A 57,671-nucleotide genomic window follows, 5' to 3' on the forward strand; every position below is an offset into this window, starting at 1 on the left:
TACCGAAGCAATGCGCGGATCTGGTGCTATTCTTAGAAATAGTAAAGGGGAAGACTTTGTAAAAAGATATGATGATAGAGGATCTTTAGCTCCTAGAGACATTGTAGCTCGTGCTATTGACTCTGAAATGAAGAAGGAAGGTAAAGAACATGTTTGGTTAGATGCATCAGTCATTGATGAAGCCGAACTGAAAAGCCATTTCCCTTCTATCTATAGTCATTGTCAAAAATTAGGTATAGACATTACCAAAGAATATATTCCGGTTGCCCCTGCCTCTCATTATTTATGTGGAGGAATTGTGGTAAATACTAAAGCAGAGACTTCTATTAATAACTTATTGGCCTGTGGAGAATGTACTTGTACAGGTTTACATGGTGCTAATCGTTTAGCTTCAAATTCGTTATTAGAAGCGGCAGTATATGCACATGAAGCTTTTGTTACCGCAACACAGCTTGTAGAACAAACACAGTGGATGGAACAGATTCCTGATTGGAACAAAGACGGTACAACTGTTCCTGAAGAATTGGTTTTGATTAACCAATCTAGAAGTGACCTACAAAGAGTAATGTCAAATTATGTGGGTATTGTTAGATCCAACGAACGTTTACGTCGTGCATTTAAACGTACTGCCTTGATTTACGAAGAGACGGAAGAACTGTACAAAAGAACAGAGATTTCTCAACCTCTTTGTGAGCTAAGAAACATGATTACGATCTGTTACTTGGTCATTAGCGGAGCAAAGGAAAGGCATCAAAATATTGGCTTACATTATTCTATTGATTTTGAATAATTAAACCCTAAGATACAAAAGAGGCTGTTTTCAACTTTATGAAAACAGCCTCTTTTATTTATATCTATGTACAGTCCTAAAATAACTATACTAACAAGTAGAATTTGGATTCTCAAAGTTCTTACTTTCATCCTCATCTCTATCTGTCAGACATTTAAAGTCTTTTTCGATCAATAATTTAAGAGAAGATCCATCAGCATTTTCTTGAACAGATGAAAAACCAACTGTAGAAGTATCCACCCATTCTTTGATCTGATCAACAGTTAGTAAAAACTGAAGTTTATTCCCTTGCATTTCTGCTGACATCTCTCCTCTTTCAATAGATTTTACTCCATAAATAAAAGAGGTTGCACCTAGTTGGGAAGTCGTATAAACCTCACCTTCTCTATATAGCTCGTCAATATCCTCTTTGTTTAGACGAAGACGGATACTGTTATCTAATAATCTTAATTTCATAATCTATTTTTTATAAAACCATACGGTATATTGTTGTCCTTTTTTATGCTCATTTACTTCTGCATTTAGCTCGATAAAAGCATTTGCTGCAGATAATTTCGCCAAATCGCCAGAACCTCCACCTGAAATAGGATTCGCATAAAGTAAACCATCTTCCTTATAAAAAGTCTCCACTTGTAAGAAGAATGTCAATGGTTTATCAAATTTAAAATCTTTATCTAGAATTGCCTTAGATGGCAAGTACTTTTCTTTTTTTAATTGTGAATTTAACCAAGGAATCATATATCTATTAGAACATAAATAGGTAGAAACTGGATTACCAGGTAAAGCAAACACCACCTGCTTATCCGACTTTCCAAACCAGAAGGGCTTTCCAGGTCTTTGTTTCACTCCATGAAACTGTTTTTTTATACCCAATGACTCAAATACCTCTGGTAGAAAATCAAATTTGCCTTTTGATACTCCACCACTAAAAACCAAAATATCAAATTGTTCTTTTATATTTTTGATCTTGATCAATAACTCTTCTTTATCATCAGTAAGATGAAAAATTTCTGAATCAAATCCATTCTCTGACAACGTTGCTTTTAGAGAATAACAATTCGACATTCTTATCTGATAATCATTCGGTGTATCATCCACTCCCACTAATTCATCGCCTGTAGCAATTACCGCAATTTTAGGACGTGCTACTACTTTTACTTTTGACTTCCCTACTGTCGCAAGAATACCAATTTCTGAAGAAGATATTTCTTTTCCTGCTTTAATCAGCACGTCTCCTTCAGCTTTATCCGATCCCTTTTGATGGACATTACTCATCATCTGAGCATTTTTAAAGTCAAGTATCTTTACTCCCCCTTCCACTTTTTCTGTCCATTCGTAAGGGATCACTACTTTTGCATTTACAGGCAATACAGAACCCGTCATCACTTCAAGACAGTTTTCTCTATTTTCTAAAGTCAATTGAGGGCTTCCTGCTGCTTGCACACCTTCTACCTCAAAAACCTTATCTGTTTTACCTAATTGAGAAGAGTGAATGCCTACACCGTCCATAGCCACACGATGAAATGGAGGAAAATCTCTATCGGCAAAAATATCTTCCGCTAACGTTCTTCCTAAAGAATGAACCAAATCGACCTCTTCAATTTTTAAATTAAGTGAAACTTCACCTATTATTTTATCCACCTCTACAGGTTCTATCAATTGATTTTGCATTGTAGTTTGATTATTGAGAAATTGACGTCTGAATTTTATAATTTCGCTTTCATGAAAGATCAAGAAGAAAAAAACACTACACTTACACATTTAGATAAAGAAGGCAATCCTTCTATGGTAGATGTAGGTGAAAAAAATATAACTACACGTATAGCTATTGCTCAATCTATTGTTGAATTTCCACTTGAAGTCGCACAGACTATTCAAAAACAGGATAATCTTACGAAAAAAGGGTCGATTTTTCAAACGGCAATCATTGCAGGTATCATGGGAACGAAAAAAACTTCTGAATTAATCCCATTATGTCATCCTTTACCGCTCGATAAATGTAATATTGAGATCGAATGGAATTCAGATACTGAATTATTAATTAAGAGTACTGCAAAGGTAACATCAAAGACTGGGGTGGAAATGGAAGCGCTTACCGGTGCTACTGTCGCAGCGCTAACTATTTATGATATGTGTAAGGCTTTATCCCAAGACATCATCATTAAAGAGACCAAGTTATACCACAAATCGGGAGGAAAAACAGACTTCAACAGATAATGAAAAAACATCAGAAACACGCCAAACTAACCCGTAAAAATATAGGAAACTTTGCCACAAATGAAATTGCCATAATGGGCACAACCTGTGGTGAAATTAAAAAGTTTGCTGGTGAAATAGCTTCAAACCTTCCTCATCGAAATCCTGCCTTTTTGGACATGGATCACAAAACAGATGAAGAAGAATTAGAGAAATCATTTTATGGTGAAGTTCATTTACAAGTCACTGATAAGATAAAATTTCACCGATTAGATGTAAAGTCGAACTACAATAGCTTCGAAAAAAGACAGTTATTTAATGGTTCAGATATCTTGATTGTAAATGGTAATCATTATGAAGCTTCAGAACAATTATTGTTTATTGATGATCGTAAACCATTAATTAAGAAAATTCAAAAAGTGAAAAAACCGATTGGTATTGTTTTTTCAGAAGGGCAAACATCCATTCCTCAAGAAGTACTTGATGTTCTCCCAGAACTAAATGATTTACCAAAATGGTCCATTGAAAAAGAGGGAACGATAAAAGAGGTTGCTGACTACATAGATCAATATTACAAAAAGCCCACTTTAAAAGGTTTAGTACTTGTAGGTGGAAAATCTACTCGAATGGGAAAAGATAAATCCACATTAAAGTACCACGATGTACCTCAGTGGCAATATGCCAAGAACCTTTTGAGTAAGTATTGTAAGGAAGTATATCTTTCAACAGCGCATGATTCCAATGCCTTCGAAGATCAAAAGACAATATCTGACAAATTTATTGGACTAGGACCGATGGGAGGAATTTTATCGGCCTTTCAAGAAGACCCTAATGCTGCTTGGGTGGTCATTGCTTGTGATTTGCCTCTATTATCAGAGAAAACCTTGGATGATTTGGTTAATCAAAGAGACACCTCAAAATATGCTACCTCATTTAAGAGCCCAAGTTTAGATTTTCCTGAACCTTTAATCTGTATTTGGGAACCTAGATCTTATGGGAAACTGTTAGAATTTTTAAGTTGGGGTTATTCATGCCCAAGGAAAGCACTTATCAATAGTGATATAAATTTAATTATTCCTGAATTTGAAGAAGAATTGACGAACGCCAATACTCCTGAAGAATACAAGAAAATTAAATCAGAGATATAATAACAAAGGCTGTCTCAAAATAAATTTGAGACAGCCTTTTGATTTTATTCTTTATTGTGAATTAGAATCCAAATCTATAATTGACACCAGTAAGTAAGAACTTACTAAAATCAGAAACACCGTATTCACCTCTAACAGACCAATGTTTACTTAGTTCATAGTTAAAGCCGAACTGAAAAGTCCATTGTTTTATTAAATCCTTTTTGATGAAATAGGCAATTGGTAAATCAGTAATTTTATCATAGTCTGTATCAGATAATCTTTCTTCAATTCTTGCCTGTACTCTATCAATAATTCTTTGTTGAGGGGCTGTTAAACCGTTATACCATTCTTCAATCTGATTATCTAAGTTTGGTAACGCTTCGTTAATAGTCACTGAACCAGTATTACCTTCATTATTTGTGAAGTTACGATACATCGCACCTATATAAAATGCTAGCTTCGTTTTATTTTTAAAACTAAACCTTCTACCTATTCTCATCGATGTTGTAAACAGTCCAACGCTTTGTTCTAATAAAGCTGATTTAGAAGAAGAGTAGTTTCCATCAACACTAACAAAATATTTTTTATATGCATAATGGAATGTTGCACCACCACCAACGGTTACAGCATCAAATTCTACCTTACTACTAAATTCTGGAAAAGTGACGTTTTCGAATTGTGGCTGTAAACTCACTTCAGTACCACCAACAGACCTAGAAAATAAACCATAGACATTCATAAAAGGTAGAGCAAATAGATCTGCTCTTAAATTAAGTCCATTTGTAAATGCTCTAGTTTTTTTAAAACCTAAAGTCTGTTCATTCAAAATATCCGTCATATCTTTACCTGCAATACTCATTTCAAATTGAGTAATGTCTAGATACATTTCGTTAAATACATAGTTTAGACTTATACCTGCTGGCAAAGGAAAATCGATACCTCTATCTTGAACCTGTTGACCTAAAATTGGAAATACATAGGGGTATTTCTTTTTAGTTTGAGTGGAATCAGAAGATTGAGCAAAAATTGAAGTTGTAGAGAGTAAAAGTATAATTACTTTAAATAGTTTCTTCATTGTTATAGTTATTATCTTAATTTTTAGAAAGATCTACCTAAGCCAACACTAATCGACCAAGAATCATATCCTTCTTTGAGGTCATAAAATATACCTACTGGAATTGACCAATTATTTCCAATAGCAAAATTATATTCAGTACCTATTCTTAAAACGCCTAGGTTATGATGTCTTTCTAATTCAATACCCCCACCTACAAAAGCATTCCAACTTGGTAATAAAGTATAAGTAGCTACTCCTACTAATACTAATGCATGATCCCTTTCCAGGTCTTCTTTGTGAGGTATAATGTAACGTCCTAGCTCTATATCTGCCATAACACCTAGTTCAAATCTAGGTTTGATCTTATATAAATAATCAAAACCAATTCCAGGTACAAAGTGGCCTTTATGATTTAAATTATCTTGATTGGTCCCTTTTGGAATATAAGTTTGAGCGAATGTAACAGAAATAAAATGTCTTCCTTCTGACTCTTTTTCTTCTTGAGCAATAGCAGAATTCTGAAATACCAGACAGAATAATAAAGTGACAATTATTGAAGAGAGTATTTTATAGTTCATGAGTAGATTGAAGGTTAATTACCCAATATTAAAACATCATTGATATTAGGACTAAACAAATATTTAAATATTTTTTAACATAAAAAAGCCTACCATAAAAAAATATGATAGGCTTTGCCTGAACTAATTACTTATTTTCTTCACAACCTTTTAAGTCGCCGTCTTTAGCCCATAATTTTATATCAAATAATTCTGGTAAATTATCTGGCTCTCCAACATCTGTTGAGTCCATAAATGCTCTTGTACCATCTGCTGGTAAATTATCAATATCATCTCCTGGCTCAGGAGAATCATCTTCTCCTTCCATAATTTCGAACAATTCTCTTAATGAGATATAGTAGTTTTGTTCTTCCTCATCCCACTTAAAGAATGAAGAAGCATCAACAGCTTCTCCTATTGTATCTTCTCCTTCCTCATCCATTTCACATGTTTCTGCTAAATAAGACTTGTAAGTTAAAGCAGCACTTTCATCAGCATAGAATGACCAAGAAAAATCTGCATTTTGTTCTACTGAAGTTAATGCAACTGAACTTTCCTCAAAATACCAAGTACCTTCATCAGACATTCCTAATCTTTGAGATGTAGAGTCATGTTCTTCTGGATGAACAGGCATGTCATCACTATAATGCATACTCTTAGTTGAGATATACATCATCTTGCCATCAATATCAAATTTAACTTGAATGTTTAATGGCATAGGTAGAGGTACAATCGCTTCACCACCAGGTAAACTATCATTTTGGATTTTAATTTCAGTTAAATCTCCATCCGTTGTAAAATAAAGATAACTAACGTCTTCAGGGTTAATATCATCTTCACCAGTTTCTTCGTCGCATGATAAGAAAGAGAAAGTTAGGCCTATAAGTAATAGGTACTTCCAAATTTGATTGATTTTCATAATGAAAAATAAAAATTATGGGTTATAAAAATAGTTTTTAGGGCCTATCAATTTAAATAGTCTACAGATGATAGGGCTTTAATAATCAGTCAATAGGTTTCAATAATTACACCAATATAGATGTACAATAGTTTATTCTAACTTAGGAACTTACAATGCGAATATCAAACACATTAACACTATTCTTAGAAACTCGATATATTCTCCTTGAAAAAGAAAAAACACCATTTAAAATGGTGTTCGTGGTATAAAACAAGGAATTATAATAAATCTTTGTTCAAATTATAATATTATTATTGTTATTATTATGCTGATTGTAAAACTGTTTTCTTAGTATCCTTTAATAAAAAATACACTAATGGAACTATTGCAAATTCCATTAAAACATAAATAACCAATAATGGAGAAGGTATTCCGTCAATAATTATACTGAATAACCGACCTACCCCTAAGCCTGCACAAAATAGACCTGTTATAAAAATGGTTTCATTGACAAATCGATTAGAAATCGCACTATAATACACCCATCCGACTAAAGCGAGATACAATCCTGTAACCGCTCTCAAAATGTGGGCAGCATCGGTCGATACATTTTCTGGTACTATTAAGAAATTTGAGATAAACCAATTAGGAAATAAGCCATACATAAAAGCAATAACAGATAATGTTGTAGCAAAAAATAATAGATAGATCTTTTTAATATTCATTTTCGTATTTAATTTGATTCAACACAAAAGTAGTTTAACATTAAACTAAATAAATTGATCTATGATAAAAAAGGTTATTCCTAAAAAAGAAATAACCTCATTGATATATATAATTCGCATTAAAAGGTGTTATGCTAATTGTTGAGCTGCAGCTTGTATAATAGAAGATTCTTTTCCAAGCTTAACAACCTCGCCTATTACAATAATTGCTGGCGGCCTCACATCGTATTCATTTGCTTTTTCTACAATATTTTTGAGTGAACCAATCACTACTTTTTGAGTGGGTAAGGAAATATCTTGAACCAATGCAATAGGTTCATCTTCATTCCTATACATACTAAAAAGTTGAGAAATCAATTCTAGTTTACCTACACCCATTAGAATGACTACTGTAGCAGTTGAATTTGCTGCATGGGTAAGGTCTTTTGACATCCCACCAGAACATGTCGTAGCCGTCACTACCCAAAAGCTTTCGTTGATACCTCTTTTAGTCACAGGAATTCCTGCCAATGTCGGTCCTGCTAGAGAAGAAGATATTCCTGGTACAACATGACATTCGATACCAAATGTTTCTGCATATTCGATTTCTTCTTGTCCTCTCCCGAATACAAAAGAATCTCCCCCTTTTAACCTTGTAACGGAACCGTACTTCAATGCCATATCAACAATTAGTTGATTTGTTTCTTCTTGTTTTAAATAGTGAGCTCCTGCTCTTTTTCCTACGTAGACTTTTTCTACTCCTTCTGGAATAAATGAAAGTACATCTTCAGAAACCAATGCATCGTATAATACGACTTTGCTTTCCTTTAAAACTCTAACTGCTTTTAATGTTAGTAATTCGGCATCTCCAGGGCCTGCTCCAATTAAGTAAAAAGTAGGTGTCATAAGTAAATATTGTTTGATGTGATATCCAAAACTACGTATATATACTTATATATCAAAATATTTTTACGTATTTAAATAAGACTACAATAAGTATAATATATAATAAATAAGAAATTAAAACTCATTAATCATTCTATCTCCATATTTATACTTATATATATAAGGTAAGCATCACCAATACTACTTAATTAGAATGAATCAAAATTCGAACATTTACGCATTTTTTTTCAACATAAATTTGCATCTTCAGTATTATTACGTAGTTTTACTTAAACTTTCACTTAAAAGACATCAATTATGACAAAAATAGTAATAGTAGGAAACGGTATGGTAAGCTATAAGTTATGCGAGAAACTTGTAGAAAAGAAGAGTGCCGCTTCTATCACTGTCATAGGCGAAGAACCACGTCCAGCATACGATAGAGTACATTTAAGTGCTTATTTTGAGGACGCTAATGCAGACAAACTTTCTATGGCCTCAAGAGATTGGTACTCAGAAAATGGTATCGAGCTCGTTACATCTGAAAAAGTATCTCATATAGACAGAGATAATAAACAAGTAACTACGCACAATAATTCTACGTACTCTTACGATTACTTAGTTTTAGCTACGGGTAGTGCAGCTTTTGTCCCTCCTATTAAAGGTGTAGATAAAAAAGGTGTATTTGTTTATAGAACAATAGAGGACTTAGAAATGATGATGGCTTATGGTAAAAAAGTATCATCTGCAGCTGTTTTAGGTGGTGGTCTTTTAGGTCTTGAAGCGGCTAAAGCTGCTTTGGACATGAATCTAAAGACTTCGGTAGTCGAATTTGCCCCTCGTTTAATGCCAAGACAATTGGACGAAGTAGGCGGTGAACTACTAAAAAGTAAAATGGAAGATTTAGGCGTTGAAATTCTTTTAGGTAAAGCTACTTCTCAAATTGCAGGAGAGGATAGCATGACTGGAATGGATTTCTCTGATGATACTTCTTTAGATGTTGAGATGTTAATTATCTCAGCCGGTATTCGTCCAAGAGATGAATTAGGTAAAGAGGCAGGCCTAGAAGTTGCAGAAAGAGGTGGTTTTGTAGTCAACTCTCTAATGCAAACAAACGATCCTGAAATTTTTGCCATTGGCGAATGTGCATCTTATGAAAATATGATTTACGGTTTGGTCGCTCCAGGTTATGATATGGCTGAAGTAGTGGCTGAACAAATCGCTAACGAAAACAAAGAATATAAATTCGAAGGATTTGATATGTCAACTAAACTGAAATTAATCGGTGTTGATGTAGCAAGTTTTGGTGATCCATTCTGTGATAATGTACCTCACTCTCCTATCTCAATTGCTGACCAACAAGCAGGTGTATATAAGAGATTGAACATTAGCGAAGATGGAAAGAAATTATTAGGCGGTATTCTAATTGGTGATGCTGATGATTACAACATGTTACATCAGATGTATATCAATGAGATGGCTTTACCTCCACATCCAGTAGATCTTATCGCTAAAGGTAGCGGTGAAGGCGGTGCTGCAATTGGTGTGGACGCACTTCCTGATACTGCACAAGTTTGTTCTTGTGAAAACGTTTCTAAAGGCGACATCTGTTGTTCAATTCAAGACGATGGTGTTACTGATATCAACGGTATTAAAAAAGCGACAAAAGCAGGCACAGGTTGTGGTGGATGTTTACCAATGGTGAACAATATCCTTGAAGATACTTTAAAGAAAATGGGTGCTACTATCCGTAAGGAAATCTGTGAGCACTTCGAATATACTCGTCAGGAACTATTTGATTTGATTAAAGTAAATGAAATCAAAACTTACGACGAATTATTAGCTAAATATGGTAAAGGTGCAGGTTGTGAAACTTGTAAGCCTGCTGTGGCTTCTCTTTTAGCTTCTATTTGGAATGAATTAATTCTTAATCAAGCTACTATTCAAGATACCAACGATCGATTCCTTGCTAATATCCAAAAAGGTGGATCGTATTCAGTGGTACCTCGTATCCCTGGTGGGGAAATCACTCCAGATAAATTAATCGTTATTGGTGAGGTAGCTAAAGAATTTGATCTATACACTAAGATTACTGGTGGTCAGAGAATCGACTTATTCGGTGCTACATTAAATGATCTTCCTTTGATTTGGGAACGATTAATAAATGCAGGTTTTGAATCTGGTCACGCCTACGGTAAATCTCTTAGAACTGTAAAAAGTTGTGTAGGTAGTACATGGTGTAGATTTGGTCTTCACGACTCTGTTGGATTTGCTATTGAAATCGAAAACAGATACAAAGGTCTTCGTTCTCCACATAAATTAAAAGGTGGTGTATCGGGCTGTATTCGTGAGTGTGCTGAAGCTAGAGGTAAAGACTTTGGTGTTATTGCAACAGAAAAAGGATGGAACTTATATGTTGGTGGAAATGGCGGTGCCAACCCTAAACATGCGGTTCTTTTAGCAGGTGATATTTCTAAAGAAGAAGTAGTTAGATACTTGGATAGATACTTAATGTTCTATATCAAAACTGCCGAACCATTACAAAGAACTGCCCCTTGGCAAGAAAAAATCGAAGGCGGTATCGATTACTTAAAACAAGTAATTGTAGAAGATTCTTTAGGTATTGGTCAGCAACTTGAAGATGATATGGAAATTTTAATTGCTAACTACAGCTGTGAGTGGAAAGAAGCAATTAACAATCCTAAGATCAGAAAGCGTTTTGCTCATTTTAGCAATACTGATCAAGACGATCCAAACCAAAAGTTCAAGAGAGAAAGAGGACAACGTTTCCCTGTTGCTTGGTAATTAATTAAGATCTCAGAATGGTTATTTCCATTAAAAAATATTGATACTATGATTTTTGAAAATAAAACAATCGAAGAAGTAGATGTTTGGGTAAATGCCGGTCATGTAGACGATTTCCCAGAAGACGGAGGTTCTAATATTCTTTATGAAGGAGAACAAATCGCCATCTTTAAATTCACTACTTTAAACAAGTGGTTCGCCACTCAAAATCTTTGTCCCCACAAAAAGCAGATGATCCTCTCTAGAGGTATGCTAGGCACCGAAGGGGAAACACCTAAAGTAGCTTGCCCTTATCATAAAAAGACCTTTTCTCTTGAAACTGGAGAAAATCTTAACGGATGCGAAGACACTATCCAAACCTACCCTGTTAAGGTAGAAAACGATACCGTATTCGTGGGACTTTACGAGAAAAAATAGGTGAAAAGTAAATTGATTGAAAACATCCCTTGTTGGGGTGTTTTCTCTTACACTGAACCTCCACAACATTTTCAATTTTACATAAATGTGGAGGTTTTTTTATGCCCAAATTTTTATAGGGATAGATTTTTTTGAATGTTATTATCAGAAAATCGAAAAAAAGTGTGACCAAACTTTACGTACTTGCATCTAATCTTTAGAACATCACACAAAGGCGCCTTTTTGATGTCAATTTAGAGTTTAATCAACAAAATATAGATTATTATGCAATACGGATTCGGCGTATTATTCGAAACAATCAATTACCTGGCCTTCTTCGCTGCAGTTACTTTTTCCTATTTCTATTACATGAAATTTCGAAATCAGGAACGCATGTCTTTAATAGAAAGAGGGGTTGATGTTTCAGAAATTTATAAAAAACCTGAGGGCAAAAAGAATTTCCCTTGGATCACTTTAGCTTTCTTTATCATGTTTGTTGGTATAGGAATAGCTTTAAGTATTTTCGTTTCTATTGCCAATGATCTTCATAAACAGATTGGCGTGCCTTTAGGGTTTGCCATTTGCCTTATATCAGGGTCAATTGGATTACTTATAGGCAGAAAAAAAGAAAAGAAAGAAGATCAGTAACGAATGGATAGCATCTATATAAAAAAGGTGCTGGAAGGCGATACACAATCTTTTCAATTTTTAGTAGGTAAGTACAAGGAAGAAGGATTCTCTGTGGCTTTTTCGATTGTTAAAAATCAATATCAAGCAGAAGAGATTTTACAGGAATCGTTCATAAAAGCTTTTGAAAAGTTGGATCAGTTCAAAGGAAAGTCCTCATTCAAAACTTGGTTTTTCAGGATTATCATCAATGAGTCTTTACAAAAAACAAGAAAAAGCCTGCCTGAACAACCTTTAGATTTTGCTTTAGAAAAAGAACAAGAGGTAAATTCTATTTTGGACGATATCAATCTAGAAGAACAAAGAAATATCATTACAGATGTCTTTGAAACCCTCACTCCTAACGAATCTTTGGCACTCGACCTCTATCATTTGAAAGAATATAGTATTAAGGAAATAGAAGATGTAACTGATTGGAAAGCCTCTAAAATAAAAATGCTTTTATCAAGAGGTCGGAAAAACTTTTACGGAAAACTCCTTTCAGTATTTAAAATTGACAAAAAATCCATCTTATGATGAATGATGATAAAGACCTAAAGAAGGTTTTAAATAAAATGCATACGCCTAAATTAAGTGATGATTTTGAAGATATTTTGATGCAAAAGGTGCATCAGAAAGCTGTTGTAAATAAACAAAAAATGCATTCATTAAAATGGATGTTGATCTACTTCTTCAGTGGTCTTTTCTTAGGTGTATTCTTTGTTTTCAATCACTTCAATTTACTATCGGATAATCAAATGGGAGCAGTAATTATACTCGCTATAATTATATGTACTTTGCTCATATTTATCGTAGAGAAGGTCGTCAAAATGATGCTTTATCAGAAAGGAAAAATTGATATTAAAGAGCTATAAATCATAACTTACTAGTGTTAAATAAAAAAGAGTCAGCAACCCAAATTGCTGACTCTAGTTATATCTAGGGTTATGTTGAATTACTTCACAGTGTATCCTTTACCTTCCATACAAGCTGAAAAAGCTTTAACAAAGTCATCTTTCATTTTTTGATTTTGTGCAGCAGCAGCTTCGTTGTTTTGCTTTTGTTCAACAGCATCGCCATAAGCTTTAGCTCTTCTACCTCTTAAACCACCTGCAACCGCACCAATTGCAGCACCTTTACCAGCGTCGCCTGCAATTGCACCTATAGCTGCACCTGCTGCTGCTCCACCTGCAGCACCTTTTACCGCTGAACCATCTGCGGAAGTATCTGCTTTGTCAGCCTGAACTACAGTTGGATTGATTGGATCGTATCCTGTTTGTTCCATTGCCCATTTATAACAAGCCATTTCATCAGCATCCATTGTTGCTTGATCTTGATTATTTGATGGGAATATATAAATACCTAAACCTTTACTTACAGAGGTTGTCGGTGTATTTGTTTCTTGAGCCGGAGCTGTCGTTGTAGTATTCGACTGAGATTCGTCTATATTATAATTTGTTTGTCCGAATAGACAGAAAGACGAAAACATAAATAAAGCGGCAGTTGATAATAATTTTTTCATGAATAAGTTTTTTTTAAGTTTGATTTGTTAGTTATAACGGAAGTTGTGAATGCTAAGAATATTAAATTCTGATTCAAAAATATCAAATAATGATTTTTTTTGATTTCCTTTTAAATTATTACTCTCTACTCTATTTTTAGGAATGCAAAAGACAAACAAACATACTCGAACATTAACGCACAGAATAGAAAAACTCAGTTTAAAGAAGCTATGGACGCTTTATTCTATTGCAATCACCATAATTATCTTACTGCTTACTTTTTCACAGATTATTAATTATTCGTTTTCACAGAAGCAAAGTGTAGATGCTGATATTATTAATATGGCGGGACGTCAGCGTATGTTAAGTCAGAAAATAACAAAATGTATTCTTCTCATTCATAATGATCATGCTGCCGATACTTATACGAAAGAATTAAAAAAAGCAATTCAACTTTGGAAGAAATCACATGAACAACTTGGTGAGCACAATACTAAAATAAATAATGAAATTATTAAATCTGATGCTGATTTTCTTTATGCAAAATCGGATGCTTTCTTAAAGAAAATAATTGATGATGCTAAAGGCTTCTCCGATCAATCTTCTAAAGAAGTTGTCCAAGAAATATTGGACAATGAAGCTTATTATTTGGTACATATGGATCAGCTTGTGGGTATATATTCTGATTATGCCAACTATAAACTGAAACTTGTTCAGAACACTTCGATTCTACTATTTATTATCACTTTAGTTATTTTATTCTTCGAGCTTTTCTACGTATTCCGACCAACAGCAACAAGAATTAATAAAACTATTGCTGAGTTAGAGAAGACAAAAAATATCAATCATGAAAAAATTCAAGAAATAGACCAACTTTACCGTTCTCTTGGACAAGCGTATCAGCATTTATCAGAATCTAAAGAAACCGATGAAAATCTGCATGCTACTTTGGCGAAGGTGAACATGGAAGGCGATTTTACTTTCATTTCTGAAAAACTATTTGATATCATTCAAACAAAAGCAGATGATTTCACCTCAAGTCTATATTATTGGTTAGCTTCTGAAGGTTACAAAAAAGAGATGATTCAAGAGATTTTAGATATAGTCATTAACGGTGAGACTTGGGCCGGTACTATTAAAGTAACAGATGCAGAAGGTGATTTTAAGTGGTTGGAAATCATTATTTCTAAGATTTATGGAAAACCTACAGAAATTTTGATTGTGGGTAGAGACATTACTGATCAAAAGGAATCCGAAGAACGATCAAAAGAAATCAATCAAGAAGAAATTGATAAGCATATCGAAACTCAGAAATCAAGATCATTATTGATTCTGAAAGGACAAGAAGAAGAAAGGGGACGTATATCAAAAGATATCCACGATGGTATTGGTCAACTGTTAACCGCTTTAAAATTCAGTTTAGAATCTATCAACCCTGCTCAAGTAAAAATATCTACCAATAAGTTGAAAGAGTCTAAAGGCTTACTTAAGAATATTATTAGAGAAGTGCGACGTGTATCTTTCAATTTGTCACCAAATACTTTAGGCGATTATGGTATTCATGCAGTATTAACACGTTTTGCTCAAGAAACAAGTCGATTATCTGATGTTGAAATTAAATACAGTAATACTTCTGACTTTAACCAACGTTTCGAGAAGCATATTGAAACGAATATCTATAGAATTGTACAAGAAGCTGTTAATAATGCTATAAAGTATGCTGAAGCGGAAGAAGTAGATATTCTTTTAAGTCATGATTTCGAAGCCCTTTATATCGAAATATCTGACAATGGTAAAGGCTTTGATATGAACAACTTAGAGATACATGGTGGAGGAAATGGCTTGTTAAACATGAAAGAAAGAGCTGGTTTTGTAGGTGGTGAAATCAGCGTATCATCTGCAAAAGGAAAAGGGACGAAGATTTCAGTAGAAGTACCTATTGAGGAAAACTAAGTAATTTTTATATATTGCATTATTAAAGGAACAATATGATCCACATCGGTTGACAATAACTGATGATGAAATTGACAAAAGATATTTTTTTAGACTCACATCAACTTATTAAAATATAGATGACGCAGATTTCAGTAGTATTAACAGACGATCACGTAGTAGTTAGAAATGGTATTAAACTGTTACTGGAAAATAGCCATGAAATAAACGTGATAGGCGAAGGTGCTAACGGTTTGGAGGCACTTGAACTTTGCAAGAAGCTTACCCCTGATGTTTTGGTTATTGATATTAGAATGCCCGTAATGAACGGTATTGAAGCCACTTCGAAAATAAAAGAGTATAGTCCGAACACCAAAGTGCTAATTTTATCTATGCACGATGATTCTGAATATATTTTAGATGCGGCTGAAAAAGGTGCTAGTGGTTATTTACTTAAAGACTCTAATAGTGATGAGTTTTTAAAAGCTATTAAAACTGTTCATGAAGGTAAAAAATACTTCAGTGGTGACATTTCTAAAGTATTAGTAGAAAGTTATCTAAATATCAAAAATAACAATACGCCATCACCTAAGCCTGAGACAAAAGAAGTAGCTTCTATTGACCTTACTAAGCGTGAAAAAGAAATTTTAAAATATGTTGCTGCGGGAAAGAGTAGCAAAGATATCGCTTCAATATTAAATAAAAGTGTGCGTACAGTGGAGACTCACCGTTTTAATATCATGAAGAAAATGGAAGTAAAAAGTGCGGTAGAACTTATTGCCAAGCTTAACGACTACCCTACATTAAAAAGTGAATTAGAATTATAATCACTTCTATCCTAGGAAAACCTAAGCCTATCTACTTAGTAGATGGGCTCTTTTTTTGCTCTCAAGTAGTGACTCACCCCTTGAATTGAAAGTATTTACGTAATATATTCAATTTTTCACCCTCATTATTACGTATTATTACGTATTTTTACTTACTTTTGAATTATACATTACTTAATAAGCTCTTTTATCGTTTCATCCCACTCGATAAAATACTTAGAAGTAATATAAAACAAACACATGCTTTTAGGGGGAGGCATGTAAAATGCTTCCTCCTTCTTTTTCACTAAGCAAAAAAAAGAAGATGAAAACAATCACGACCTATAAATCTACTTGTTCCTATTGTGGTGTAGGCTGCGGTATTGATGTTCATAAAGATGCCAAAGGTAAACTAACTGTCGAAGGAGATCAAAATTACCCAGTAAATAAAGGAAAGCTTTGTTCAAAAGGAATGAATCTTCACTACGTAGTTCAAGATACTTCGGATAGATTACTCTACCCTCAAATGAGATGGAGTAAACAACATGAACTTCAAAGAGTAGATTGGGATACTGCTTTTACAAGAGCAGCAGCTGTTTTCAAATCAATTATAAAAAAATATGGACCAGATTCAGTAGGTATGTACGTATCGGGTCAGTGTCTAACAGAAGAATATTATTTAGCCAATAAACTGACTAAAGGTTTTTTCCAAACCAACAACATTGATACAAACTCTCGTTTATGTATGAGTTCAGCCGTTGTTGGTTATGTTAAAACCCTAGGTGAGGATACTGTTCCAATCTCTTATGAAGATATTGAATTAGCAGATACGTTTTTAATTGCCGGCGCAAACCCAGCATGGTGCCACCCTATTTTATTTAGACGTATTGAAGCACATAAAGAAGCGAACCCTGATACTAAACTAATTGTAGTTGATCCAAGAAAAACACAAACTTGTGCTTTGGCAGATTTACACTTACAATTAAAGCCAGGTACTGATGTTGTTCTTTATCAAGCTATTGGTAGAGCAATTATCGAAGAAGGCGATTTGGATTGGGATTTCATCAAAAACCATACAGATGGATTCGATGCTTACCGTAAAGAAGTAATGTCTAGAACTTTAAAAGAGGCCTCTTCTATTACTGGTGTAAGTATTGATCATATCAAACTAGCTGCTCGATATATTGGTAATGCAAAAGGATTTATCAATATGTGGGCAATGGGTCTGAACCAATCGGCTCAAGGTACCAATAAAAACTTGGCTTTATTAAACTTGAACCTTATCACAGGTCAGATAGGTAAGCCGGGTGCAGGTCCTTTTTCTCTAACAGGGCAGCCTAATGCAATGGGTGGTCGTGAAGTAGGTGGTATGGCTTCTTTATTGGCAGCACACCACGACTTAAAAAATCCTGAACATAGACAAAAAGTAGCTAATTTTTGGGGTGTTGATGGCATTCAAGAAAAGCCTGGTAAAACGGCTACAGAAATGTTCGAAGCTTTACATTCTGGAGAGATGAAAGCCGTTTGGATTGTTTGTACTAACCCTATGGTAAGTTTACCGAATTCCAAATTGGTTGAAGAAGCTTTAAAGAAAGCAAAATTCGTTATCGTTCAAGATATATCAGGAAAAGCAGATACGGTGGAGCATGCCGATCTTATTCTCCCAGCGGCTGGTTGGTTAGAAAAAGAAGGAACAATGACCAACTCTGAAAGACGTATTAGTCATTTAGAAAGAGTCATCCCTTCTCCAGGAGAAGCATTACCTGATACAGAGATTTTCTGTCGTTTTGCTCAAAAAATGGGATATCACGGTTTTGATTACCAATCGACTGAAGATATTTTTAAAGAGCATGCCGCTCTAACTAAAGGTACTAACATTGATATTTCGGAAGTAACTTATGATACTCTTAAAAAAGAAAGATCAATTCAGTGGCCCTATGTGAATGGTAAAAGTCAAGAAAGATTATTTACCGATCACCAGTTTTTTACACCAAACAAGAGAGCTCAAATCCTTACTTCTGGTCCTCAAAATGCATCAGATGCAACAAATGAAGACCTTCCATTAGTGTTAACCACAGGTCGTATTCGTGATCAGTGGCATACGATGACTCGTACAGGAAAAGTAAACAAGCTTAATCAACATATTAGTCATCCTTTCTTAGAAATTCACCCTGATGATGCCAAAGAAAGAGATTTAAAAGAAGGAGAAACTGCCGTTATTCAGACAGAACGTGGTGAATGTAGAGTAAACGTTACTGTTACCACAGATGTTAAAAAAGGAGTTATCTTCATGCCAATGCACTGGGGAAAAATTGGCGATCAGATTTTTGCAAGAACAAATAATCTGACGACCAATAATATTGATCCAATATCAAAAGAACCTGATTTTAAATTCTCTGCTGCTCAAGTAGTAAAATACAAAAAAGAGAAAGAGAGAATTCTAATCATTGGTGCAGGTGCAGCTTCCTATAGATTCTTGTATACTTACAGAGAACTCAATAAAGAAGATACTATCGAGGTATTTTCTAATGAATCTACACCATTCTATAACAGAGTTTTACTGCCAGAATATGTAAACGAAACTTTATTATGGAAAGACCTTCAAAAGTACGACAACCTTAAAGAATTTGATGATTTAGACATCAAAATTCATATTGGTAAATCCATCCAAAGTGTTGATCGTAAATCTAAATCGATTACCGATCAATTTGGTGATGTTTACGAATATGACAAGTTAGTCATTGCGACAGGTAGCCGTCCTTTTGTTCCTGCTGATGTGCCTATTCATTTAGAAGGGGTATTCACAATGAGAAACAAAAAGAATGCTGATAATCTGAAGCAATATCTTGGTGGCCAGGGTTCTGTTGTAATAGTTGGTGGTGGTCTTCTTGGACTAGAATTAGCAGCATCCCTAAGAGAAATTGATATCGACGTCACCATTGTTCAATTAGCGGGCCGTTTAATGGACCGTCAGTTAGATCCAACTGCTTCAGAATTGTTGCTTCATCATGTAGAAGACAAAGGTATTGAAGTGCTTCTGAACGATCAAGTGCAATCTATCGAAAAGATTGGCGATAAATCATATAAAGCAAAGCTTAAAGGTGGTAGAACATTAGAGAGCCAAGCCATTGTTTATGCTATCGGTACTCGTCCTAATGTTGAATTAGGAAAAGAATCTGGTTTAAAAACATCAAGAGGATTGTTGGTGAATGAATACCTTCAAACTTCGGATGCTGATATTTTTGCTATGGGTGAAATTGCAGAATTCGAAGGACAAATGAACGGTACAACGGCTGGTGCTGAAGAACAAGCTGACTCTTGTGCTCGTTTTATTTCTGGTGATTTATTAAGTAGATACTGTGGTACATTACCAATGAACATACTTAAGTTCTCTGATTTATCACTTTGTTCTTTAGGGGTGATAGACTATCCGAGAAAAGATAGATCTTACGAGGAAGTCATCTTACTAGATAAAGCACAAGCTTTCTATAAGAAATGTATCATCAAAGACGATAAATTAGTAGGTACTATTTTATTAGGTGATAAAGCTGAATTTGCTGATTATAAGAAACTAATTGAATTAAAAACTGAATTAGGTTCTAGAAGATCTGAACTTTTAAGAGGTAAGGGTGATGCTGAACCGTTGATGGGTGAAGTAATTTGCTCATGTGGAAATGTGGGTTCAGGAAACATCGATAAAGCCATCAATGCAGGATGTACTTCTTTAAATTCACTATGTGAGTCAACAGGAGCAGGTCTTGGATGTGGCAGCTGTAAAACAGAATTACAGCAGATTTTAAAGAACCATGAAGAAAAAATCCTTACTTTGTAATATAAACTTTCAATTATGATCGACCAACTATCTACAGAGACAATAGAAAAAGAAGATTTAGTAAGAGTTTTTATTAAAGGAGGGATTTCATCGCCCGGCGATCTTCTGAAAATTATTCAGGTGGCAGAGGAATTGGATGTAGAATTTCTACATTTTGGTTCAAGACAAGATATCTTGTTTGCTCCACCAAGAATTAGTAGACAAAAACTAAGAGAAACTTTCGATTCCATTAAAACAGGCTATGACTGTGATGGGGAATCTTATCAAAATATCGTGACCTCTTATGTAGCTTTGGATGTTATTCCAAGTACATCTTGGTTAGCGGCACACACTTATCATTATATCTTAGATACCTTTGATTTCCAACCGAAATTAAAGATTAATATTACTGATCCTGCACAAACAATGGTTCCTCTATTCACGGGACAATTGAATTTTGTTGCTTCAGAAAAAGAAGGATATTGGTATTTATTTATTCGAGAAGAAGAGCAAGCTGAAGTACTTTGGGAATGTCCTAATTTGATATACAATTACGATATCGCTAAAGTTGCACGTGCTTTTGAGGGGTTATATATTCCTGGTAAAACCATTGATTGTTCTAAAGTTTGGAAAACGATTGTTTCTAGTTTAGATATCAACACACTTGCTAAGACTGCTTCACTAAAATTACCCACAGGACCTTTCCCTTATTATGAAGGATTAAACCGTATGATCAGTGGGAAATATTGGTTAGGGTTGTATTGGAGAAATAACTGTTTCGACCTGCCTTTCCTTAAACAATTATGTGAACTGTGTCTAAAAACCAATATTGGTAAAATCACGATCACTCCTTGGAAATCATTTATTGTTAAGGGTATTGATTCCAAGCACATCATTAATTGGGAGAAGTTATTGGGTAAATTTGGTATTAATGTTCGACACTCTTCTTTGGAGTTAAATTGGCATTTACCTGTTTTGGATCAAGAAGCTTTAGATTTAAAAAATTACTTAGTAAGAGCACTTGATAAACAAGATATCAGTACTTATGGGTTAACATTTACGATCAAAACTAAGCCTGTAATTTTATTTACAAGTGTAGTTATTGAAAGTGTTCCATCAAGTAATGGAAACTTATTCAATATTCTGTATGCTAAGGATTTCAACTGTAACGAACCTAAGTATATCACTTTTGTAAAGAAAGTACCTAAGGAAGCTATTCCTCCTATTCTTATCGAATTGAGTCATTTATACTATGAACAATTAGATAATAGCAACTATGATGTGGATGAACCAAAATCAAATTTACCTCAACAAACAGTAAAAGTTTATCAGTGTAATAACTGTTTAAGTATTTATGATGAAAGTTTGGGTATGCCGGAAGAGGGAATTCCTGCCAATACTAAGTTTGAATTCTTGCCAAGTTCTTTCACTTGTCCATTATGTGATGCAGAGAAGGAAGCTTTCCAAGAGATTGAAATGCCTCAAAATAATTAATCATATCTATTATTATGACAAAAGACTCAACGATTCTATTTCGTTGAGTCTTTTTAGTTTAAGATATTTCTTGATGTTATCCCCTTATAATTGAACATTAAGTAAAGCTTCATAAGGATCACCTTCTAAGTTTAATATTTTTGCAAAAGCAGGTTCTGTTTTTAATCCTGCTTTTTTAAGAGCGATTATTTTCTTCTTAAAATCATCACCTAACTTATTTAGAAAATGATACTCTATAAGCATATGTCGGTAAGCATTTTGTTGATCCGCAGGCTTATTTTCACCATAGAGTTCGATCTCCATTCCATCAACAAAGAAATTAAATGTAACACATTCTTTGTCATTACGATTCATCATACCTGAATAAGAGAATCCATCATATTCAGAGAAATGCTTCTCTACTTTTTGACGAAAGCTATCAAAGTCATTTACTTCACAAATAACATCTAAATCACTCTCTTCGATATTTATATCTATAGGTATGGTACCTGTCAAGATAGGTTTATGATCCTTAAGTATTGAAAATAACTCAATCTTTTGTATAATCTTATAAGATTTTCGTTGTATTTGATTACCATTTTTTAGATAATCAATATTTATAAAATCATGAATCATTGAACAAGTAGTTAAAAATAAGAAAGTGAACATCTAATTCTAAGGATGAGAAAACACCCAATGAGATCCATCTTCAAAAAACTCTTTTTTCCAAATAGGCACTGTTTCTTTTAGTGTATCAATAGCATATTGACAACCATCAAAACTTGCTTTTCGATGAGGTGTAGACACAGCAATTACAACAGCTATCTCCCCTACCAAACAATCTCCTAAAGCATGTACAATACTTACCTTATCTGCATGATATTTCTCCTTTACCTGATTCGCAATTTTAGTCAATTCTGATATGGCCATGGGTTCATAAGCCTCAAAGAATAATTTGGCTACATCTTTCCCTTTGAAGTTGTTTCTTACGGTCCCAATAAACACATCAATTGCCCCACAACTATCTGATTTCACACTATCAGTAATTTCGGAGACATTGATATCATTTGTAGATTTTAAAGCAATCATAATATTATCATCCACCAGACATAGGTGGGATTAAAGCAATTTCGTCTGTTTGTTGAATTAATTCTGTACCATTCGCATGTTCACCATTTACAGCAAGTGCGATAGACCTCAATTTAGTAAGTGCTGGATAACGTTGTTTTAAAGCTTCTAGTAAATCCTCAGAAGTCTTTTGTTCAACTGTTAATTCCCATTCCAATTGAGAATCACCAATGATATCTTTAGCAATTCCAAAAAGTAAAATTTTCATACTTAAAATTAATCATAAAGTATTAAATACAAAAAAGGCTTCCACCGAAGTGAAAGCCTTTTGAATATTATCTTATAAAAGATTATAGAGCAATACCCATGAATGACATGAATGCCAATCCCATCAAACCAGTGATGATGAAAGTAATACCTAAACCTTTTAAAGGTGCTGGTACGTTAGAGTATTTCATTTTCTCACGAATCGCAGCAAGAGCGATAATCGCGATTAACCAACCTAAACCAGAAGAGAAGCCATATACACCAGCTTCAATAATAGTGTACTCTCTTGGCACCATAAAGAATGCGGCACCTAAGATAGAACAGTTTACTGCGATTAGTGGTAAGAAAATACCTAATGATCCATATAATGAAGGAGAGAACTTCTCGATGATCATCTCTACCAACTGTACAGTCGATGCTACTACAGCGATAAATAAGATGTAAGTTAAGAAGTCAAGGCTAACGTTAGCATAAGCATCTGATACCCATACCAAAGCACCTTCTTTCAAAATATAGTTATATACCAACCAGTTCAAAGGAACTGTAATTGTCAATACGAATGTTACGGCTGCACCTAAACCTAGGGCAGTATCAACTTTCTTAGAAACGGCCAAGTAAGAACACATTCCCAAGAAATATGCGAACACCATGTTGTCGATAAAGATCGACTTGATTGCAAGATTTAATAAATCCATTTTTGTGTCGAATGTTTTTTAATGAAAATTGTTCTTAAGCTTCTTCTACGTAACCGTTTCTCCAACGCTGAACCCAAATGATCAAACCGATAATAATGAAGGCTCCTACTGGAGAGGTCATTAAACCGTTGTTTACATATGCTTCTGGAAGAACACGGATATCAAACAATGTACCTGATCCTAATAACTCACGGAAGAAAGCAACCACTAAGATTACCCATGCATAACCGAAAGATGAACCAAGACCATCAAGAACTGAATCATATGCTTTGTTTGCCATAGCAAACGCTTCCAAACGACCCATTACAATACAGTTGGTAATGATTAGACCAACATATACACCTACAACTTTAGATACATCATATAGATAAGCTTTTAAAACTTGGTCTACGATAATTACTAAAGATGCTACAATACCCAACTGAACGATGATACGAATACGTTGTGGAATTGCATTACGTAACAATGATACGATCAAGTTTGAGAAGATAATTACGAATGTTACCGCAATTGACATTACTAAAGTTGGTTCCAACTTAGAAGTTACCGCCAATGCAGAACAAATACCTAATACCTGTACCGTTACAGGGTTATCGTCATCCAGAGGATCTGTAATAATTTTCTTTCTTCTCTTCGAGAATAAAGCCTCTGATTTTTTTGCTGCTACAGTTTCTGTGCTCATTTCTTTTTTTGCTTTTAAAATTTACAAATAGAAAACTACTGGGCCATAGAAACCGCAGAAGCACCTTTATTAATGAATGGTTGGTAAGCTTCAAGGTACATTTTTACCATGTCGTTTAAGCCATTCGCTGTTAAAGTAGCTCCTGAAAGACCATCCACTTCAGAATTAGAAAGACCTGTATGTCCTTCACCTTTCACCATGTGAATTGGAGTCAATTCGCTACCATTAGTGATAGTTTTACCGATGTAACGGTTTTGTACCTCCGTATCGCTAATTCTAGCACCTAAACCTGGAGTTTCACCTTTATGAGAGAAAACTACACCTTTTACAGATTTCTTATCTGCATTTAAAGCGAAGTAACCCCAGATGTCATTCCAAAGTCCATATCCATACATAGGAAGAATGTAAGCTTCAACTGTTTTACCATCTTCAGCAAGGAACTCATAGATTGGTAAAACTGGTTGTTCTTTTGATTCTCCTTTGTTTAGTTTTTTCAACTTTTTCCACTCTTTAGAGATGTTTAGTTTCTCTAAAGTAGTAGCGTCAATTGCAGATCCGTCAACATTTACAACTTTGATTCTTTTGTCGTAAACTGCTGCAATTTCTGTTTTTGGTGATTCACTCATTTCTGGCATCACAGAAAGCATAATTTGCTTTTTGGTGTCAAGAGCAATCTGTATTTTCTGTGTCTCATTTAGAGACACTGCAGTGAACGCTAAGATACCGCCAAGGACGATCGTCATAACGACTGCAAAACCGATGACATAACCGTTAGACTGTTGCACGTTTTAATCTTCGTTTTTTGTTCGCATTTACTACATAGTTATCGATCAATGGAGCCATTACGTTCATAAGAAGAATAGCTAACATGATACCTTCTGGATACGCTGGGTTCAACACACGGATAATAACCGTCATGATTCCGATAAACGCACCATAAATCCACTTACCAGTGTTGGTTTGTGAAGCCGATACAGGGTCAGTTGCCATGAATACAATACCAAATGCAAAACCACCAACAATTAAGTGATAGTAAGATGGCATATCAAGGTAAGCAAAATATTTTGCTCCTTCTACACCGTCTTTAACTGCTTGCATGTCTCCAGCAAATACGTTTAATAAAACACCCATACCTAAAGCTCCAAGAACTCCTGAAAGGATAATTCTGTAATCAGCAACTTTAGTCCAGATCAATACGATTGCACCGATCAAACACATTAAGGCAGAAGTTTCACCAATTGAACCTGGGATTAGACCAATGAAAGAAGTCATCGCTAATTCTGCAGGAGATTGTACCCAATGAGCATGTTGTGCTACGAAATCAGCTACAGGCTGACCTACTTTCTGAGCCTCAACAGCTAAACCAAGGAATGTTGCACCAGTAAAACCATCTACAGTAGCCATAGCTTGACCCGCTGCAGTTTCACCGATTTCGATCCATACTTTGTCACCTGAAATTTGTGCAGGGTAAGCAAAATATAAGAATGCACGTGCTGTTAAAGCAACGTTCAAGATGTTCATACCTACGCCACCGAAAACTTCTTTAGCGATTAATACTGCGAATGCAGAAGCTAAAGCAATTTGCCAAAGTGGTAAAGAAGCAGGAACAACCAATGGTATCAGGATACCTGTTACCAAGAAACCCTCTGTAATAGGGTGATTTCTAAATACTGCGAAGGCTGCTTCGATAGCACCACCTGCTGCATAAGAAACTATAATTAATGGCAAAGCCAATTTTAAACCATAGATTAACTGAGCACCGAAAGAGGCAACTTCAGCATCATTGGTAGCTAAGAAGTGTTGGTAACCAACGTTCCAGATACCAAAAAGAATCGCAGGGATTAAGGCAATCACTACAGTCATCATCACACGCTTCAAATCGACCGCGTCACGAACCTGTACACCTTTTGCTTTAGTTACTTCCGGAGGAGTAAACATAAAGGTCTCTCCTGCTTCAAAAACATAGTAAAGCTTTTCTAGCTTACCGCCTTTCTCGAAAAGAGGCTTTTGTTTTTCTAAGAGATCGTGTAAAAATTTCATTGAACTTAAGCTATTTTCTACTTAATAATTTTGCACCAAATTAGTCCAAACGCATTGTATCAAGACCTTGACGAACAATTTTCTGGATATCGTGCTTAGATACATCTATAAACTCACAAAGAGCGAAATCCTCTTCAGCAACTTCATAAATACCTAAAGCTTCCATGTTCTCATAGTCATATGCTAAGATGGACTTTAATAAATACATTGGATAAATATCCATTGGAACTACTTTTTCGAAAGCACCAGTAACAGCAAATGGTCTGTCTTGACCGTTTGTGTTTGTATCTAATGCATATTCTTTAGAAGTAGAACCCAACAAACCAAATGCTTTATGGAAAGACAAACGGCTTGTAATTGGTGCTAACCACCCGTCAGTTAGGAAGAATCTAGATTTCTTACCTTCTGCCAATGCAGTTACCATGTTCGAATAAAAGCCTACGAAACCATCTTTGCTGATTGCTGAACCAGTAAGGATGTTACCAGAAACTACACGAACATCATCTCCTTTAATTTTTGCTGCCGCAATTGTATCTACAGAAGCACCAACATATGTTTCAACATATTCTGGCTTGTCAACTTTTGGACCTGCTACAGCAATAACTTGTTTAGCATCGTATTTACCTTCCTTGAAAAGTTTACCGATTTGTGCTAAACCTTGTGGAGAGATTGTCCAAACTACATCATTTGCGTTTGCAATTGGAGAAGTGTGGTGAATTTGAACACCAACGTTACCTGCTGGGTGAGGTCCGTTGAATTTATTCTTTTCAACACCTGCTACATTATCAAATAATTTTGATGGAGCAGTTCCGTTTAAACCAACATACACTTTTGGAGCAAATTTCTTAAGAACATCTACACCCGCTTGGATGTAAGCTTCTTGTCCTTGAAGAGTGAATTCATAATTTGGAGCCAAAGGATGGCTATCAAATGATGAAACAAAGATTGCTCTTGGTTGATCTGAAGGATCAGCAACAATCGCATATGGACGACGGACTAATAGTGGCCAAACACCACTTTCCAACATCACTGCTTTTGCATCTTCTACTGATACTTGATCTACTGGTTTTACTGGGAATTCTTTGTATTCAATGTTGCTATCAGCTTCTACAACGATAGCAAGTAATTTACGACGCTCACCTCGTTGGATTTCAACGATTTCGCCGCTTACAGGTGAAGTATATTTTATTTCTTCTTGTTTCCCGTCGATTAAGATCGGGTCACCTGCCTTAACTTTAGCGCCCACTTTAACCACAGACTTCGGACGAATCATGCCCGGAAAATCTTCTGGTTTTAAGGCGTACCTTTTGGGTGCTTCGACATCCTTGGCAATGCTTTCTGTAGCCTTACCAACAAGTTTGATATCGAACCCTTGTTTTAATTTCACGTTATTAGACATCGGATATTATCGAGTGACAGAGTAAACGCTCCTATTTTTTTCAACGACAAACTTACTAAATTCATATTATTGTTGAAACTTTATGGGCATCGGATTTAGTAAGTAAATTCAAATATTTAGGTATTTGAATAAATAAAGTTAAACTTTAACATAAAAAATCTGCAAATTGGTATACTAAATGATATATATAAAGACGTTATAAAGAGAAAGAATCATAAAATCGACTAAAATGCAAACAGTAAACAGTACAGAAATCGCCGCAATTTGGGATCAGATCAAGCATCGTAAAGATGTTATCAGCGTACATAATTTACACTTCGTTAAGGTCACTGATGCAACTTTAAAAAACCCCCATCTTATCACATGGGATTTCCATAAAAAAGAGGTAAATATTTCTGAAGTTCCTTATGTAAATACTGTTGATGATGAACCTATTAACTTAGGTGATTACAAATATCTATGGGTAAAGAATGAAGACCCAAGAAATCAGGCATTATTTAGAATCTTGATGAATAACGATGGTAAAAGTTTCGAATTAAAAACACTTTTCCATCCAGCACATCAACAACAAGAATTAAAAGTAAATTACCTCCCCTTTTCAGCGGAAGTAATTGAAGCATAAAAAGGAGCAAAAGCTCCTTTTTTATATCTCAAATATTACTTTTTCATTAGGCACTCTTACCCTTTCATTGTAAATCCCACCCTCTGCAGCAGGTCCACAACCTATGATCATGCTTATTTCAGTATCTTTAGGAAGATTTAAGATTTTTTTAATACGTTTACTATCGAATCCTTCCATCGGACATGTATCATAACCTTCAGATTTCATAGAATACATAAAAGTCATAGCAGCTAAAGCGACACTTTTGTGCAGAGTTATGGCTACATCTTTTTTCGCAACTTGTCTAACCATCGGACGTTTTAAACCAACGAACCAAGCAAACATTTTCTTCCCAAAACTACGGATGCCTAGTTTATCATTTTTATATAAAATAGGAACTAGCTTTTCGTAATAGCTTAATGCTCTTTTTTGATCTTTTTCACTTAAAGGCTTTTTCTCAAAACCTTTTTTCATCTCCTCTAAATTAAATTTTGCTCTTTCAGACCACAATGATGGTCTCACCGTGAACAATACTAATTCTCTTGCAGTTGTTGCCGCTTTTTGCTTCATACAATTCACTGCAACCTCCTTTTTAATATCCTCAGTGGTAATTCTATAGAACTCCCACATTTGCATATTCGAACTGTTTGGGGATAAAGTAGCTCTTTCTAGACTTCTCTGAACTGCCTCATGATCAAAAGCCACTTCCTGATCGTAAACTCTCACTGATCTTCGTTCGTTAACCAGTTCATCAAAATACTTGGCGTTGTTAGTCATTTTTTATTTGTCCTTTTTTATTATTTAATTGTCATTGTAAATAGAGCATTGTCGATATTAATATCTGTATAAACCTCTTTGTATTCATCAAAAACTAATGATCATCAAATATTTATACATGTAACTCCTTGATATTGTATCCTTTTAAATGCTATTCACAATTTGATCACAAAATTAGTCAATAATTAATTAACATGAGAAAGTTCATTTCTAATTTATCAATCTTAAGTCTTTTAGTTGGGTTAGCCTTCATATTACATTCTTGTGGTACCGACGGAGAAGAAGTAGATTTAGGTAGTGCTACCTTTTATGCTGACTCAAATAGCGGTTCTTCTGGAGGAGTAATTACGATTCTAATTACTGATAAAAATGCTAATGAAAAAGCTGAAGGACAGCTTTTAGCATATGCACAAGATCCAAACTGCGGTAAAGAAATAGATGGAGATAAAGACGTATTCACTGTAAATTTACCTGACGGCACTTACACTGTATTCGCCGTTGAAGGGGATTATAATGGAATAGACGGTTCTTGGTTTAACGACCAATATGGTCAGGACATTACAATTAATAATGGTACATGTAGTAGATTTTATTTAGGTGGAGGCGACTTTCCTAAACAACCTGCACAACCTAATCCTGTAGCTGGAGCAAGGTTCTCTAAAGACCATGTATTTATGTTATTCAAGGTTACAGAGAATTAATACCCTATTTATATATTAATCATAAAAAAAGCGAATCCAACGATTCGCTTTTTTTATCCTCCAATCATAGACATAGAGTCAAGTTGATTGTTATCCTCTTCTTCTTCCCAACCACTTTTTTTCTTTTTATAAAGGTGATTTTGGATTTCATCTACGATTTCTTGATTAGACATATCTGACCTAACCAAGGCTCTTAGATCCAAACCATCTTTAGAATACAAGCAATTTCTTATTTGCCCTAATGATGTAATTCTCAATCGATCACAAGTACCACAAAAAGTTCGACTAAAGGCTGGAATGATTCCAATTTTCCCTTTTAGAAATTTTGTTTGATAGATTTGGGCAGTTGAGGGTTGATTCGTTTTTATTTTCTCGAAATCTGAAAACTCATTGAATAAAACCTCTTCAATATCTTTGTAGTTCCAAGTAGTAGATACTTCTCTACCTGTACCATTAAATGGCATTTCTTCAATATATCTGATTTCAATTGGTGCATTTTTGGCAAGCAAAGCTAAAGGTATAATCTGATCCGTATTTTTCGAATCCATCACCACCATATTCACTTTCACATTAAAGTCCATTTTGATCATTTTCTTCAATGAACTCATCACTTTATCAAAATCGTCTCTTCTAGTAATTTCTTGAAATTTTGATCTTGAAACAGCATCAAGGCTAAGGTTGATGTCTTTTATCCCTAAATCATTCAACACTTCAAGGTGTTCCTCCAATAAAACACCATTTGATGTTATCCCTACTTTTTTGATGCCCTCAATTTTCACTAATTGCTCCAAAAAATGAATCAAACCACTCCTAACAAAAGGTTCCCCTCCAGTAATACGCACTTTTTCTACACCATTTTGAGCAAGGATCTCCATTAACTTTATCATCTCTTCAAAAGTCAATAACTTATCCTTTTGCACAAATTTCATATGCTCAGGCATACAATAGGTACATCGGAGGTTGCAACGATCAGTTACGGCTAATCGCACGTATTTTATTTGTCGGTTAAACTTATCTGTTAGCATAGATTACAAATATAATTGATCTAACACACAAATTATAAAAAAGACCTTATCACATGTTAAATGATAAGGTCTTAAATCAAATATTAATTCTTTACAAAAGATTTGATTTTGTAAGATCTTTGTACACTTCCCAAAGAACCAACAATACTGCTACTGCAATACATGGTTGGGCTACGAATACAAATAAGAACATTAAATATGGTCCTGGCATAATGATGTAAGGAATGGAAATAGCCAAACCTACGATCACAAGCATAGCTTCTATAAATATCTTTCTCATAATTTCTATTTATTTGATACGGCAAGGTTTGAAATATATTCTTTTACTTCATTGGCATCTTTAGAAGAGATTTCTCTATTCTTAGGATTAGATAACCACTTATAATCCTCATGACCTGGCGTTCTTCTCGAAGGTTCTGGATGGGCTCTACCATGACAGTTTAGACAAGAAATAGATGCATCATCACTTTTTAAGTTTTCAATAACTGGCTGATGTTCTTCTACAGCTTCGAAAGTTCTTGAACCTTCGTGACAACCATAACAGTTCATAGAATTAAATTCACCTCTGTAGCGAATGGGCTCTTCATATGTTTTTGTTACGTATCTCATCAAGTGTCTGTAACCGTCTAATTTTGCTTTCATGGTTCCTTGGAAACCATAATCGGCATGACAGCTATAACACTCATGCTCAGCAATCCATCCATTTTTATAGTGTCTTGCTGCTAAAGTTTGAGATGTTGCGTCAAACATCATGTCGTTAGCCATAGGTGCCATAACGTGGCAGCTTTGACAAGTTGTTGACTCTTTAGTTGTTACAAAAACATGATAGTTTCCTAATAAAACAGCCAAAACTGGGAATAAAATAATAGCTACTAAAACCATTGCTCTTACTCCACCTGTAAGGTGCTGTTGAAACCTTTGTTGTCTTAATTTGAAAAGTAGGATCACTTCTACGATTAGGATCACTACTGCAAGTATATCTAATATTGTTTCCATTAATCGTTGAAGTTTAACTTAATTTTTTAACACTAATTGCTGTTACTTTATAATCAGGCTCCTTAGAAACAGGGTCATGATCATCAGATACAACATTATTTACTAAAAACTTTTGATCATAGAAAGCGGCGAAGACTACTCCTGGAGTTTCGTGATCTCTTGAGATATCTACGATGCCTTCCATTTTTCCTCTTGAACTTTCAACTTCAATTTTATCTCCCTTTTTAACACCTTGTGCACCAGCATCACTTGGATGGAAAACAAAACGACCTGGACCAGCAGAATGATTTAATTCTGGTACACGGAAAGTCATTGTTCCTGTATGCCATTGTGAAATCACACGTCCTGTTGTTAAGAATAATGGTCTTTCTTCAGATACATCTTCTTTACCAGCAATATAAGGTCTAGCAAAAACAACTGCTTTACCATCTGGTTTTCCATAGAAATGAACTTTATGGTTCGCATCCACATGTTTATCAGCAAATGGATCACCTTTGATGTATCTTCTTACAGTTCCAGGATGATCTTCTGAAGGACAAGGCCATTGAATACCCCTTTCCGTTCTCAATCGTTCTCTAGTAATTCCTGAGAAATCATATTTTGATGATTTCGAAATTATTCTGTATTCATCCCAACATTCTGTTGGTGTTTTGTATGTAATTAGTTTTCCTTGACCCATTCTGTTGGCAAAGTCAACTAAAATATCAAAGTCTGAACGTGCTTGACCTACAGGTTCTCTTAGCTTTTCAATAATTTGATATCTTCTTTCTGTTTGTCCATACACCCCTTCTTTTTCAATATAAAGAGCTGCCGGAAGAAGAATATCTGCAAACTTAGCTGTTTCTGTATCTTCAAAAATTTCAGAAACTACTAGGAAAGCTTTTTCCATTCCTTCTCTGTAGTATCTGTTGTTTGGTAAAGATTGTGCAGGGTTAGAACACATAATCAATGCTGCTTTCACATCACCTGTCACCATACCATCAAACATAGCTAATGCATGTCTACCTGGTTTTGGAGCAATTGTACCTTTAGGCACTTTCCAAAGCTCCTCCATTTCGTTTCTATGTTGTTCTTTAGCAATTAAACGACCGTTTGGTAATAAGTGAGCAAGTGAACCTGTATCACGAACACCTCCACAAGCATTACTCTGTCCAGTTAATGAAAGTGGTGTTGCACCAGGCTTACAAATCTGGCCAGAGATTAAGTGTAAAGAGTTAAGTGTATTATTTAAAAATACCCCCTGTACTCTTTGGTTAATACCCATTGTCCACATAGACATCGTCGCTTTCGATGAAGCAAACTGATAAGCAATCTCTCTAATTTGTCTTGGAGTGATACCTAATTCATCTGCTACTTTCTCAGGTCTGTAGTCTTTTAGGAACTTTTTATATTCATCTAAAGTGATTTTGTTTTTACCATCACTGAAATTGACATATTTGCCTACAAAATCCTCATCGATTAACCCCAATTCTGCAATTACGCAACACATAGAGTTTAACAACAACATATCTTTACCTGGTAAAACAGGAACATAGACATCTGCATGTACAGCTGTTTTTGTTTTACGAGGATCGACAACGATGATTTTTACATTTGGATCAGCTTTTTTACGCAACATGATTCGTTCCCATAATGGAGGGTGGCATTCATATGCGTTAGAACCGATTAAGAAAAATGTTTCTGCATGGTCGATATCTTCGTACGCCCCTGGAGGTTCGTCTTTACCAAAAGTTTGTGTATAACCAACTGCAGCTGATGCCATACATAAACGAGGGTTACCATCAACGTTATTTGATTTAAACCCAGCCTTAAATAATTTATTTGCTGTATATGATTCTTCAATTAGTAATTGACCTGAACCATAGAACCCGATACTTGTCGGACCATTCTGATCTAAATTTTCTTTGAATTTTTTGGTCATTAGTTCCATCGCCTCTTCCCAAGTCGACTCTACTAACTTACCATTCTTCTTAATTTTCGGGACTTTTAATCTTTCAGGGCTCTTCATTACTTTATCAAGCATTGACCCTTTAATACATATGACACCTTTGTTGTGGGCTTCTTGGTCTCCACGGACTCTAACTAATTTGTCCTTATTCATTCCCAACATCACTCCACAACCTGTACCACAATAACGGCATACAGATTTGTGCCATGATTTCACTGGCCCTTCATCAACAATAAGTTCAGTTAGTCCCCAACCACTTAGTGCAGCTCCGCCTACGGCAACGGTACCGCCAGTTAGTTTTAGGAAATCACGTCTTGATAAATTCAAGTCGTCTTTTTTATTACTCATTTAACAGTAGTGTTTAATTCCGAATATTATAAATCAATAATGTGTTTAATTATCTAAAATTTAGCTTTTAGATTTCGATATGTAATACTAAAATCAATAAAATTTCTATTTCATGACATAAGTCACCAAATAAAGATGATATTTAATAGAAATTAACTATTGAGGCGTAACTAATATTGCACTCAGAGAAATTTTAGATATTTTTACCTAAAATTAAATAAGATTTTAACTTTTATTTATCTTTAATTATGCTAAAAAAATTACTATCTGTAATTACGCTACTGACCTTATTTAGTGGTGCTTATGCTCAAGATTTTACGATTGATGCACAACTAAAACCTCGTTATGAATACAGAAATGGCTTTGGTCAATTAAGACCATCTAATGCCGACATGGACCGCCCAGAAAACTTTGTATCACAAAGATCAAGATTACGTTTCTTATTCAATGATAAGAGTGAAAAATTCAGAATGGGAGTTTCCATCCAAGATGTAAGAACATGGGGTGAGATCAACCACTTTGCAAATAAAGACAGAGGCAACCTTCACGTTCATGAAGCTTGGGGTGAATTATTATTCACTGATGCGTTTTCTGCAAAAGTCGGTCGCCAAGAGTTAGTGTATGATGATCACCGTATCTTTGGTTCAGTAGATTGGGCGCAACAAGCGAGAAGCCATGATGCCATCGTATTCAAATACGAAAAATCATTTAAATTACATGGTGGTATCTCCATTGCAACGAATGGTGAAAATAACTTCTACACCGGTATTAACCAAGGAGTTGCAAACAATTCATATAAAAATATGCAATACTTATGGTTCCATAAAGACTTGAGTGAAAATGTAAAACTTTCTGCTCTTGCAATGAACCTTGGTATTGAACAAGATAAAGACCCTAACAATAATAATAGAACAGATTTTGAAACAGTATACCAACAAACATTAGGTGCTCGAGCTGAGTTTAGACCGGGTAAAATTGGTGTAAATGCTGCGTTCTACTACCAAATGGGTAATACAGGTGTTGGTGCAGCTCAACAAAATCTTTCTGCTTACAATGCTTTAGTAGAAGTTTTATTTAGTGCTAACGATGCTTTAGCATTCACATTAGGTGGTGAATTACTATCTGGTACAGCTTATGATGCAGCAGGTGATGTCAACAATTCATTTAACCCTTACTTTGGTACAAACCACAAATTCAACGGTCATATGGACTACTTCTATGTTGGTGGCAGAAACCCAAGAGGTGGTTTAACTGATATTTACTTAGGTGCTACTTACAATATGGAAGATTGGAAATTCTACGGCAGAGTTCACTCTTTCATGTCAAATGCTAAGATTGATGACGGTAATGGTGTTGAACAAGGCAATAACTTGGGTACTGAATTGGATTTGAATGCCAATTACAAATTCAGCAAATACATCTCTATTCAAGGTGGATGGTCTGCAATGTTTGCTACAGATTCAATGCAATATGCCACTGGAGCGAATGCAGGTGGTGACTCAGGAAAATTCAACAATTGGGGTTGGTTAGGTTTAGTAATCAAACCAACACTTTTCACAACAAAGAAGAAAGAAGTTAGTGCTAACTAATCGCTAACTTACCGATATATACATCCTTTTATTAGAAAGGCTATCATTAGATTAATGATAGCCTTTTTTAATGCATTATTAATTGTAATAATTATTATTCTTCTATTTCAAATAGTTAAAAATACTACTCTCTTAAACCTAAAACTATGTTAAAGAAAAAGAAGTATCTTTTAGAGATACTTCTTTACATATTTTAAGCAAACATGACTTAAGTCACTATTAACTATTGATTACAACTTCTTTTTTGCTAGCTTCAAAATACTATCCACTTGCTCTTGAATTGTCAGTCCTGAAGTGTCTACCACCACAGCATCATCAGCTTTTTTCAATGGACTTTCCTTTCTTGTTGAGTCTAAATGATCTCTATTTTCAATATCAGCTATAACATCACTAAGATTAGTACTTACTCCTTTAGATTCCATTTCTTTTAGACGACGTTTAGCTCTTACCTTCACATCGGCTGTCATGAATACTTTTAGTTCTGCTGTAGGAAAGACTACAGTGCCAATATCACGACCATCCATCACTATTCCTTTGTCTTCTCCCATCTTCTGTTGTTCTCTCACACAAAAGACCCTTACTTCTTTAATAGCAGCCACATCGCTCACACGACTAGTAATATCCATGTTACGGATGAAAGGCTCTACATTTTTATTATTAAGGTGTATTTCGCCTAATCCTTTTTCTGGGTTAAAGACAAATTTTAATGAAATCTCATTTAACGCTTTCTTCACTTCTGTAGGATCAGCAAAATCAACTTCATTCTCAAGAAAATAATAGGTTACTGCCCTATACATTGCTCCAGTATCAATAAATACATAATTTAATGATTTTGCTACTGCTTTTGCAGTAGTTGATTTGCCACAACCTGCGTGACCATCTAACGCTATGATGATTTTTTTCATTAATTGTAGTGGTTTAATTTCTCTCAAATTACAAAAGAAAACCCTATACAGACTAAACTGCATAGGGTTATTAAGGTAATAAATTTATATCTACTTTTTGAATAATTTCTTGAATACTACAGAGTAGTAATCAGTATCAAAAAGTTTTACATCGTTTTTCGCTTGGTATGTGAAGAACAAACCAAAGACTAACAAGAAGATATTTGACAACCACGTTCCTAGAACTGGGTCGATTAATAACTCTTTTGCCATCTTTTCACCTGTAATCGTAATGATATAGTAAATCACGAAGAACAATACTGATACCAATACAGGAACACCAAGACCACCTTTTTTGATAATCGCTCCAAGTGGTGCACCGATTAAGAACATTAGTAAAATAGCGACTGCTGTAGAAATTTTCTTTTGAACATCAATCGTATATTTCACATCCTCTTTTAACTGATTAGCATGCCTAGAGGCATTCGACTTCAATACATTGTAGAAACTCGAAGCACTATTGTATGCTGAAGATGTAATTCTAAGTTTATTAGTCTTTGAATTAGGGTCAAATTTCTTCTTAGTAAATTTATTGGCTTTATGTTCACCTTTAGCAGAAGTATTTCTATAGTAGAACTGTGTCTTACCATTCTTAGCAAGCATAGCACTGTAATCTACCATAGCTTTCTCTAATGAATCTTGCTCCGCTTTTAACTGAGTACTATTTTTCATTAGGTTATGCCCCATGAATAAGTCCTCTCTAGTTTCGTTCATCGCATATGATTCCATTGAGAAATAGAAAATTGAAGAATCGAATTCAGAATGTACATACTGAATATCCGCCTTCGATTTTTTATCTTCTACTTCACTGTATGCATTACCATTAAACAGGGTCAACATCAAAAATGTATCGTCGTTGATCAATTCCATTTTACCATGGTTGGCCAAAATCACTTCTTTGTTTCCACGGTGTCCTTCATGTTTATAAATGATCACATCATGAATACCGATTCCGTCTTCATCCTTTTTCGATACTTTGATACTATAACCATCTAAGCCGTTATAAAATGCTCCTTCTTTAAGGTTCATCGTCGGTTTAGTCTGTTTGATATCATAAAGCAAACTATAAGCTTTCAAATTAGCGTGAGGTACGACAGTATCGTTATATACTAATTGAAATAATGTAACAGCTATTGTAAAGAAAAATACAGGTCTTAATACTCTAATTAATGAGATCCCTGCCCCTTTAATTGCTGTTAGTTCAGAGTGCTGTCCTAAACTACCATAGGTCATTAACGACGCTAGCAACACGGCTAGTGGTAATGCTAATGGCAACAAGGCTAATGCAAACCAAAAGAACAATTCCGCATAAACATCGTATCCTAAATCTTTGCCTAAGAAATAGACAAATTTTGAGATCATGTACTGCGACCAAAAAATAAATAAAACAATTGCAGAAGTTAATGCAAAAGGTCCTATGTATGCTTTTAATAATAGCTTATCTAGCTTCTTCATTCTTGCTTTGTGAGTTCTATTCTACTCAAGATATATTCATGAGTAACGCAAATCTAAAAAACTGCTTACTAAAATAAATGATCATTTAAGGGTTATAGCGAGTTTTTTAAAACTTTAACAACTATTCGGTATAATCGTACAAGGCGTCCTCTATGGCACTCATTTTTGAAGGGGAATATTTACCACTGGTTACAAATAAAATTTTGCCATTCGGATCTAAAATAAAAAAGTAAGGAACATCTTTGGCGCCCAATCCTAAAGAATTTTTATACTCTTTTACACTTCCTAAAACTATGGCTACATTATCGTGTAACTTTTTATCAATATTCTTTTTCATTGAGCTTTTCAATGTCTTTTCAGCGGCTTTAGCAATTCCTCTAGCAAGGGCAACAAACTGCATATTGACATTATAAGTTGTCGATCCAAAAAGATCCGATTTAGGAGGATTAATAAATGTCGTGTAGATGGGTTGCATCCAACTCTCTAAATTTTCCTGTGATTTTTTCGAATAGGCCACTCCAATTAATGTAGCCTTCCCCTTTACAGCATTGGGCAACACAATTTCTTTATCATTGATAGTCGTCGCCTCCATTTTGGGGAACATTTTTCCTTTTTGAGCGGAAACAATGGAGAAAGAGAGTAACAATAATGTCAATGACAAGAAAGTTTTTGATTTAAAATTCAACATGATGAACATCGTTATTTTCAGTATATAATAAAATTAATTTAATGGTCTTAAAACCCATTTTCTTTAAAGCAGTACCATAGCGCTTGATTTGAACTTCATGGTGATCATTATGATTACCTGTCTTATAATCAATTACTATCGCTTCATCACCTTTGTACATCAAACGGTCGGGACGATCTACGATTGCCGCCTTCATGAGTTCTTTTCTAGGTGATATTATTTCAGTTTCATTTAGTACAGTATATCCGGATGATTTATCAAAATAAATACTTACTTCTGGGTGACTTATAATTTTCAGTATTGCATCTTGATATTCCAATAATTCTTCGTAATCAATCCAACCTTTTCGCTCCAAATAATTGGATGCTTCAATATAGTCTTCTTTAAATCTGATTTTTTCGAAAGCTTTATGAATAATTACTCCCTTATTTTTGGCTAATGCAATTTCTTCTAAGTGAATTTCTTTTTCGCCTAATTCCAAAGAGCCGCTTTTCATCCTTAAATGCTCCGATTGATCTGTGTGAATGATCTCCTTAATTTCGTTGACCGCACTTATCTGTTCAGCATCTTTGTTAGGTACATCGTCTGAGAAAAATTCATATTCGTTAAATATTTCTTCATTTGTTTCCGAAGAAATAGTAACTGATGCCAATTCTTTTGCATCAAAATTATCATGAGAAAAAGCGAAATCTTTAAACTTCAATAAAAGATCGGTTACCTGAGTGGATTTGAACCTTGAATCTACCGTAAAAATATGAAGGTGCTTCTTGGCTCTTGTTGTCGCTACATAAAGCATATTGACGGCATCAATAAAGGTTTCTTCTACTTCTTCTAAGTAATCTTCTGCAAATTCCGTGTTTTCCAAGTAGGATGACAAAGGAAGATTAGTTGCTCCTAACTCTGGAATAACATCATTTCCTTCCCAATTAAACCATTTAGACGATTTATTTTGAGGTTTAACCGACCAATTGGCAAATGGCAAAAGCACAACAGGGAACTCTAAACCCTTCGATTTATGAATGGATAGAATTCGAACTGCATTAATGTTATCGGGAACAGATATAGCCTCTTTATCTTTTAAACTCTCCCATCTATTTAGAAACTCTTGAGCACTATTTCCTTTTTTCTGAGAATGTGATAATACCACTCCCAAGAATTTCATTTGATAGGATTGTTCCGTTGTTCTTTTATTTAATTGAAAGTTCTGAATCAGAAACTCGACTTGATCAAACATTGATTTTCTCCTGAAAGAGGATAATTCAAAATCAACATCAAATTCTTTTTTGAGGATAGCTTCAAAATCGGATGGGGATTCACACTCTTTCATTGCCTTCCCTAAATCAACATAATCGCTTCCTGGGAAAATGGTTGGCGATTCATTCTTCTTCTCCCATCGATTGTTTTTGATATCATTAAAGTGAGCAAACAAGAATCTGATAATCTCCATATAAAGCATCTTATCCAACCTTCTAGCAAGGAGGCGAATCATATTGACCATAAATTGGATGGATGGAGCAGAATTGACCAAAAGCGACTCTGATGAAATCACTTCTACATCTTCTTTTACTAAGTAATCTGCGATCTTGGCTCCATTATCATTTTTTCTAACGAGGATGGCAATATCTTTATAAGCATAGCCTTCTTCTTCAACCAATTGTTGAATGACCTGATGGATTCTTTTTAGATTTATTTCCTCAGATTCAGATGCACTTCCTGATTGTTGTAAAATAGACAGACGTACTTGTCCACCTTGTTTCTTTACCTTTTCTTGCTCACCCCCCTCATAGAATTTACTTAGCATTTCCTTCTTTGCATCTTGTCGAATAAACTCATACAATGTATTATTAAACTCAATGATGTTTGGGAAACTTCTAAAGTTCTTGCCGAGTTTTAATGGGTTGGCTTCTTTTTCAAAGACATATTCCTCTTGCTGTAAAGCAGTTCCTTTTGCTGTTGGCAAATGAGGCAATTCCACTAACATTTCTGCCTGCCCGCCTCTCCAACGATAAATTGACTGTTTGGCATCACCTACAACTAAACATTTATTACCTTCTCCTTCTGTTAGTGCATTTGACACCAATGGAATGAGGTTATGCCATTGTGTTTTTGATGTATCCTGAAATTCATCAATTAAAATATGATGATAACGTTCTCCCAAACGTTCATACAAATAAGGAATTGGAGCATCCTCTACTATCTTATTGATGTTGTCCCCTATTTCTGATATATGAATCCAACCTTGCTCTTTCTTTTGTACCTCCAACTCTTTTTGAAGTAACAATGCAGTTCCGACTAGATAAATTTTATCGTATACCTTTTTAATTAATTCAGTAGAAAGAATTACCTCTATGATTGAGGCTACACTCGATTGAATCAATGGATAAGCGGCGTCCATTTGACCGCCAAACTTTTTATAATTCGTTTTAGTAGTTAATGAAGATGGATCTCCACTTTCAGCCACCTTCTTAATCGGATTACCAATATCCTTTTTCTTATCCATTTGAGATAATGGCTTATCAAATTTGATAATGGCTTTACCTACATTCGAGCTAAGTTCATCCAATGACAATCCATTATCAGAAAGTGATTTTCTTATGGTTTGATAGGCGTCCTGAACAATCTTCTCATTGTCCTCATATATTATTTTTCGAAGACGGTTGGCTATTTTCGAAAAATCAGCAATACTTAATTCTTCTTTTGTTTCCTGATTAATACCCAACTTTTCGATAATGCGTCTCTGATTATCATCAAAAAGTGCTTTCCCGAAATCGCTAATGTTTGGTACTATATTCCAACTCCTATCCTCTTCTGCCATTTTTAAAGAGAATTGAGTTAATGCTTTCGTCAGATCCTTAGCTTCTTCTTTACCTACTCTATCCATCAAACTATAAATAGCATCTTCAAGAAGGTTAGAGGAATCGAGTACCAACTCAAAATTAAATGGGAAGTCTAAATCTCTTTTAAATGCTTGAGCTACCTTTTGGGAAAAAGCATCAATGGTGCTTACGGAAAAGTTAGAATACCCGTGCAATATTTGTTGATGAACAATTTTAGATCTAGATTTTATTCTATTAAAGATTTCTGGCTCTAAAGGACTTTTTTGTTCATCAGGTGTTATATCGTCAATCCCAAAACCAAAAAACTCATTGATGATACTTTTGAGCATATCATCTTCTAATTTACTCTCAGCTTTGGAAAACTTTAAAAGTTGCTCTAGAATACGTTCTTTCATCTCTGCAGTCGCCAAATTGGTAAAAGTGACTGCTAGAATATGTTGAAAGTAGTCTGGATTAAATTCTTCATCAAACTTTTCGATTTGCAAAGCAATTTTGATGTATTCCTTTGCTAGGGTAAATGTTTTTCCAGCTCCAGCCGAAGATCTATAAATATTGAATTTCTTTGAAGTACTCAATGTGGAATTTGCTAAGGGTAGACGAATTTGATTTATAACCTTGAAGGTACTTGATTATTTTGACAGGATATCAAAAATTTTGTCTCTGTAGGTTTTTCCTACTGGAATTTCTTTATCACCTATCCAAACCATATGTTTTTCAAAGGCGGTTACTTTTTTCTTATTGATGATATGAGAACGATGTACTCTTAGAAATCCATAAGGCGCTAATTCATTCTCTAATTTAGTTAATGAGTAAAGTGAAACGATCCTTTCTCCAGAATCTAAATAGAAGGAAACATATTCTTTTAAACCTTCTATACATGTTATTTCTGAAGGCAACACCTTATGCGTTTTCTGATCTCCTTTTATAAAGATAAACTCTTCTTTTTCATCTGTTTTTCCTGTCTGAGATTTCATTTCTATCCACTCTATCGCTTTATTTATGGATTTAATAAAGCGATCCAATGGAAAAGGTTTCAAAAGGTAATCGATGGCATTAAGCTCATAAGATTCCACTGCATATTCAGAATAAGCAGTAGTAAAGATCACGACAGGTGGATTAGACATACTTTTTATTAGATCCAACCCAGATAGTTCCGGCATTTGAATATCTAATAATAGGATATCAATTTGTTGTTCTCTCATGACCTGCATTGCTTCTAAAGGAGAGGAACAACTTCCCGCTTCTTCTAGAAATGGTATTTTTTTAATGTAGGCTGATAATAAATCTCTAGCTAATTGTTCATCATCAACAATTAAACATTTATAGTTTCTTTGATTGTCCAATGTTATTTAAGTCTAATCGTAAATCTTCCTCTAAGTTCTGAAAGATAAGGTAACTTTTCAACATAAATCGTGTTGTGATCTGCGCTATTTTATTAAATTTGAACGAAATTTTTAAAATACAACAATGAGTGGAGAAACTTTAAAGATAGTTATTGTAGCTATTCTAACAGGCGAGTTTGTATTGGAAAGAGTGCTTAGCCACCTCAATATTAAAGCAATGAGTAACAAACTTCCTTCTAAATTGGAAGGATTATATGATGCAGCGGAATATAAAAGATCACAAGAGTATCAAGCTGAAAAAGATCGTTTAGGTCTTTACAGCAGTGCAGCATCTTATTTATTAACGATGATTTTACTTTTAGCAGGAGGTTATGCAGCTATCAATTCTTTTTGCTTAGACCTTTCTGATAATAATACTATACAGCTATTGTCATTTTTTGCCATCATCGCACTAATTTCTGATGTTATCGGAATTCCTTTTGAGTGGATGAATACTTTTAAAATCGAAGAAAAGTATGGATTCAATAAAATGACTGTAGGTACTTTTGTTCTTGATAAATTAAAAGGATATGCATTAGGAGCTATTCTTGGCGGTTTATTATTATGGGGTTTTGTAGCATTCTATCACAACTTCCCTTCTACGTATTGGATCATTGCTTGGGTAGTATTCATGTTATTTGCTTTAGGGGCAACAATGTTCTATGCCAATGTGATTTTGCCAATGTTTAATAAACTTACTCCTCTAGAGGAAGGTGAGTTATTAAGTGCTATTACTACTTATGCCAACAGCGTAGATTTCCCTCTTGGAAAAATTATGGTGATGGATGGATCGAAAAGATCGACAAAAGCCAATGCCTTTTTTAGCGGTTTAGGTGGCAATAAAAATATTGTGCTTTATGATACTTTAATTGAGAAATTATCTACGGATGAAATCGTTGCAGTATTAGCACACGAAGTGGGACACTATAAGAGAAAGCACACCTTACAAATGTTTGTGATCTCTGCAGTAAATATCTTTATTACACTTTGGTTATTGAGCTTATTTATTGATTCTAAAGAACTGATGGTAGCTATGGGTGCTGATAACATGACACAGTTAGGAAGTTTCTTTAAATCGAATACTGGTGGATATTTATCACCACTTAACCTTGTTGCTTTCTCTATGCTATACAGTCCAATTTCTATGATTACAGGATTAATTGTCAATGCATTCTCGAGAAAGAATGAATTTGAGGCTGATGCTTATGCTAAAGACACGTCATCAAGTAGTGCTTTGGTGGAAGCTTTAAAGAAATTATCGGTGGATTCATTAAGCAATTTGACTCCTCACGATAGTTATGTAAAAATGCATTATTCTCATCCTCCATTAATTCAAAGAATGGAAGCAATGGAAGAATAAATCACATATTTATTAAAAGCAAAGAGGTGACCTAATCATTCCGTTTAGGTCACCTCTTTTTTTTATACAATACCATTAAACTATATAGTTTTCTGGAAGTAAGTCTAGAATGGTTTTTTTCTTTAATATTTCGAGCTGTGCATCTCGGACATCAAGCATAACTGCTTTTAGGGTGCAATTGACTTCATCTTCGCAATCCTCACAAGGTTCGTAATAATTAAGGCTTACACAAGGTAATGGTGCAATAGGGCCTTCAATCATACGATGAATATCGCAAAGAGTCACTTCTTGAGGATCCTTAATAAGATAATATCCCCCACCTTTTCCTTTCTTACTGCTTAGGATTCTACCTTTTCTTAACTCTAAAAGAATACTCTCTAAGAATTTCTGAGATATATTTTCCTTTTTAGCAATATCAGAAATAAGTACTGGACCATCGCCATATTTAGAAGCCAAAAACCTCAATGCTTTTAATGCATATTTTGTCTTTTTGGATAACATATTAAGTCTATAATTTATGTTCGTTGTGCTAACAAGATACAAATTTAAATATATCTATAAAAATAGTACTATTCTATTTAGTTAATAGGACTAGTATATAAAATTATTAAGTATAAAATTTAAATTTCTTTGCAATTATATAAAGAATTTATCACCTTTCTTTTTTAACTGTACACTTAAGTTCATTTTTTTATGATGGATCAAATTCAAGACTTTTTTGTAGGGCTTAGTCAAGGACAACTTTCTACATTATTCATCGCCATTATCGCTATCATCGTCGTATTTTGGAAAGTAGCAAAAGCTGTCATTCGCTTGGCTGTAATTGTGGGTATTATCCTTATTGCTATTTTCGCTTATCAAGAGTTTGAACCTAACTTTGCGGAGAAAGGTTTTAATAAGATGAAACAAATTACAAATTAATATGGCAATACACATTACAAATGTCCTAGTAATCAATATTATAATACTATAATTATTGCTTTAGAGGAAATAGTTTTGTTTATTGTAGTACCAAATAAGAAGATATATATCTTCCCTTAACAATTAAAGGGTTGAATAGTTTGATTAACTATTCAACCCTTTTCCTTTTCTTTATGAATTCAGAGATTATTCTGACTTTTCCTTTCTCACAAAAATAAAATCTCCTCCTTCATCTCCAGTTGAATTGATGACACCGAATTGAGGAACGTTTTCTGAGTTATTCATTACTGCATCTCTAAAGCTGTCAAACAATGATCGTGCGGACGTATATTTCTCCGTATTATCCAAAAGTCTTTTCTGTAGGTATTTCACAAATACACTTTCATCTGGCACTTCTTTTAATGTTCCACTTGTCATGGCTTTTCTAGAAGGTAGCTTTTCTAAATTTTTAATGGCTTTAGGTGCATCATTAAATGCTGCTCTTGTTTTAAAAATACCTCCTGAAAAACACGCATCTGAAATTAATAAAACATGTTTTGCTTTATAAGAAGCTATGTATTCTTTTATAGTAGAATTTCTTACCCAATTGGCCGTACTCTTTGCTTTAGCATCAGATGGCAACCAATACCCTGCCTTACGCTTTGAATCCCAGTGTCCATGCCCGGCATAGAATATTAAAATATGATCACTTTCCTTAGCTACTTCCATCACATTATCCAACGTTTCTATTATTTCTACTCTGGTTGGACTCTTTAGAAAAGTCACGTTTTCTTTAGGGAAAGTGTAATGCTTAGTTAAGATATCATGAATCTGTTGTGCATCATCTACTGGTCGATCCAAATTGGCAATTTTATCATCTTTATAATCATTAATTCCAATGATAATTGCTCTATACACAGGCTTTTGTTCATACTCTATAATTTCAAAACCTAAATCAGAAAATGAGGAAATGCTAGGTCTTGTAGCCGTTTTAGCTTCTTCCTTATCCTCCTGCTTATCTTCATCGTTCTCGTTATTTCTTGTTTTAACGACTACTTCTTTTTTATCCTGCTTCTCTTCTTTTAGAATGTGTCCCCAATGCAATTCCTTTAATTTTCCTTCGTGAGAGAAGTAGGCCATTTTACTTATACCATCCATACAAGGAGGATGTGCATAATCTTGAGCATTTAACGCATCAATTGGAAAAGGATCACCCCAAGTATCGTCTTCGTTTTTGATAGAACACATGACTTCATACTCTAAACCTTCTTCACTGATCTTTGACATGAAAAATAAGGTTTTACCATCAGGCATGATCTTAGGTTCTTTTTCAGAATATAGATTTATTGGTTTTGGTAATTTCTTAACATCCGTTACATTTCCTTTATTATCAAGTGCAGCATAGTAAATCGCGTACTTTAAATTTGTCGGATCAGAATTATCCTCTAAACGACAAAAATACAGTCCTTTTCCATCTTTTGTTGGAGAAGGGAACATTTCGTAACCTCTTGAGTTGATCTGGTAAGGTAAAATTTCAGGTTTACCTAACCTTCTACCCCAACGTTTCATTTTATAAATATCGCCTTGATTCCCTTTATTAATGGCCGAAAAATAAATCCAACGTCCATCGTGACTAATCACTGGACTGGTAGGATAAGGCATATTATCAGGTAATATCAATTTGGTTGGAGGCATAAATTTTCCATCCACTTTATTTGATAAGAAAAAATCAAAACCTTTCTTTTTTTCTCTTGCAAAAAGTAATGTTTTACCATCAGAAGTAATACTTGGAAAACGTTCGTCGCCATCCAAATCAAATTCTTCGGGAAATGAGGATTGTGAAAATCCTGTAGTCACTAGTATAAAATTCAGTAAAAGAATAAAAATTTGACGTCTATTCACAGCCTGTATTTTTAAGGGATTTAATATTCTGTATCTTTGTGCGTTTCGAGGCACATTTATTTGGTTTTTCTATTCAGTTAATAGAAGTTGTTATCCAGTTTAGTTCCTCAAATTTAAAAAGAAGTATCAAACTTCATACCTCAATAGATGCAAATGCAAGTAGATCAGAAAGTAAAAAAGAAAGAAAACCCTTTATGGAGTTTAGTTTTTAATATTGTTATTCCTGTTTTAATACTTTTAAAACTAAGTGACGATGAATATTTAGGCGACTTATATGCAATGCTTATTGCTTTAGCTTTTCCAATTGGTTACAGTATTTATGATTTTAAAGTTAGAAAAGAGGTCAGCATCATCGCTGTTCTTGGTATCATAAATGTGGCTTTAACCGGTGGAGTGAAACTATTAAACTTACCCCCTGAATATATTGCCATTAAAGAAGCAATGGTTCCTTTTGTTATTGCTGTTCTTATCTTCTTCTCTACATTTACCAAATATCCATTAGTCAACAAATTTATCTACAATGATATGATTATGGATATTAAAAAAATTGAAAGTAAGCTAGAAGAAACTAATCACCAAGTAGCTTTTAAGAAATTATTAAAAAATACATCCTTTATTGTAGCGGGTTCTTTCTTGGTTTCTATGATCTTGAATTATGTTATTGCCAAAGCAATTGTGGTAAGTCCTGCCAACACTAAGGATTTTAACGATGAGATTGCCTACTTACAATCCATCAGTTTTGTTGCCATTGCTCTTCCATCTATGGCATTTATGGTGGTTGGTTTATGGTATTTAACGAAAGGCATAACGCGTTTAACAGGATATCAATTCCAAGAAATCCTAGTGGGATACGATGAGGAAATGGAAAAGAAAAAAGCGGAGGAAGAAAATAACTTAAACGATTAATCATACTATGGCGATTATCGATTCATCTATAGCAAAAGCCAAAGAAGTATTGGATAAAGGTGGCCTTATCGGACTACCTACAGAAACAGTCTATGGTTTAGCAGGTAATGCACTAGACCCTAAGGCTGCTGCTCATATTTTTGAAGTAAAAGCTCGTCCAAGCTTCGATCCTTTAATTGTTCATAGCGATTCTCTAGAACGTTTATCTCCCTACGTAAAAGATATACCTGAAGCTGCTCAAAAACTAGCAGATGCTTTCTGGCCAGGATCTTTGACTATGGTTTTACCTCGTTCAGAAAAAATTCACGATTTAATCACTTCAGGATTAGATACTGTAGCTGTTAGAGTTCCAAAACATCAATTGGCTTTAAATCTATTGTCTCAATTAGATTTTCCCGTAGCAGCCCCAAGTGCTAATCCTTTTGGATATATCAGTCCTACGTCTGCCCAACACGTGCAAGACGGTTTAGGCGAAAAAATCGATTATATTTTAGATGGTGGCGATTGCTTTGTTGGCGTAGAATCAACAATCGTCGGTTTTCCTAATGGCGTTCCGACTATTTACAGAAAAGGAGGTATTCCTGTGGAGGAAATTGAAAAAGTGATAGGCAAGGTGGAAGTTAACGCACAGTCTTCTTCACAACCTCAGGCACCGGGAATGCTACATAGACATTACGCTCCTAATGCCCAATTGTTATTAGGTGATATCAAAGAGATGATTGAAGAGTACAAAGGCAAAGATTTTGTTACTTTATCTTTATCCTCTTCATTTGATAATGTACCCGAAGAAAATCAATTTACCCTTTCTAAAGAAGGTGATTTAAATGAGGCAGCTAGAAATCTTTTCAAGACGCTTCGATTAATAGATAAAAAAAATCCATCCTTCATACTTGGAGAATGGATGCCTGAAGAAGGTCTTGGTCGTGCAATGAATGACAGGATAAAACGAGCAGCGGCTCTAGGCTAATTCAGGAGTTTGCATTTCTACATACTCAGGTTGGAAAGACAGCCTGAGTATGCATTGAGTGCCTTTTCCTTCCATAGATTCTACGACTAATCTACCATTGTTTCTCATCACAAAATCTTGAACGAGTAGCATTCCTAATCCAACCCCTTTTTCCTTAGACGTTCCTTTGGTTGAGTATTGTACCTCAGGATTCATCAACTTATCCAAATTTTCTTTACTCATACCTACCCCATTGTCAGAGATAACGATTTTTACCTCATCTTTAACTTTGGAGGCTTCAATTCTAATCACCCCTGTTCCATCATCGGATGTAAACTTCATGGCATTAGAAATCAGATTCCTAATCACACAGTCTATACTATTAAAATCAAATACACTAAAAAGGTTTTCTTCCGCTAATAATTCTAATTGAATATTTTTCTTTTTGGCTGTGCTGCTATAAAGCTCATAGTTTTTATTAAGTACTTTATTGATAGAGTTGACTTTCTTATCAATTTTAAGTGAATTTGATGCGGACCTAGACCATGAAAGTAAGTTCTCCATAAGATCCATGATATTCTTCATAGAAAAATACATATCCTTAGAAAGTATGGTGATCTCTTCTGGGGTAAAAGCATTTGATCTTTCCATCATCAATTTTAAAAACCCTATTTGCGTATTGATAGGACCTTTTAAATCGTGAGATATGATTGAGAAGAACTGATCTTTCATTTTGTTACTCTCCATCAATTGCTTTTCAGATTTTTTGAGTTGATGATTACCTGCTTCCAATTCCTTAAACTGGTTTTGAATCATATCATACATTTCCTGAAACGAATTGGCTAAGGAGGCCACTTCACTGGTCGGCTTTCTAAGTGATTTGAAATCGATATTTTTCTCTGTTTGCACATATCCATCTTCTATCACTTTTCGAGTTCTACCCTCAAGAACTGTAATTGGAGTAGACACTTTTAATGCAGTATTATATCCGACAACCATTGTAAATAACACCGCAATTAAACTTACTAGTGCATAAGATAATTTTATCTTCCACATTAACTGAACAAACCGATTAGAAACATCTGTACTTAGAGAGTCAAATTCGGATTCTATATAATCTGACTTGTTATGTAATTTACCGATTAAACCATCTTTTCTATTCTGACCGATACGGTATTGTATCAGTACAATCTCATTAAAAACAATAAGGTAATTGTCTACTTGTTGAGCAAAGGCTTTATCTTGTGTCCCGTCTATACGAGACTTTAATTCTCCGGCAATTTTATTGATTTCCAGTACATAGGACGTCTTGGGGTCTAAGAAATATTTCACAGCAAGGTGTTGCATTCGATTATAATATGAAATATTGACACTCCCTTTTAATCCTAATAATTGATTTCCGTTATCAAGAAACTCTTTGTATAAACCTGTTGATTCTGATCCTAACGTTCTTTTAGCATTTATCAATTCATAAAATATACTATTGTATTCATCAATTAAGCTATCAACAAAAAGAAGATTATCATTTATCTTCCATTCTTCCACTTTATCGTTGCTTAATAATTTATCGATACTTGCCGAAACTAGTTCTACTTTATTTTTTCTATTTTCTAAAAAAGTTTCTGTCTCTTGGTTATTCTTAAAAGGCATTGCAGAATCGTTAAACAAGTCCGCAGCATCTTGCTTAATAAGATCAAGTACACTTACTTCCATTGTTAGAAGCCATGCTTTTACCTGATCTAAGTTTTCACTCCTATTTATATATTTATAAGTGATAAAAGATATACAAGCAAAGAGAATGGCAAAGGAAATGAAGGCAGTTAATATTCTGCTTCTTAAGCTTCCATTTAACATAACAGTCAGTAATTTAGTGAAGTATATTATTCAGAAAGAGTATAGTTAACATAAACAGTTCACATTAAATTTTAATAAACTGTCAGAGCGTTATCAAATAATACTATAATTTATAGAATTATTCTAATTTCATCAAATTTGAATCAAGTTAAATCACTTTTATACTCATAAGTGATAAATCATCTTCTTGCGGCATATCCCCTTTCCATTCTTCTATAGTCTTTTTGATATACTCTTCTTGTTTATCAATTCCTTCAATTTGTACATCAATAATCAGTTCTTTTAATCTGTTTTTAGAGAAAGCTACATTATCGGCGTTTCTTTGATTAATAATTCCATCAGTAAACAAATAGAGGTAACATACTTTTACTCTATTCAGAGGAATATAGTGATTTTGGAATTTCAGTTGAGATTCATTGCCTATCCCACCAACACCATTTTCATCACCTACAAATTCCTCATAATTCTCATCTCTTGTAACAAATAAAGATTGATTGGCTCCTGCAAATTCGATCATTTGTTTTTGTCGATCCCAAACACAAACCGACATACATAGCTCTTTATCAAAGATTTCTTCTCCACGAATAATTAAATCGTAAAGTAATTTATGAACATACTCTAAAATTCTATCTGGTGAAGATATTTTTTTCACCTTCACAATTTCTGTAAATAAATCGCTGAGAACTATTCTTAAGAGGGCTCCTTGTAAGTCTGTTTTTCCTGTATCTCCCACCACAAAGAAAACTCTACTTTCTCTTTCACAAACCCACACAAAATCTCCATTTATTTCAGATTTATTTTTAGAAATCAAAAAGTGTCCAGATGTATTAGCAACATTTAGATTGTCATCAAATAAACCTGTTTGAAGAATGTTTTGTAAAGAGTTTAAACTCTTAGAATACTTTGATTTATAATCATTAAAACCTTTGGAAAGGCTTTCTTTTTCTCTATGAAGTTTCTTTTGATCTACAGTTTGGTTATCAATCGTTACATTCATCTTTTTCATATGAATGTTTGCCAGTTTCATTTCGTCTTGCAGCTTTTCGTTATGATCATACAATTTGATAATCTCCTCACTAATAATCTCCAATTGTTGGATCATATCAGAAGATACATGTCTGTATTTATGGTTATTTGACATAAATAATTTTGGATTCTTCACTAAATCAGAAAGTGCAGATTTAAAGGCTAATATTACTTTTGATAGCCTTTTACCTCCGTATAAAATTCCTAATAAAAAGAAGACTGCTACAATGGCTAAAACACTATTAATGTATACCCTTAAAGTATCCCATTCTGCAAACGCTACTGCCCTACTCCATTCAACCACTACATACCAATCAAGGCCTGGTCTTTTAAGTGCTACTGCATTAGCTAAGACATGAATTCCATTTACACTTTTAGCCTCTAAAATAGAATCATCGTACTTTTTAATATTGTCTAGAATTTTTTGATCGACTCTCTGAAACCCAATAATGGACTTTCTATTTTTTGCTTCTTCCAATGCTTCTAAATCATACCCTTCTTGTGACATTCTTAACCAAACAGCCGATGGATTCTTTTTGAACATATTCGAATTTGTTCGCATCAAACCGTCAAGTCCAGTAAGAAATACATCTGTAGAATGTTCTTCCACCGATTTATTAAAATGCCATTTATTAGTATCGAAAGAAAATAGCATTACATATTTCTTATTCTTACCTATTTTAGTAGCTAAATAACATCTTGTATTCCCTAAATTGATTTTAGAATTAGACACATCCAACCAATAATAGTCTCGCTTACCTTCATTGACCATCAGTACCATTTCTTGCATATCCTTTTCGGAAAACAAGCCTTTATAGACTGTTTGACCTATTTCAGATTCGTTATTATTTGATCCCAATACAACTCCTTTTTCAACACTCACTAGAAGTACTTCAGAAGCATCGATTACCTTTCCAAATTGATCTAAAACATTAGTAAGGTTTCTGAATGATTGATAAGACTTTTCGTTTTTATTTTTCTTATTGTTCATCCATAGCATATATGGTATGCCACTTTTCTCAAAATTAGTTTCAACAAGGAATTTACTTAAATCACCTTCATTGAACTTCCCTTTAAACTTTTTCCCATAATCAAGATAGATTCTATCAAAATTATATTGAAGTTCTTTTGTCGAATACTCCTTCCCTTCAGTTGACTTTAGTTTTGCATAAAGAGGAGCAATTTCTTCATCTGTAATTGTCTTAGATAAAGTAACAGCAACTGTTTCCTTCTCTTCAAAATCTCTAATAATAAAGTCTTTTAAAGCCAAACCAACATCATGAAGACGTTCTCTAACTGCATTGTCTTCAAAATTGCTGATTAATGTATTGAGTAATCCTACCAATACTAAAAAAGTGACGATTACTACAGAGAAAAAAAATGAAAATATATTGTTTTGAACCCTTTTAAACATAAAGTGATGTTCTTGAGAACCTTTTTAAATTTAGTCAATTGATAAAAGCAATACCAAATTACTACTTTTTTGTTTGTATTAAAACGAATCAAAAAAATATACAAGAAGTAAGTATTTATCTGATAAAAATTTGGTAATACAAGACATAAAAAAACCCGATCAATTTGTATTGAACGGGCTTTATTATCATCAAATAATTGATGCGAAAAGAGACAACTATCTCATTTCTTTGTATTTGTTGATCAACTGATTCGTAGAAGAATCGTGTGAAGTGATTTTCTCATCATCTTGCAACTCAGGAAGGATTTTGTTAGCCAATTGCTTACCTAACTCAACACCCCACTGATCGTAAGAGAAAATGTTCCAAATTACACCTTGAACAAAGATCTTATGCTCGTACATAGCGATTAATGCACCTAAAGTGAATGGAGTTAATTTTTTCATCAAGATAGAGTTTGTCGGACGGTTACCTTCAAATACCTTGAATGTTTTCAATCTTTCGATTTCCTCATCTGATTTACCAGCAGCTTTAAATTCAGCTACAACAGTTTCTTCAGTCTTACCTGTCATCAATGCTTCTGTTTGTGCAAAGAAGTTTGATAATAACTTTGGATGGTGATCAGAAATTGGATTTTGTGATACCGCTGGAGCAATAAAGTCAGCAGGAATCAACTTCGTACCTTGGTGGATCAATTGGTAGAATGCGTGCTGACCGTTTGTACCAGGCTCACCCCAAATAATTGGACCAGTTTGGTAGTCTACAGGGTTACCCGCTCTATCTACATATTTACCGTTCGATTCCATATCTCCTTGTTGGAAATAAGCGGCGAAACGGTGCATGTATTGATCGTAAGGAAGCAATGCATGAGATTCAGCACCATAGAAGTTATTGTACCAAACACCCAATACTGCTAAAATTACAGGAAGATTCTCTCCAAATTCAGCTGATTTGAAGTGGTTATCCATTGCGTGAGCACCTTTCAATACTTCTTCGAAGTTATCGAAACCGATGTTACAAGCAATAGAAAGACCGATTGCCGACCATAAAGAGTAACGGCCACCTACCCAGTCCCAGAAACGGAACATGTTTTCAGGAGCGATACCAAATTCACGTACTTTTTCTTCGTTAGTTGACAAAGCAACGAAGTGCATCATGATGTGGTTTTCGCTTTTTGCTGACTCTAAGAACCAAGTTCTTGCAGAGTTCGCGTTCGTCATTGTTTCTTGAGTTGTAAACGTCTTAGAAGCAATAATGAACATTGTTGTTTCTGGATCTAATGTTTTAAGTGTCTCAGAAATATGAGTACCATCAACGTTAGATACATAATGAATATTTACGTTTGTAGCGTAAGGCTTCAATGCTTCTGTCACCATGTAAGGACCTAAATCAGAACCACCGATACCAATGTTTACCACATCAGTAATTGATTTTCCTGAGTAACCTTTCCAATCTCCAGAAATTACTTTTTCTGAAAATTCTTTCATCTGACGAAGTACGTGATTTACCTCTACCATTACGTCCTCACCATCAACCTCCATTGGAGTGTTTGATTGGTTACGCAACGCAACGTGATATACTGCTCTATCTTCAGTTTCGTTGATATGCTCTCCATTGAACATACTTTGAATACCTTCAGCTACACCTGTTTCTTTTGCAAGATCTAGTAATAGTTTTAGGGTCTCATCGTTGATAATGTTCTTTGAATAGTCAACAAAAATATCTTCGAATGTTTGTGAGAACTTTTCTGCTCTTGAAGCGTCTGTATCAAATAGATCCTTCATTTGCACATCTTTCATTGTTTCAAAGTGTGCTTCCAAAGCTTTCCAAGCGTTTGTTGATGTTGGATTGATTTGTTTCAACATGATTATGATACTTTTTATTATAAGTTTGATTGTGATGATGCCATAAAATATGGGCTCTTCAACACCGTCACAAAATTACATTTTTATCTGAGGGGATCAAGGGGAAAAAGTAAAGGATTTGGTGATTTTTGTCCCTAATTTAAATGCAACGGATTGTTTTGTTTATAATTAAACATGAATTAATAATTAGGTAATTCCGTAAGAGGTAAAAATTATACATGAAATGAGGTAGTTTTTATTGAAAACACATTATTGGTCAATTTTTCATCTTTTCAAAATCACCCGAAAAGTAGTTTTGAGTGACTATTTATGTTAAACCTCGACAGGTCTACTGTCAATATACTTACTAGAAATGCTAAATCGAACCAACTTAATTTCAAAAAGCAAACCTCACTTCCATATTTTGGATGGTCTCCGAGGTGTTGCTGCAATCATCATCCTTATTTTCCATTACTTAGAGCTCGTCTATTTAGACGATTATGAGACCAATATTCTTGGTCATGGTTACCTAGCGGTAGATTTCTTCTTTTGTCTTTCTGGGTTTGTCGTTGCTTATGCTTACAATCACAGAATGAAAGAAATTGGTGCAAAAAACTTTTTCATTAACCGTCTAATCCGACTTCATCCGTTGGTTATTGTAGGTTCTATTATCGGCTTAATTGCCTACTTGATAGATCCTTTTGTTACCGACGTTTGGTCTGTAGGCTGGGAGAAAATGAGTATCTCCTTTTTAGGCTCAATCTTTCTTATTCCAACACCTATTCTTCCTTATAGAATGGATGCATTATTCCCTTTCAACTCCCCTGCTTGGTCGTTATTCTTTGAATACATCATCAGTATTGTGTATGGAGTGGTATTGTGGAAAATGAATAAAAAATGGTTAGTAGCCTCTTTGAGTGTGGCTGGAGCATTTATGATTTATCAAGCACATGCTGATGGATGGATTAACAGTGGATGGGACTTCCCTACTTTTACTGGAGGATTTATTAGAGTAACCTACTCTTTTATCGCAGGCTTAGTGGTCTACAAATTCAATTTGATTTGGAAGAATAAGTTAGGATTATTCCTCCCTTTACTTCTTTTGCTGGGTTGTTTCTTCTATCCTCATGTAAATAATGATTGGATTACAGAGTCAATTATTGTAATGATACTATTCCCTCTGATCTTATCCATTGGAGCGGGGGCTCAAACGAACTCCACTTTAGAATCAGGGTGTAAGTTCTTGGGAGATTTATCCTACCCATTGTACATGACACATATTTCGGGAGCATTTATCTTCTTAAATTACATCAAAAGTAAAACGGTTAGTTTAGACGATCAATTATTTATCTCAAGCATAAGTATTATGATCAGTTTGGTCTTTGGCTTTTTGATGATGAAATATGTGGACACACCTATTCGTCACTATTTAAATAAGAAACGAAAGGAGTATTTGATGTCGAAAGAAGAAAAAGAACCATTGGTTCACTCATAAAAAAACAGGCCGCCCTATTATTAAATAAGGCGGCCTATATTTTATTTTGATTGCTTATAAGAAAGCAAACATTTCAACATCTTGTTTTGTTATCTCTGTTGGACTCATAATCGTTAACCTTTCTACTACGTTTCTAAGTTCACGAATATTACCTGTCCACTCTGGTTCTTTCAGTTTTTCCAAAGCCTCATCTGTTATCTGAGTCTCAGGTTTACCGTATTCACCAGCAATATCTTTCAAGAATTTTTTCACCAATAATGGAATATCGTCTTTTCTATCAGACAATGATGGAACCTTGATGACAATAACACTTAAACGGTGGTACAAATCCTCTCTAAAATCACCCGATTTGATCATGGCTTTAAGATCTTTGTTTGTTGCAGCAACAACACGAACATTTACCTTAATTTCTTTATCGCCACCTACTCTAGTGATTCTATTTTCTTGTAACGCTCTTAGCACTTTTGCTTGAGCAGATAAACTCATGTCGCCAATCTCATCTAGGAATAGTGTTCCTTCGTTAGCTTGTTCGAATTTACCAATACGTTGCTTGTGTGCTGAAGTAAATGATCCTTTTTCGTGACCGAATAATTCAGATTCAATTAATTCAGAAGGAATTGCAGCACAGTTCACCTCCACCAATTGCTGCTTAGATCGTGGTGATTTCCCATGAATCCAACGTGCTACCAATTCTTTACCAGCACCATTTGGACCTGTAACCAAAACTCTCGCTTCTGTAGGTGCTACCTTTTCGATAGTGTCCTTCATTAACTGAACAGGCTCAGACTCACCAATGATGTCGTATTTCTTAGCTACTTGTTTTTTCAACACCTTAGTCTCTTGAACTAATGAGTTTTTATCAAGTGCATTTCTAACTGCTAATAATAATCTATTTAAATCCGGCGGCTTTGAGATAAAATCAAAGGCACCTTTTTTAGTTGCATCTACGGCTATATCGATGTTTGCATGGGCA

52 protein-coding genes (2 of these 52 cut by a window edge) are annotated in these 57,671 nt (G+C 34.5%); 20 read left to right on the forward strand and 32 right to left on the reverse strand.

Going from position 1 to position 57,671, the window contains the following annotated elements; all coding sequences use genetic code 11:
* Positions 1–790, forward strand: partial view of an L-aspartate oxidase gene (nadB, locus tag MY04_RS08585; RefSeq protein WP_066208658.1) — the 3' portion only. Its footprint begins 788 nt before the window's first position; 790 of the gene's 1,578 nt are visible here — the last part of the coding sequence; its start codon lies beyond the left edge, outside the window; the stop codon is at positions 788–790.
* A gap of 90 nt (positions 791–880) precedes the next feature.
* On the opposite strand, the gene MY04_RS08590 is transcribed toward nadB, so the two are convergent.
* The gene (locus tag MY04_RS08590) at positions 881–1,246 is read right to left on the reverse strand and encodes a DUF7009 family protein (protein WP_066208660.1); all 366 of its coding nucleotides are present in this window, start codon (positions 1,244–1,246) and stop codon (positions 881–883) included.
* A gap of 3 nt (positions 1,247–1,249) precedes the next feature.
* Positions 1,250–2,461 carry a molybdopterin molybdotransferase MoeA gene (locus MY04_RS08595; protein WP_066208662.1) on the reverse strand — a complete coding sequence of 404 codons (1,212 nt, stop codon included), beginning with the start codon at positions 2,459–2,461 and terminating at the stop codon, positions 1,250–1,252.
* A 51-nt stretch (positions 2,462–2,512) separates the two neighbouring features.
* Here MY04_RS08595 and moaC point away from each other — a divergent pair, with 51 nt between their 5' ends.
* A complete protein-coding gene (gene moaC, locus MY04_RS08600; RefSeq protein ID WP_066208664.1) occupies positions 2,513–3,007 on the forward strand; it encodes a cyclic pyranopterin monophosphate synthase MoaC in 495 nt (164 codons plus the stop codon).
* On the forward strand, positions 3,007–4,134 hold the full coding sequence (locus tag MY04_RS08605) for an NTP transferase domain-containing protein (protein ID WP_205960506.1): 1,128 nt from the start codon (positions 3,007–3,009) through the stop codon (positions 4,132–4,134). Before moaC ends, MY04_RS08605 begins: the two co-directional genes overlap by 1 nt.
* Positions 4,135–4,195: 61 nt before the next feature.
* On the opposite strand, the gene MY04_RS08610 is transcribed toward MY04_RS08605, so the two are convergent.
* From MY04_RS08610 to cobA, 5 genes are all read right to left on the reverse strand, one after another.
* The gene (locus MY04_RS08610; RefSeq protein WP_066208667.1) at positions 4,196–5,191 is read right to left on the reverse strand and encodes a hypothetical protein; all 996 of its coding nucleotides are present in this window, start codon (positions 5,189–5,191) and stop codon (positions 4,196–4,198) included.
* Positions 5,192–5,214: 23 nt separating this feature from the next.
* Positions 5,215–5,751, reverse strand: a complete 537-nt coding sequence (locus MY04_RS08615) for a hypothetical protein (RefSeq protein WP_066208669.1) — start codon at positions 5,749–5,751, stop codon at positions 5,215–5,217.
* A 127-nt stretch (positions 5,752–5,878) separates the two neighbouring features.
* Positions 5,879–6,649, reverse strand: coding sequence for a hypothetical protein (locus tag MY04_RS08620; protein ID WP_066208671.1), 771 nt, complete (start codon positions 6,647–6,649; stop codon positions 5,879–5,881).
* A 305-nt stretch (positions 6,650–6,954) separates the two neighbouring features.
* On the reverse strand, positions 6,955–7,356 hold the full coding sequence (locus tag MY04_RS08625) for a DUF4345 domain-containing protein (protein ID WP_066208675.1): 402 nt from the start codon (positions 7,354–7,356) through the stop codon (positions 6,955–6,957).
* A gap of 129 nt (positions 7,357–7,485) precedes the next feature.
* Complete coding sequence (gene cobA / locus MY04_RS08630; protein WP_066208677.1) at positions 7,486–8,241, reverse strand: uroporphyrinogen-III C-methyltransferase; 756 nt, start codon at positions 8,239–8,241, stop codon at positions 7,486–7,488.
* Positions 8,242–8,538: 297 nt separating this feature from the next.
* Between cobA and nirB the strand changes: the two genes are divergently transcribed.
* The 5 genes from nirB (at position 8,539) to MY04_RS08655 (ending at position 12,962) form a co-directional block, all read left to right on the forward strand.
* Positions 8,539–11,025 (forward strand): nitrite reductase large subunit NirB, encoded by a 2,487-nt coding sequence (gene nirB, locus MY04_RS08635; protein ID WP_066208679.1) that lies wholly within the window; start codon positions 8,539–8,541, stop codon positions 11,023–11,025.
* 48 nt (positions 11,026–11,073) lie between these two features.
* The gene (gene nirD / locus MY04_RS08640) at positions 11,074–11,442 is read left to right on the forward strand and encodes a nitrite reductase small subunit NirD (protein ID WP_205960507.1); all 369 of its coding nucleotides are present in this window, start codon (positions 11,074–11,076) and stop codon (positions 11,440–11,442) included.
* 264 nt (positions 11,443–11,706) lie between these two features.
* Entirely contained in the window at positions 11,707–12,069 is a 363-nt protein-coding gene (locus MY04_RS08645; RefSeq protein ID WP_066208683.1) for a DUF6249 domain-containing protein, read from the forward strand.
* A gap of 3 nt (positions 12,070–12,072) precedes the next feature.
* Positions 12,073–12,624, forward strand: coding sequence for an RNA polymerase sigma factor (locus MY04_RS08650; RefSeq protein ID WP_066208685.1), 552 nt, complete (start codon positions 12,073–12,075; stop codon positions 12,622–12,624).
* On the forward strand, positions 12,621–12,962 hold the full coding sequence (locus tag MY04_RS08655) for a hypothetical protein (RefSeq protein WP_066208687.1): 342 nt from the start codon (positions 12,621–12,623) through the stop codon (positions 12,960–12,962). The genes MY04_RS08650 and MY04_RS08655 overlap by 4 nt, the downstream gene beginning before the upstream one ends.
* Positions 12,963–13,042: 80 nt before the next feature.
* Here MY04_RS08655 and MY04_RS08660 read toward each other — a convergent pair whose 3' ends face one another.
* Positions 13,043–13,609: a YMGG-like glycine zipper-containing protein gene (locus MY04_RS08660; protein WP_236941105.1), complete on the reverse strand. Its 567-nt coding sequence runs from the start codon at positions 13,607–13,609 to the stop codon at positions 13,043–13,045.
* Positions 13,610–13,751: 142 nt separating this feature from the next.
* Between MY04_RS08660 and MY04_RS08665 the strand changes: the two genes are divergently transcribed.
* The 4 genes from MY04_RS08665 (at position 13,752) to MY04_RS08680 (ending at position 21,632) form a co-directional block, all read left to right on the forward strand.
* The gene (locus tag MY04_RS08665) at positions 13,752–15,542 is read left to right on the forward strand and encodes a sensor histidine kinase (protein WP_066208688.1); all 1,791 of its coding nucleotides are present in this window, start codon (positions 13,752–13,754) and stop codon (positions 15,540–15,542) included.
* A gap of 119 nt (positions 15,543–15,661) precedes the next feature.
* On the forward strand, positions 15,662–16,348 hold the full coding sequence (locus tag MY04_RS08670; RefSeq protein WP_066208690.1) for a response regulator transcription factor: 687 nt from the start codon (positions 15,662–15,664) through the stop codon (positions 16,346–16,348).
* A 304-nt stretch (positions 16,349–16,652) separates the two neighbouring features.
* Complete coding sequence (locus tag MY04_RS08675) at positions 16,653–20,159, forward strand: nitrate reductase (protein ID WP_066213146.1); 3,507 nt, start codon at positions 16,653–16,655, stop codon at positions 20,157–20,159.
* A gap of 15 nt (positions 20,160–20,174) precedes the next feature.
* The gene (locus tag MY04_RS08680) at positions 20,175–21,632 is read left to right on the forward strand and encodes a rubredoxin (protein ID WP_066208692.1); all 1,458 of its coding nucleotides are present in this window, start codon (positions 20,175–20,177) and stop codon (positions 21,630–21,632) included.
* An 84-nt stretch (positions 21,633–21,716) separates the two neighbouring features.
* On the opposite strand, the gene MY04_RS08685 is transcribed toward MY04_RS08680, so the two are convergent.
* The 8 genes from MY04_RS08685 to MY04_RS08720 form a co-directional block, all read right to left on the reverse strand.
* A complete protein-coding gene (locus MY04_RS08685) occupies positions 21,717–22,247 on the reverse strand; it encodes a DUF4269 domain-containing protein (RefSeq protein ID WP_066208693.1) in 531 nt (176 codons plus the stop codon).
* A gap of 39 nt (positions 22,248–22,286) precedes the next feature.
* Positions 22,287–22,700, reverse strand: coding sequence for a molybdenum cofactor biosynthesis protein MoaE (locus MY04_RS08690; RefSeq protein WP_066213149.1), 414 nt, complete (start codon positions 22,698–22,700; stop codon positions 22,287–22,289).
* Between the two features lie 7 nt (positions 22,701–22,707).
* Positions 22,708–22,947, reverse strand: coding sequence for a molybdopterin converting factor subunit 1 (moaD, locus tag MY04_RS08695; RefSeq protein WP_066208695.1), 240 nt, complete (start codon positions 22,945–22,947; stop codon positions 22,708–22,710).
* 82 nt (positions 22,948–23,029) lie between these two features.
* Positions 23,030–23,641, reverse strand: a complete 612-nt coding sequence (nqrE, locus tag MY04_RS08700) for an NADH:ubiquinone reductase (Na(+)-transporting) subunit E (RefSeq protein ID WP_066208697.1) — start codon at positions 23,639–23,641, stop codon at positions 23,030–23,032.
* A gap of 34 nt (positions 23,642–23,675) precedes the next feature.
* Positions 23,676–24,323: an NADH:ubiquinone reductase (Na(+)-transporting) subunit D gene (locus MY04_RS08705; RefSeq protein WP_066208699.1), complete on the reverse strand. Its 648-nt coding sequence runs from the start codon at positions 24,321–24,323 to the stop codon at positions 23,676–23,678.
* 35 nt (positions 24,324–24,358) lie between these two features.
* Complete coding sequence (nqrC, locus tag MY04_RS08710) at positions 24,359–25,108, reverse strand: NADH:ubiquinone reductase (Na(+)-transporting) subunit C (protein ID WP_066208700.1); 750 nt, start codon at positions 25,106–25,108, stop codon at positions 24,359–24,361.
* The gene (locus tag MY04_RS08715; RefSeq protein ID WP_066208702.1) at positions 25,095–26,363 is read right to left on the reverse strand and encodes an NADH:ubiquinone reductase (Na(+)-transporting) subunit B; all 1,269 of its coding nucleotides are present in this window, start codon (positions 26,361–26,363) and stop codon (positions 25,095–25,097) included. The genes nqrC and MY04_RS08715 overlap by 14 nt, the downstream gene beginning before the upstream one ends.
* Positions 26,364–26,403: 40 nt before the next feature.
* Complete coding sequence (locus tag MY04_RS08720) at positions 26,404–27,750, reverse strand: Na(+)-translocating NADH-quinone reductase subunit A (RefSeq protein ID WP_336234601.1); 1,347 nt, start codon at positions 27,748–27,750, stop codon at positions 26,404–26,406.
* Between the two features lie 241 nt (positions 27,751–27,991).
* On the opposite strand from MY04_RS08720, the gene MY04_RS08725 reads away from it, so the two are divergent.
* Positions 27,992–28,384 carry a hypothetical protein gene (locus MY04_RS08725; protein WP_066208706.1) on the forward strand — a complete coding sequence of 131 codons (393 nt, stop codon included), beginning with the start codon at positions 27,992–27,994 and terminating at the stop codon, positions 28,382–28,384.
* Between the two features lie 21 nt (positions 28,385–28,405).
* On the opposite strand, the gene MY04_RS08730 is transcribed toward MY04_RS08725, so the two are convergent.
* On the reverse strand, positions 28,406–29,140 hold the full coding sequence (locus MY04_RS08730; protein ID WP_066208708.1) for a nitroreductase family protein: 735 nt from the start codon (positions 29,138–29,140) through the stop codon (positions 28,406–28,408).
* Between the two features lie 194 nt (positions 29,141–29,334).
* Between MY04_RS08730 and MY04_RS08735 the strand changes: the two genes are divergently transcribed.
* Positions 29,335–29,841, forward strand: a complete 507-nt coding sequence (locus MY04_RS08735) for a hypothetical protein (protein WP_066208709.1) — start codon at positions 29,335–29,337, stop codon at positions 29,839–29,841.
* Positions 29,842–29,894: 53 nt separating this feature from the next.
* Here MY04_RS08735 and moaA read toward each other — a convergent pair whose 3' ends face one another.
* From moaA to MY04_RS08755, 4 genes are all read right to left on the reverse strand, one after another.
* The gene (gene moaA / locus MY04_RS08740; protein ID WP_066208711.1) at positions 29,895–30,866 is read right to left on the reverse strand and encodes a GTP 3',8-cyclase MoaA; all 972 of its coding nucleotides are present in this window, start codon (positions 30,864–30,866) and stop codon (positions 29,895–29,897) included.
* Positions 30,867–30,957: 91 nt separating this feature from the next.
* Positions 30,958–31,146: a hypothetical protein gene (locus MY04_RS08745; protein WP_066208713.1), complete on the reverse strand. Its 189-nt coding sequence runs from the start codon at positions 31,144–31,146 to the stop codon at positions 30,958–30,960.
* Between the two features lie 5 nt (positions 31,147–31,151).
* On the reverse strand, positions 31,152–31,862 hold the full coding sequence (locus MY04_RS08750; protein WP_066208715.1) for a NapC/NirT family cytochrome c: 711 nt from the start codon (positions 31,860–31,862) through the stop codon (positions 31,152–31,154).
* 13 nt (positions 31,863–31,875) lie between these two features.
* Positions 31,876–34,158, reverse strand: coding sequence for a molybdopterin-dependent oxidoreductase (locus tag MY04_RS08755; protein ID WP_205960508.1), 2,283 nt, complete (start codon positions 34,156–34,158; stop codon positions 31,876–31,878).
* Positions 34,159–34,406: 248 nt separating this feature from the next.
* On the opposite strand from MY04_RS08755, the gene MY04_RS08760 reads away from it, so the two are divergent.
* Positions 34,407–35,747 carry an alginate export family protein gene (locus MY04_RS08760; RefSeq protein WP_066208717.1) on the forward strand — a complete coding sequence of 447 codons (1,341 nt, stop codon included), beginning with the start codon at positions 34,407–34,409 and terminating at the stop codon, positions 35,745–35,747.
* 230 nt (positions 35,748–35,977) lie between these two features.
* Here MY04_RS08760 and cmk read toward each other — a convergent pair whose 3' ends face one another.
* The 5 genes from cmk to MY04_RS08785 form a co-directional block, all read right to left on the reverse strand.
* A complete protein-coding gene (gene cmk / locus MY04_RS08765) occupies positions 35,978–36,652 on the reverse strand; it encodes a (d)CMP kinase (protein ID WP_066208719.1) in 675 nt (224 codons plus the stop codon).
* Positions 36,653–36,742: 90 nt separating this feature from the next.
* Complete coding sequence (locus MY04_RS08770) at positions 36,743–38,146, reverse strand: LptF/LptG family permease (RefSeq protein WP_066208721.1); 1,404 nt, start codon at positions 38,144–38,146, stop codon at positions 36,743–36,745.
* Positions 38,147–38,267: 121 nt separating this feature from the next.
* Entirely contained in the window at positions 38,268–38,834 is a 567-nt protein-coding gene (locus tag MY04_RS08775; RefSeq protein WP_066213159.1) for a hypothetical protein, read from the reverse strand.
* Positions 38,821–42,246, reverse strand: coding sequence for a UvrD-helicase domain-containing protein (locus tag MY04_RS08780; protein ID WP_066208723.1), 3,426 nt, complete (start codon positions 42,244–42,246; stop codon positions 38,821–38,823). Before MY04_RS08780 ends, MY04_RS08775 begins: the two co-directional genes overlap by 14 nt.
* Positions 42,247–42,300: 54 nt before the next feature.
* Positions 42,301–43,014, reverse strand: a complete 714-nt coding sequence (locus tag MY04_RS08785; RefSeq protein ID WP_066208725.1) for a LytR/AlgR family response regulator transcription factor — start codon at positions 43,012–43,014, stop codon at positions 42,301–42,303.
* 124 nt (positions 43,015–43,138) lie between these two features.
* On the opposite strand from MY04_RS08785, the gene MY04_RS08790 reads away from it, so the two are divergent.
* Positions 43,139–44,413 (forward strand): M48 family metallopeptidase, encoded by a 1,275-nt coding sequence (locus MY04_RS08790; RefSeq protein ID WP_066208727.1) that lies wholly within the window; start codon positions 43,139–43,141, stop codon positions 44,411–44,413.
* 75 nt (positions 44,414–44,488) lie between these two features.
* Here MY04_RS08790 and MY04_RS08795 read toward each other — a convergent pair whose 3' ends face one another.
* The gene (locus MY04_RS08795) at positions 44,489–44,914 is read right to left on the reverse strand and encodes an RrF2 family transcriptional regulator (RefSeq protein WP_066208729.1); all 426 of its coding nucleotides are present in this window, start codon (positions 44,912–44,914) and stop codon (positions 44,489–44,491) included.
* Positions 44,915–45,106: 192 nt separating this feature from the next.
* Here MY04_RS08795 and MY04_RS08800 point away from each other — a divergent pair, with 192 nt between their 5' ends.
* On the forward strand, positions 45,107–45,334 hold the full coding sequence (locus tag MY04_RS08800) for a hypothetical protein (protein ID WP_066208731.1): 228 nt from the start codon (positions 45,107–45,109) through the stop codon (positions 45,332–45,334).
* Between the two features lie 186 nt (positions 45,335–45,520).
* Here the strand turns inward: MY04_RS08800 and MY04_RS08805 are convergent, their stop codons facing one another.
* The gene (locus MY04_RS08805; protein ID WP_066208733.1) at positions 45,521–47,170 is read right to left on the reverse strand and encodes a caspase family protein; all 1,650 of its coding nucleotides are present in this window, start codon (positions 47,168–47,170) and stop codon (positions 45,521–45,523) included.
* Positions 47,171–47,362: 192 nt separating this feature from the next.
* Here MY04_RS08805 and MY04_RS08810 point away from each other — a divergent pair, with 192 nt between their 5' ends.
* Entirely contained in the window at positions 47,363–48,121 is a 759-nt protein-coding gene (locus MY04_RS08810; protein ID WP_066208735.1) for a VC0807 family protein, read from the forward strand.
* A gap of 7 nt (positions 48,122–48,128) precedes the next feature.
* The gene (locus MY04_RS08815) at positions 48,129–49,088 is read left to right on the forward strand and encodes an L-threonylcarbamoyladenylate synthase (RefSeq protein ID WP_066208737.1); all 960 of its coding nucleotides are present in this window, start codon (positions 48,129–48,131) and stop codon (positions 49,086–49,088) included.
* On the opposite strand, the gene MY04_RS08820 is transcribed toward MY04_RS08815, so the two are convergent.
* From MY04_RS08820 to pgi, 3 genes are all read right to left on the reverse strand, one after another.
* Positions 49,080–50,921: a sensor histidine kinase gene (locus MY04_RS08820; RefSeq protein WP_066208738.1), complete on the reverse strand. Its 1,842-nt coding sequence runs from the start codon at positions 50,919–50,921 to the stop codon at positions 49,080–49,082. The genes MY04_RS08815 and MY04_RS08820 overlap by 9 nt on opposite strands.
* A gap of 148 nt (positions 50,922–51,069) precedes the next feature.
* Entirely contained in the window at positions 51,070–53,361 is a 2,292-nt protein-coding gene (locus MY04_RS08825) for a PP2C family protein-serine/threonine phosphatase (RefSeq protein ID WP_066208740.1), read from the reverse strand.
* Positions 53,362–53,577: 216 nt separating this feature from the next.
* Entirely contained in the window at positions 53,578–55,224 is a 1,647-nt protein-coding gene (pgi, locus tag MY04_RS08830) for a glucose-6-phosphate isomerase (protein WP_066208742.1), read from the reverse strand.
* Positions 55,225–55,576: 352 nt separating this feature from the next.
* On the opposite strand from pgi, the gene MY04_RS08835 reads away from it, so the two are divergent.
* Positions 55,577–56,698: an acyltransferase family protein gene (locus MY04_RS08835; protein WP_066208744.1), complete on the forward strand. Its 1,122-nt coding sequence runs from the start codon at positions 55,577–55,579 to the stop codon at positions 56,696–56,698.
* A 54-nt stretch (positions 56,699–56,752) separates the two neighbouring features.
* Here MY04_RS08835 and MY04_RS08840 read toward each other — a convergent pair whose 3' ends face one another.
* Positions 56,753–57,671: the 3' portion of a sigma-54-dependent transcriptional regulator gene (locus MY04_RS08840; protein ID WP_066208746.1), read on the reverse strand. It continues 242 nt past the right edge of the window; the window shows 919 of its 1,161 coding nt (coding positions 243–1,161); the start codon falls outside the window, past its right edge; its stop codon occupies positions 56,753–56,755.

The sequence above is a fragment of the Flammeovirga sp. MY04 genome, assembly GCF_001682195.2.
Taxonomy (GTDB): domain Bacteria; phylum Bacteroidota; class Bacteroidia; order Cytophagales; family Flammeovirgaceae; genus Flammeovirga; species Flammeovirga yaeyamensis.

Bases quoted from the DNA above. Each gene is read 5' to 3' on its own strand.
- MY04_RS08590 (WP_066208660.1), bottom strand. From the start codon at position 1,246: ATGAAATTAAGATTATTAGATAACAGTATCCGTCTTCGTCTAAACAAA.
- MY04_RS08595 (WP_066208662.1), bottom strand. From the start codon at position 2,461: ATGCAAAATCAATTGATAGAACCTGTAGAGGTGGATAAAATAATAGGT.
- moaC (WP_066208664.1), top strand. From the start codon at position 2,513: ATGAAAGATCAAGAAGAAAAAAACACTACACTTACACATTTAGATAAA.
- MY04_RS08605 (WP_205960506.1), top strand. From the start codon at position 3,007: ATGAAAAAACATCAGAAACACGCCAAACTAACCCGTAAAAATATAGGA.
- MY04_RS08610 (WP_066208667.1), bottom strand. From the start codon at position 5,191: ATGAAGAAACTATTTAAAGTAATTATACTTTTACTCTCTACAACTTCA.
- MY04_RS08615 (WP_066208669.1), bottom strand. From the start codon at position 5,751: ATGAACTATAAAATACTCTCTTCAATAATTGTCACTTTATTATTCTGT.
- MY04_RS08620 (WP_066208671.1), bottom strand. From the start codon at position 6,649: ATGAAAATCAATCAAATTTGGAAGTACCTATTACTTATAGGCCTAACT.
- MY04_RS08625 (WP_066208675.1), bottom strand. From the start codon at position 7,356: ATGAATATTAAAAAGATCTATCTATTATTTTTTGCTACAACATTATCT.
- cobA (WP_066208677.1), bottom strand. From the start codon at position 8,241: ATGACACCTACTTTTTACTTAATTGGAGCAGGCCCTGGAGATGCCGAA.
- nirB (WP_066208679.1), top strand. From the start codon at position 8,539: ATGACAAAAATAGTAATAGTAGGAAACGGTATGGTAAGCTATAAGTTA.
- nirD (WP_205960507.1), top strand. From the start codon at position 11,074: ATGATTTTTGAAAATAAAACAATCGAAGAAGTAGATGTTTGGGTAAAT.
- MY04_RS08645 (WP_066208683.1), top strand. From the start codon at position 11,707: ATGCAATACGGATTCGGCGTATTATTCGAAACAATCAATTACCTGGCC.
- MY04_RS08650 (WP_066208685.1), top strand. From the start codon at position 12,073: ATGGATAGCATCTATATAAAAAAGGTGCTGGAAGGCGATACACAATCT.
- MY04_RS08655 (WP_066208687.1), top strand. From the start codon at position 12,621: ATGATGAATGATGATAAAGACCTAAAGAAGGTTTTAAATAAAATGCAT.
- MY04_RS08660 (WP_236941105.1), bottom strand. From the start codon at position 13,609: ATGAAAAAATTATTATCAACTGCCGCTTTATTTATGTTTTCGTCTTTC.
- MY04_RS08665 (WP_066208688.1), top strand. From the start codon at position 13,752: ATGCAAAAGACAAACAAACATACTCGAACATTAACGCACAGAATAGAA.
- MY04_RS08670 (WP_066208690.1), top strand. From the start codon at position 15,662: ATGACGCAGATTTCAGTAGTATTAACAGACGATCACGTAGTAGTTAGA.
- MY04_RS08675 (WP_066213146.1), top strand. From the start codon at position 16,653: ATGAAAACAATCACGACCTATAAATCTACTTGTTCCTATTGTGGTGTA.
- MY04_RS08680 (WP_066208692.1), top strand. From the start codon at position 20,175: ATGATCGACCAACTATCTACAGAGACAATAGAAAAAGAAGATTTAGTA.
- MY04_RS08685 (WP_066208693.1), bottom strand. From the start codon at position 22,247: ATGATTCATGATTTTATAAATATTGATTATCTAAAAAATGGTAATCAA.
- MY04_RS08690 (WP_066213149.1), bottom strand. From the start codon at position 22,700: ATGATTGCTTTAAAATCTACAAATGATATCAATGTCTCCGAAATTACT.
- moaD (WP_066208695.1), bottom strand. From the start codon at position 22,947: ATGAAAATTTTACTTTTTGGAATTGCTAAAGATATCATTGGTGATTCT.
- nqrE (WP_066208697.1), bottom strand. From the start codon at position 23,641: ATGGATTTATTAAATCTTGCAATCAAGTCGATCTTTATCGACAACATG.
- MY04_RS08705 (WP_066208699.1), bottom strand. From the start codon at position 24,323: ATGAGCACAGAAACTGTAGCAGCAAAAAAATCAGAGGCTTTATTCTCG.
- MY04_RS08715 (WP_066208702.1), bottom strand. From the start codon at position 26,363: ATGAAATTTTTACACGATCTCTTAGAAAAACAAAAGCCTCTTTTCGAG.
- MY04_RS08725 (WP_066208706.1), top strand. From the start codon at position 27,992: ATGCAAACAGTAAACAGTACAGAAATCGCCGCAATTTGGGATCAGATC.
- MY04_RS08730 (WP_066208708.1), bottom strand. From the start codon at position 29,140: ATGACTAACAACGCCAAGTATTTTGATGAACTGGTTAACGAACGAAGA.
- MY04_RS08735 (WP_066208709.1), top strand. From the start codon at position 29,335: ATGAGAAAGTTCATTTCTAATTTATCAATCTTAAGTCTTTTAGTTGGG.
- moaA (WP_066208711.1), bottom strand. From the start codon at position 30,866: ATGCTAACAGATAAGTTTAACCGACAAATAAAATACGTGCGATTAGCC.
- MY04_RS08745 (WP_066208713.1), bottom strand. From the start codon at position 31,146: ATGAGAAAGATATTTATAGAAGCTATGCTTGTGATCGTAGGTTTGGCT.
- MY04_RS08750 (WP_066208715.1), bottom strand. From the start codon at position 31,862: ATGGAAACAATATTAGATATACTTGCAGTAGTGATCCTAATCGTAGAA.
- MY04_RS08755 (WP_205960508.1), bottom strand. From the start codon at position 34,158: ATGAGTAATAAAAAAGACGACTTGAATTTATCAAGACGTGATTTCCTA.
- MY04_RS08760 (WP_066208717.1), top strand. From the start codon at position 34,407: ATGCTAAAAAAATTACTATCTGTAATTACGCTACTGACCTTATTTAGT.
- cmk (WP_066208719.1), bottom strand. From the start codon at position 36,652: ATGAAAAAAATCATCATAGCGTTAGATGGTCACGCAGGTTGTGGCAAA.
- MY04_RS08770 (WP_066208721.1), bottom strand. From the start codon at position 38,146: ATGAAGAAGCTAGATAAGCTATTATTAAAAGCATACATAGGACCTTTT.
- MY04_RS08775 (WP_066213159.1), bottom strand. From the start codon at position 38,834: ATGTTGAATTTTAAATCAAAAACTTTCTTGTCATTGACATTATTGTTA.
- MY04_RS08790 (WP_066208727.1), top strand. From the start codon at position 43,139: ATGAGTGGAGAAACTTTAAAGATAGTTATTGTAGCTATTCTAACAGGC.
- MY04_RS08795 (WP_066208729.1), bottom strand. From the start codon at position 44,914: ATGTTATCCAAAAAGACAAAATATGCATTAAAAGCATTGAGGTTTTTG.
- MY04_RS08800 (WP_066208731.1), top strand. From the start codon at position 45,107: ATGATGGATCAAATTCAAGACTTTTTTGTAGGGCTTAGTCAAGGACAA.
- MY04_RS08810 (WP_066208735.1), top strand. From the start codon at position 47,363: ATGCAAATGCAAGTAGATCAGAAAGTAAAAAAGAAAGAAAACCCTTTA.
- MY04_RS08815 (WP_066208737.1), top strand. From the start codon at position 48,129: ATGGCGATTATCGATTCATCTATAGCAAAAGCCAAAGAAGTATTGGAT.
- MY04_RS08820 (WP_066208738.1), bottom strand. From the start codon at position 50,921: ATGTTAAATGGAAGCTTAAGAAGCAGAATATTAACTGCCTTCATTTCC.
- MY04_RS08825 (WP_066208740.1), bottom strand. From the start codon at position 53,361: ATGTTTAAAAGGGTTCAAAACAATATATTTTCATTTTTTTTCTCTGTA.
- pgi (WP_066208742.1), bottom strand. From the start codon at position 55,224: ATGTTGAAACAAATCAATCCAACATCAACAAACGCTTGGAAAGCTTTG.
- MY04_RS08835 (WP_066208744.1), top strand. From the start codon at position 55,577: ATGCTAAATCGAACCAACTTAATTTCAAAAAGCAAACCTCACTTCCAT.